Source organism: Microvirga sp. P4_A5 (genome assembly GCF_056402495.1).
This window is the reverse complement of the sequence record NZ_JBFUHH010000001.1, coordinates 166,131-221,321: the sequence shown is the minus strand read 5'-3', so window position 1 is coordinate 221,321 and position 55,191 is coordinate 166,131. Positions and strand designations below refer to the sequence as shown.

Sequence of the window (55,191 nt, the reverse complement as noted above, 5' to 3'; positions counted from 1 at the left end):
GTCCGCCGGAAGACGGCGAGCGCACGCGACAGGTCGCCCAGTTCGTCGTTGGTGGCGGGCGGGATCTGGGGCGCGGATTGCCCCTCGGCGATGGCGGTCGCGGCGACGGTGAGCTCCTGCAGACGGGCCACGAGATGGCGTCGCACATACAACCACCCGATCGCCGACGTGATCGCGAGCGACGCGATGGCGATGGCGAGCAGGAGGTTGCGGCCGATGGCGATGGCGGTCGCCGAACGCTCCGCCGCCCGCCGCGCAATCGCCTCCGTGCGGCTGACTTCGAGCGAGATCAGCGCGCCGAGCTGCGTCACGAGGCGGCGATTTTCCGCAAGCAGCGTCAGCCCGCGCGCATTGGCCTCGAGCTCGGCGCGCTTCACCGCCGGAAGACCGGTCTTCGGATCCGACACGGCAAGCAGGCGGGCGGCGATCTGGCCGATGGTGACCGTGTCGGTCCAGGTGGCGATGGCCTTTGATTCGAGTTCGAGCTGGTCCGTCATCTCTCCCAGGAAATTGCTGGTTTCCTGCAGGTCCTCGACACTCGGAACCGTGGCGAGGCGGCCGAGGAGCCCGATGATGAGATTGGCTTGCGCGTTGATGGCAAACAACGCCTCGCTCTTGCGGCTTTCATCGCGCAGGGCCTTGCGGTTCTCATCGGTACTTGTCCCCGGCGCGATGCGGTCGATGGCGGACTCGATATTGAACTTGGCGTCGTCGATGAGCGGATCGACCTCCTCGATCAGGTCAGCCTGCAGCCAGCGCAGCTCCTCGCTGATGGTGCGAGCCCGCTCGTGCAGGGGAAAGCGGGTTTCGGCCACTTCATCGATGGCTTTGAGATTGGCGGCGATGCCCTCGGTGACGACCAGAAGCTCGGGCGAGATCGAGCCGTCGTGGCTGCGTTCGCTCAGGATGACGCGAAGGGCCGCCAGGCGCTCACGCAAGGCACCCTGGATGCGCTCGTAGGTTTCCCGCCGCTCGGCCAGCGCCAGATCGGGCGAACTCGCGATCACGTTCGCGCCCGACTCGGCCAAGCGCGCCGAAAAGGCGAGCGCCGGCAGATGCGCCCGCGCGATCGCGTCCAGCTCCTCGCTCAGGCGCGCGTAGGACAGCCAGCCGACGACGCACGCGCCAACCGCGAGCGCGCCGACGCCGAGAAACGCCGCGATCAGACGGCCGCCGATGCCGAGTCTCTTGCGCCCGATCATGGCCGGCTTCCGAGGGGCACGGGCCCGTGGTTTCCGCCCGCCGATCCGATCCGGACCGCGGCTTCCGAGACCGCGCGGGCCGCCGACCGCATCTGGTCGTCGATGGCTCCCCTGATGCGCGCTTCGAGACGGGCTTGCGGCTCAGGCGTCGGAAGGCCGCGCGGGACGCGGATCAATCCGCCGCGCACGTCGGGCTTGGCGGATTCGGCTTCGCTCAAAGGCGCGCGCGACAGGGCAGCCCGTGCGTCGCTCACGAGTTGCGCGGCCACGGCGTCCGAGCGATCCGTCAGATCGCGTTCGAGGCCGCGGATCGCCCCCCAGAGCCGCGCCAGATCGGCCCGGCGAAAGGTGATGGCTTCGTCGAAGATGATGTTGACGAGCTCATAGCGCGCGGCCGACAGGCTTGCGTCGAACAGACCTTTGACGAAGAGGCTGTCGCGCGCGAACGGGTTGTAGCCCGCGATTCCTTCCGGCGGGTAGACCTGAGGCGAGATCGGCAGCCGCCCGATGCGCGGATCGAGAAGCAAAGCCTGCCCCTCCTCGGACAGCACGAAATCGACGAAGCGTTCGGCCCCCGCGCGATTGGCTCCATCGGTCAGGATGGCGATGCTCGCGGGCACGAACAGCGTCTCGTCCGGAAGCACGAAGCGAGTCCTGCCGGCGGGTGCTCCCTGCGGGTTGGTGAGAAAATCGATCGACGGACCGATGCCGAAGCGGCCGCGCGCGACGCCGGCCGAGACGCCGAAGCTGCGCGCCGTGACGGTTGCCAGATTGCCACCGATCTCGGACCAGATCGCCCAGCCCCTGTCCCATCCATGGACCTGAAGGATCGCCTCGACCATCAGATGCGTCGTGCCCGACCGCGACGGCGAACTGATGCCCAGATGTCCCGCATAGACCGGCGCGGTCAGTCCCGTCCAGGATCGCGGAGCCGGAAGTCGCCGCTCCTCGAGATAATCCGGATTGTAGACGAAGCCGTACCCCGACAGGGCAAATCCGAGATAGCGCAGGTCGGGATCATTGACCGGATAGCCGGCGATGAGTTCCGGGGCGCCGGTCGCTCGCGGCTCGATTGTGGCGAGGCGGCCGGCGCTTTTCAGGATTTCAAACGCATCCGGAGCGGAGGCCCAGAACAGATCCGCATGGGGATGCCGCCCACCCACGATGTCGGCCACCGCGCCCGTTGTCTTGCGCTGGATGAACTCGATGGGAGTATCGGGATGCCGGGCCTCGAAGGCCGCGCGGAAGGGATCGAGAAACGCAGGCGGGAACGACGTAAGGATGCGCACCGGCTGCGCCGCCCCGGCAGGGCCGAGCGTCAGCGCGAGGCCCAGCAGAATGGGGGCGATCCATCGGGTGAAAGCTGGCGGCATCTGTCCTTCCGGCGAGACGGCAAATGTGAGCTTCAGCCTAGCCGATCTTGGGCAGGCAGGGCGAATCGGCAGCCCGTCAGCCGATGGCTGCAAGGTAGCGCGAGACCGAGCGGGCAACCGCTTCCTTGCCGTCGCGTCTCACGTTGCGGTGCGCAAAGGCGCCGTAGACGCGCTCGAACCGGTAGGGCGCGACCGCGGCGGCGATCCGCTCGACAGCAGTGGCGTTGAGCGGGATGTAATTCGGATAGCTCCGCATGAAGCTCACATAACGGCGGTCCTGGCAGACCTGCAGGTTGTCGCCCACGTAAAGGTCGCCCTTGCCATCCGCGCCCGAAGCGTCGTGCAGGAGCGTGCTGCCTTCGAAATGCCCGCCACTGCGGATGAGCGTGAGCCCAGGGCCGATCTGCCGCGTTTCCCCGGACCAGAACGCGATTGCCGGGTGCGGGTGCATCACCCATTGGCGATCATCCGCATGAAGATGAATCGGCACCCCGCCGAAGGCTTCGCTCCAACTCACCATCGAGGTGTAATAATGAGGATGCGAGATCGCGATGGCGCGGAGGCCTCCCCTTCTCTTGATCATCGCGACGACGTCGTCGGTGACGAGCGCCACGCAATCCCACAGCACGAAGCCTCCCTCGGACGGCACCAACAGGGCGCGCTGCCCGATGGCGAAGGAAGGGGCGATGCCGATGCCCGTCACGCCGTCTTCATCGGTCAACGCGTTGCGATGCTCCGCCTTCAGGGCCTCGCGATCGGTCCATTCCTGGCCCGACCAGCGCACATATTGCCGTTCGTCCTCGCAGATCGGGCAGGCCCTCGGCGGTGCCGGCGCGTCGGCGAACTGGGTGCCGCATTGGACACAGATGAAACGGGTCATGGATTGGCTCCAGCAACGTTGCGGATCCGGATATCGCAACCTGCGACGAGCGTCATACAGGATTTCATGCCGTCCGGGCCAGTCTCCTGAAGCGGAGACGAACCGCCTTCGCGGCGAGCCAGCGGATCAGGAACGGGTGCTGAACACGGCGCGCCCTTGGGGGTCGCGATCCTCCCGGATCACCCCATGGGTGAGCAGGTAATTGACGTGAGCGAGGGTTTCTCCGAGGGCGAAGCCGACGCTGTCGGGACCCTCGACATGCGGAAACAGCGTCCGCGAGAGGTCGAGCGCCGTCGTCCACTCCGCCAGGCAATCCGCGACCTCGTCGAGGCGCTTGCGGTGATGGTCGCGAAGCTCTTCGATCCGCGTGTGGATGCCGCGATAGGGCATGCCATGGGAAGGCAGCACCAGTGCGTTCGCCGGCATGTCGGAAAATTGCGGGAATGACGCAAGATAATCCGCCAGCGGGTCGGCATTCGGCGTCATCTCGTAGACGGCGATGACGGGGGAAATTTTCGGCAGCAGATGATCGCCCGCGATGAGAATTTGCGATTGCGCATCGTACAGGGACGCGTGTTCGAAGGCGTGGCCGCGCGTGACGATAACGCGCCAGTCCCGCTGGCCGAGACGGATTGTCTGGCCTTCGCGGATTTCGGTGATGGCGCCCGGGATGGGAGTCGCAAGGTCGATATAGCGGTGGCGGCTTTCGACCATCCGGTCCGCCACCTCATCGTCGAATCCGTGCCGGACCAGATAGGAATGATGCGTGGCATGGGAGCCCGGCACATCGTGCATATGGCTCATCCGGGCCCATATCCACTCCGCGAAGGTGCCGACGAATTCCGCGTCGAAGCGCTCGACCATCCAGCCCGACAGACCGATATGGTCCACATGTCCGTGCGTCGCGATGACACGACGGACCGGCAGGCCGCGCATCGGCCCCGCCAGCAAGGTCTCCCACACGCTCATCAGTTCCGCGGTCGCGCAGCCGGTATCGATGACGGTCCAGCCGTCATCTTCCTCGAGCAACCAGACGTTCACGTGGTTGAGACGGAAGGGCAGCGGCAGGCGCGCCCAGAGCAGGCCGGGTGCGACCTCCCGCACAGTGCCGGTGGCGGGTGGTGTCTCCCAGGGAAATTCGAGCCTGGTCGAGTGGGAGCCCATGTGTCGAAGCCGATTCATCAGGAGATGTCGCGGGGCATGAGCAGCCAGTAATCGAGATCGAGCAGCACCGCGGCTTCGTCCTCGCCGCCCGGGGCCGGGAAGGTCGCGCCATCGATGTCCTTGGTGGCGACGGTGCGCACGCGCAGGGCGCCGATATCGGGGCGATTCGCCAAGACCTGCTTTTCGAGGATCTCGGACCAGGCATAGATCGTGTCGCCAGCCGCCGCCGGGTTGACATGTCGGCCGCCATTGACGGCGGCGACCAGGCAGCCGTTGGCGAGGCCGTTGAAAGACAGGGATCGCGCCAGCGAGATGATGTGGCCGCCATAGACGATCCGCCGGCCGAAGCGGCTGGATTTTTGCAGCACGGCGTCGAAATGGCCCTTCGCGGTGTTCTGGTAGAGGCGCGTGGCGATCTGATGCTCGGCCTCCTCGATGGTCATGCCGTCGATATGGTCGATGCGCTCGCCCACCGTGTAATCCTCGAAGCCGAAGGCGCTGCCTGAGAGCGCCCGGTCGTAGCGCGAGAAATCGAGCCCTTTCGGGACGACGATCGAGTCGCTCGCGACCTGCGGAGCCATTTCGGGAACGACCGTGTCGGGTGCGGCGGCGTCGATATTGCGCTTGTTGACCATGACCCAGCGGATGAAGGTCAACACCGCCTCTCCGCGCTGATTATAGCCCGTCGAGCGAACATACACGATGCCGGTGCGTCGGTTGGCATTCTCGCGCAGACCAATCACTTCGCTGCGCGCGGTGAAACTGTCACCCGGCCAGGCCGGCGCCAGAAAACGGCATTCCGCGTAGCCCAGATTCGCCACCGCGTTCAGCGAGACGTCGGGAACAGTTTTTCCGAAGATGACGTGAAACAACAGGAGATTGTCGATCGGCGCCCGCTCGAGCCCGCAGCCTTGCGCGAAGGCATCCGACGATTGCAAAGCGAACCGCATTCCGTAGAGCGCCGAAAAAAGCGCTACGTCGCCCGTCGTGACCGTGCGCGGCACCGCATGGACGATGTCCTGACCGAGCCGGAAATCCTCGAAGAAATGGCCTCTGGTTGCTTTGGTCATGTCAATCAACGCGACACTCACAGCCCGGCCGTCGGTTTCATGCCGGCGAGCTCCGCGCGGTCGATGACCCGTTGGACGAGACGGACGGTTGCAACATCCACCATCTGCCCGTCGACCTGGATGGCGCCAAGGCCCTGCTTCTGCGCGTCCGCATAGGCGGCCACGGCCTTGTAGGCGCGGTCCACTTCGGCCTGAGTCGGACTGAACACCTCCTGGGCGATGGCGACCTGGCTTGGGTGAATGGCCCATTTTCCGGCAGCGCCGAGTTGCAACGCGCGGGTGCACTCGATGCGGAAATAATCCGTATCGCGGAAATTGACGAAGGGCCCGTCGACGGCGTCGAGGCCGTAGGTCCTTGCCGCCACGATCATCTTGTAGCGGGCGTAATGCCAGATATCGCCGGGATAGCCGGTGTCGCCCGAGATGGCGCGCGGGTCGATGCCCTGCGAGGCCGAATAATCGCCCATGCCGAAGACCAGCGCCTCGAGCCTGTCCGAGGCCCCGGCGATCTCCTCCACGCGCATGATGGCCTCGGCCTCCTCGATCAGAACCTCGATGCCGATCCGCCGCCGCAATCCGAGCTTGCCCTCGATCTGGGACAGGAGACGGTCCACGAAACGCACGTCGCAGGCGGATTTCACCTTCGGCACCAGGATGGTGTCGAGGTTTTCCCCGGCGCCTTCGACGACCGAGATGATGTCCTCATAGGCGTAATGGGTGTCGAGGTCGTTGATGCGCACGCACCGGATGCTGCCGCCCCAGTCGAGCGTGTTGAGCGCCTGAACGATCTGGGCCCGGGCGGGCACCTTGGCGGCGGGCGCGACCGCGTCTTCGAGATCGAGGAAGACGTGGTCGACCTCAAGCGAGGCGGCCTTGGCCATCATCTTGTCGCTGGACCCCGGAACCGCAAGCTGGCAGCGGCGCAGTCTCTTCGGTCTTGCGGTCATCGTTCTCTCCCTGGCCGACCCGGCCGCGTCTCGGTCGGGGCCTGCGGGCGGATGGCGGCCGGCAGGCTTTGACGTCGCCGGAACGCTCGCCTATAATCTAACTATCGTTAGAATATTGACGCGTAAACCCCTATTTGCCGGAACGCCTCGAATCGTTCAGCGCACGGGAAGGCATCATGTCACTGGTTCTCCTGGAACATCCAGCCGCTCACGTCGCGCTCCTGCGCCTCAACCGCCCGGAAGCGCGCAACGCCCTCAGCCCCGAACTGCGCGCGGAGTTGCGGGAGCATTTCCTCGCTCTCACGGCGGATGGCGGGATTCGGGCCATCGTGATGACGGGGGACCAAAAGGCGTTCGCGGCGGGCGCGGATATCCGCTCCATGGTCGAAATCGGACCCGGCGAAATGATGCGGCGCGCCGACGACGTGAACTGGGCGGCGATCCGCCATTGTCCGAAGCCGGTGATCGCGGCCGTGAACGGCTACGCGCTTGGCGGCGGCTGCGAACTGGCGCTTCATGCCGATATCATCATCGCGGGTGAAGGCGCGCGATTCGGCCAGCCGGAGGTGAAGCTCGGAATCATGCCGGGCGCCGGCGGGACCCAGCGGCTGGCGCGTGCGGTGGGACGCTACCGCGCCATGCTGATGCTTCTCACCGGCGAACCCATGACCGCGCGGGAAGCCTATGAGGCGGGGCTTGCCAGCAAGGTCACGCCGGACGACGACACGGTGGCCGAAGCGGTGGCGCTCGCCGTCACCATTGCGGCCATGCCTCCGCTCGCCGTCGCCGAAATCAAGCAGGTGCTTCACGCCGGCCTCGATGCCTCCCTCGACACCGCCCTCATGCTGGAGCGCCGCGCCGCCTATCTGCTGTTCGATTCCAACGACAAGCGGGAGGCCATGACGGCGTTTCTGGAGAAACGGAAGCCAACCTTTTCAGGCTCGTAAGCGGTGCGCCGGGTGAGCGCACAAACGCTGGTGACAAGTTTTCGAACAAGTGTTAGAGTTTTTGAAATCACCCCAGACGGCAGAGATCGGCAGGGGGCTTTGGGAGAATTCGGCATGAAGGCAACGGGATCCCTGTCGACCATGCGCGGGCACGCCGCCGCGCGGCGAAGCTGATCATGCTGCGGGTCGACAACATCCAGCTTGCATTCGGCGGCCTGAAGGCCCTGAGCGGTGTCAGCGTTCACGCCAAGGCGGGCCGGATCACCTCCGTCATCGGCCCGAACGGCGCCGGCAAGACGAGCCTGTTCAACGTCATATCGGGCTTCTACAAGCCCCAGCACGGCCGCGTGACGCTCGACGGCCAGGATATCTCGTCTCTCAAGCCGAGCCAGCGCGCCTATTGCGGCATGTCGCGGACCTTCCAGAACATCGCACTCTTCCATGGCATGAGCGTCCTCGACAACATCAAGCTGGGCGCCCACACCAAGCTGAAGAGCGGCGTCTTGTCGGCGGGCTTCCGCCTGCGGCAGACGCGCAACGAAGAGGCCGAGCTCTCCAGCGAGATCCAGCGTGAGATCATCGGTCTGCTCGAACTCGACCGCGTTCAGCACAAGGCGGTGGAAGACCTCGCCTATGGGCTTCAGAAACGCGTGGAGCTGGCGCGCGCCCTGGTGATGAAGCCCAAGATTCTCCTTCTCGACGAGCCGGTGGCCGGCATGAACCGCGAGGAGAAGCGCGAGATGAGCCGCTTCGTGGTCGATGTCCGCCACAACTGGAACACGACCGTGCTCCTGATCGAACACGACATGAGCATGGTGATGGGAATTTCCGACCACATCGTGGTTCTGTCCTTCGGCAAGCCGATCGCGTCCGGCACACCCGACGAGGTGCGCTCCAACCCGGACGTCATCAAGGCCTATCTCGGCACGGGCGACGACGTCGCTCCCGCCAAGGCAACAGCGGCGTAGGAGCGCGTAGCCATGAACCCCTTCGCGTTGTTTCTGGAATATTCGGCGGTCGGCATCGCGGCGGGCGGCATCTACGCCCTCATCGCGCTCGGCATCGTGGTCATCTTCAAGTCCAGCCGCACCTTCAACTTCGCCATGGGCGAAATGATGATGCTCTCGGCCTATTTCTTCTATACGGCGGCCGTCACGTTCTCCATGGGGATCGTCGTCGGCATCCTTGCGGCCATGATCGGATCGATCGTGATCGCGCTGATGATCGAGCGGTTCGCCCTGCGGCCCATGATGGGACGGCCTTTCATCGCGATCGTCATGGTGACGTTCGGCATCGGCAGCATCATTCGTGGGGTGGTGGGCATGATCTGGGGGCCGAATGATCTGCAGATCCCCGCGATCCTGTCGCGTTCGCCCGTGATGCTCGGCAGCATCTTCATTCCCGGCAAGACGGCGCGCGCTTTTGCCATCGCGGTCGTGCTCGTGGGCGCGCTGATCGCCTTCCTGCGCTATTCCCGCGCGGGCGTCGCTTTGCGCGCCGCGGCCGCCGACCAGATCACGGCCTATTCCATGGGCATCGACGTTCGCCGGGTCATCGCATTCACGTGGGTGATCGCCGCCGTCACGGGCTGCATCAGCGGCATCCTGATGGCCAACGTCAACACGCTGACGCCGCATCTCGGTCTCGTCGCCCTCAACGTTCTGTCGGTGGTGATTCTCGGCGGCATGAATTCCATCGGAGGCGTGCTGGTGGCGGGCTTCATCATCGGCTGGCTCGAGGCCGTCACCGGATGGGTGCTCGGGACGGAGTTCCGCGAGATCACGCCCTACATCCTCGCCCTGCTGGTCCTTCTCGTGCGTCCCACCGGCCTCTTCGGCACCAAGGAAATCGAGCGAATCTGATGGTGAGCAACGTGGAAACCATGTCTGTCCAGGCGCCGGCGCGAGGGATCGGTCGTGACTGGCTGTGGGGCGGATTGCTGATCGCGGTGCTCATGGCATTGCCGCTGGTGGCGCCGCGCTACTGGATCTATTTCGCGGGCCTGCTCGGTATCAACATCATCGCCACGCACGGGCTCAACATCATGACCGGCTATACCGGCCTGCTGTCGCTTGGCCATGCTGCGTTCGTGGGTGTGGGCGCCTATACGGTGGCGCTGGCCCAGATCCATCTGGGGCTGCCCTTCTACATCACGATTCCGCTCGCGGGCGTCGCCGCGGCCGTGATCGGCATCGGATTCGGTCTGCCCTCGTTGCGGATTCGGGGCCTTTATCTCGTCATCGCGACCCTCGCCGCGCAGTTCATTCTGAATTTCATATTTGTTCACTGGCAGAGCGTGACCAAGGGCGACGTTGGTCTGACGGTGCAACCCGCGACGATTTTCGGATATCCGCTCAACAACGAAACGCGCACCTATTACCTCATCCTGTTCTGCGTCGTTTTCTTCACGATCTTCACGCTGAACGTCATCCGTTCCCGCGTCGGCCGCGCCTTCATCGCGGTCCGCGAGCGCGACCTCACGGCCGAAGTCCTGGGCGTGCAGATCGTCTGGTACAAGCTCGTGGCTTTCGCGCTCGGCTCCTTCTATGCCGGCGTCGCAGGGGGGCTGCTCGCGTATTTCAACCAGTTCGTGAATCCCGAACAGTTCGGCCTTCTGCTGTCGGTGTTCTTTCTCTCGGCCGTCATCGTCGGCGGCATGGGCTCGACACTCGGCGTCATCCTTGGCGCGGTCTTCATGACGCTCCTGCCGGAGTTGCTGCGCGAGGGCGCGCTCGGCATCGGCAACACGCTCGGTCTCGACGTCGCGTCGATCCTGGTGCCGCTCCGTGAGACGATCTTCGGCTTGCTGATGGTGACATTCCTGATCCTCGAACCGCGTGGCCTTGCCCAGCTGTGGAAGCGCGCGCGGCAGAGATTCTCACCCGTCCGCGAGGGTGCGTGAGGCGTCCTCGCCGCCCGCTCCGGGCGGCGACAATAAACGATCGACCAGATCTACAGGTGGAGGGGATAATGATTACCAGACGCAGGTTCCTTGAGACGGCAGGCGCAGTCGCGGCTGTGAGCACATTCAACATCCGCACCGCGCGCGCCGCGGATTCTCTCAACTGGAGCATCCATTGCGACCTGACGGGACCAGCCGCCGAAGGCGGCAAGTTCCAGGGCGAAGGCTTCACGGCGTATGCGGATTGGATCAATTCGCAGGGCGGCATCCGCGGCCGCAAGATCAACCTCACCATCAACGATTCGACTTTCAAGGTCGACGTGGCGGTGGCGAACGTGAAGAAGGAGTTGGCGCGAGGCCGGGTGGATTATCTCTTCGGCGAGAGCACCGGCATGATCCAGGCGATTTCGCCCGAGAACAACTCCACCTACAAGATCCTCATGACCTCCGGATCGTTCGCCTCTGAGCTCGCCGACGAGAAGAACTTCCCTTATCACTTCGTCACCGGCGCGACCTACGGCTCGCAGCTTCGCATGCTGGTCGATTACGTGAAGAAATCGGCAGGCTCCAACACGCCGTCGATCGCCATCGTGCATTCCAGCACCAGCATGGGCCGCGACGGCATCGAAGGCGCGCTTGAGCGGGCAAAGGAGCTCGGCATCAAGGTCGTGCTCGTGCAGCAGACGAAGTTCGTCGAGACCGATGTGAGCGCCTACGCGCTCGCCATTCGCCAAGCCAAGCCGACCCACGTCATCCATCACGGCTACTCCTTCGCGGTCTGGCCGGAAATCGTGCGCCTCGTGCGCGATTACGGCATGGACGACGTGATGTTCCTCGGCACCGTCTGGCAGAACGAACGCGCCAAGATGATCGAGCTCAAGGACGTTGCCGAAGGGCTCGTCGGCGTGAAGGTCTGGAACGACGACACGGTGAAGCCTGCCGGCGAAACGATGAAGACCATCGGCACGCTCATCAAGGCCAAGCAGCCGAATTTCAGCGGCTACGCTCGCCTCGGCTTCCTCAACGCCTGGATGAGCGGCATGATGGCCACGAAAGCCTTCGAGACCGTCATCGATGCCGGCAAGGAGGTCAACGGCGACAATCTCGCCGAGGCCATGCGCGCGGTGAAGAATTGGGATACGGGCGGCCTCATCGACGTTCCGGTGTCCATTTCGGGCCAGCAGGTCGGCATGGGCCGGATCATCCGCTGGAGCCAGAAGAACAAATGGGACCCCGAGCATCTCACCGACTGGATGAAGGTTAACTGAGTCATGGCGGCCGCTCTCGAAATCAAGGACCTCGCCGTCGTCTATCAGGGCGTCATCCAGGCTCTGACGGACCTGAACCTCAGCGTTCCGGAGGGCAGCATCGTGGCGCTTCTCGGCGCCAATGGCGCCGGCAAGACCACGACCCTGAAGGCGATCTCCGGGTTCCTTCCTCTCGAGAACGGCCGCGTGACGAGCGGTTCGATCACGGTCGGCGGACAGGACATCGCCAGGCTGGCGCCGCACCTGATCGTGCGTCGCGGCATCTTCCATGTCCGTGAGGGACGGCATGTCTTCGCCGAGATGACGGTCGAGGAAAACCTGATCGCCGCGACCTTCGCCCAGCGCAAGGCGCGGCCCAGGAAGGAGGCCTTCGACGAGGTCTACAACTTCTTCCCGATCCTGTCGCAGCGGCGGCATCAGGCGGCCGGCTATCTTTCCGGTGGCGAACAACAGATGCTGGCGATCGGCCGCGCCCTCGTGGCCGATCCGGAGATGATCCTGCTCGACGAGCCCTCGCTTGGCCTCGCGCCGCTCATCGTGAAGGAAATCTTCGAGATCGTGGCCCAGATCAACCGGCAGAAGAAGGTGTCGATCCTGCTCGTCGAGCAGAACGCCGTGATCGCGCTGAAATACGCCTCTTATGGCTACGTCATCGAGAATGGCCGGACTGTGCTGTCCGGAAGCGCCGCTGAACTCTCCACCAACGAGGATATCCAGAAATTCTATCTCGGCGTCGACACCGACGTCGCGGCCTGATCGCTTCACGTGGGCACCAAACGAAAAAGGGCGGCACCGGCGTGCCGCCCACTTTTTTTGCCAAGCGCGAACTCTCAGTAGAGGGATATCCCCATCGATCGCCCGCCATCCAGCGTCAGGATCTGGCCGGTGACGTTTTTCGTCCGCGGATCGGCGAAGAACGCGATGCCGTTGGCGATGTCCTCGGGCTGGCCCACCGTCTTCGTCGGCTGCTTGGCGATCAGCTCCTGCTGCCGCTCGGGGGTGAGCGAGCGGAACATATCCGTCTCGATCAGGCCGGGCGCGATGGCGTTGACGAAGATCCCCTTCTCGGCAAGGTCGATGGCCATGCCGCGCGTGAGACCGACGGTGCCGGCCTTCGACGTGATGTAGGGCGCATGGGCATAGCCCGCGAGATAGGCCCGCGACGCCACATTGATGATGCGCCCGCCGCGCTTCATCGCCTTCACGGCTTCCTGCGCCATCACGAATGTGCCCACCACGTTGACCTCGTACATGGCCTTGAAGTCGTCCTCCGTGATGGTGTCGAACTTGCCGTCCCAAAAGATCGCCGCGTTGTTGACCAGCACGTCGAGCCTGGGCAGGGACCGGATCAGCGCCGCGACGGCGGGTCGGTCGGTGATCGACAGCGCGTGATGCTCGACCGAGCGCGATTTCTTGAGCAAGGTGTCGGCCGCGGCCGCGAGCGGTTCGGCATTGCGGTCGACCATGACCACGTGAAAACCGTCGTCGAGCAGGCGGTTCACCGTTGCGAGGCCGATCCCCTGTCCGGCGCCGGTGACGAGCGCCACTTCTTTTTCGCTCATGGTGATGTCCTCAGGAGTCCACGGGAAGGACGAAGGTTTCGGTGAGGCCGCCATCCACGACCAGGATATGGCCGTTCATGTAGCTCGCGGCTTTCGACACCATGAAGGCGACGACGCCGCCGGCCTCCTCGGGATCGCCCCAGCGGCCGAGAGGGATCCGCCCCGATACGCCTCGCTCATAGCCGGGCCGAGCCAGGATGCTGGTGTTGATCTCGGTCAGGAAGTAACCCGGCGCCATCATGTTGCAGGTCACGCCCTTGGGACCGAGTTCCGCCGCGAGCGCGCGGGTCATTCCGGCCAGGCCGTGCTTGCTCGACACGTAGGCGGCAATCTTTTCACGTCCCGTCACGGCGAGGGCGGAGCCCACATTGACGAGGCGGCCATAGCCCTTCGGCACCATGAAGCGCGCGGCTTCGCGGCACAGCAGATAAGGGCCGCGGACATTCGTGCGGATGACGCTGTCCCAGGTCGAGGTCTTTGCTTCGGCGAGGGGCTCCCAAGCGTTGATGCCCGCATTGTTGACGAGGATGTCGAGCCGCCCTTCCGCCTCGCCGATCTCGCGAATGGCGCGGACGCATTCATCGCCGTCCGAGAGATCGAACGCGCTGGTGCGGACGTCGAGACCTGCCTCGCGCAGGGTGGCGGCCGATTGTTCGAGCTGGTCCCGGCCCCGCGCCGTCATGTAGACGCGAGCGCCGGATTCCGCGACGGCGCGCGCCATCTCGAAACCGAGGCCCCGCGACGCGCCGGTGACGACGGCGACCTGGCCCTTGAGAGAAAAGCGTTCAGTCATATCGGTTTCCTCAGGCAGCAAGCTGGAACGTGAAGGTGGCCTCGATGCCGCCATCCACATGGATCACCTGCCCGGTCACGAAGCTCGATGCGGCGGAGGCAAGGTAGATGAGCGTGCCGACCAGTTCCTCCGGCTCGCCCCAGCGCTCCATGGGCGTCACCCCGCTGACGGCCTCCATGTAGCCGGGACGGGACGTCAGGCTGGCGTTGATGTCGGAGACGAAATAGCCCGGCGCGATGACGTTCGCGGTGATGTTCTCACGGCCGAGTTCGGCTGCGAGCGAACGGGTGAGGCCGACGATCGCCGACTTGCTGGCGCAATAGGCATGAAGCTTGGCCCGCCCGAGCGTGGAGAGGATCGAGCCGATATTGATGATACGGCCGCCCCGGCCGCCCGCGCGCATGATGGCGGCGCATTCCTGCGACATGATGAAAGTCGCCTTCACGTTGGTGTCCATTACCCGCTCGAAATCCTCCACGTCACTGTCGAGGACCGGCTGCCAGTTGATGATGCCCGCGTTGTTCACGCAGATATCCACGCGTCCGAGTTCGTGTCCGATCCGGCGGATACCGGTGCGGATCGCCTCCTCGTCGGTGAGGTCGATGGGCAGGATTGTGGCCTCGCCGCCTGCAGCGACGATCTCGTCGCGAACCTCGTTCAGGCGCGCTTCGTCGCGCGCGATCAGCACCACGTGGGCGCCCGCCGCCGCCAGTCCCTTGGCCATCGGCCTGCCGAGGCCTCGGCTGGCGCCCGTGATGACCGCGACCTTGTCCTTCAGCGAGAACAGTTCAAGCATTATCAATTCTCCTTGCAGCGCGGGCTGCCATCGAGCGACGGGCTCAAGCCTGTCCGTAGAGTCTGCGAAGCCGGACCTTGTCGATCTTGCCGCTGGGCAGTTTCACGATCTCGTCCGCGAAGACGACGTGGCGCGGCTTCTTGTAGCTGGCGATCTGGGTCCGGCAATGTTCGACGATCTCCTCGACCGTTGCCGAGGCGCCGGGCCTGACCACGACGACGGCCATCACCGCCTCGCCCCATTTTTCATCCGCCACGCCGATCACCGCCACCTCGGACACCGCCTCATGCGTGACGATCGCCTCTTCCACCTCGCGCGAATAGATGTTCTCGCCGCCCGAGATGATCATGTCCTTCTTGCGGTCGACCAGATAGAGGAACCCCTCCTCGTCCAGCTTGCCCACATCGCCCGTATGCACCCAGCCGTCGCGAAGCGTCTCCAGTGTGGCGACCGTATTGTTCCAATACCCCTTCATGATTCCGGGGCTTGTCAGCAGGACCTCGCCGACGCTGCCCGCCGGCACGTCGTCGCCGTTCTCGTCGACGACGCGCACGCCGACGCGCGGCGAGGCCTGACCGACCGAGGTGAGAATCTCCCGGTCGCGCTCGCTTCCGTCCGGCCGGTGCTGGTGGGCGAGCAACGTCGTGCCGATCCCCTCCGTCTGTCCGAATTGCTGCTGGAACACGGGGCCGAGAATTTTCAGGCCCCGTTTCAGAACCGGAATCGGCATGGGCGCCGCCGCGTAGACGATCATGCGCAGGCTCGATGTATCGGTCGTGCCGATCTTGGGGGACTCGAGCAGCGTCTGGATCATCGTGGGCGCCATGTGCGTGACGGTGATCTTTTCCTTCTCGATCGCGCCCAGAATGGCATCCGGTTCGAAGCCCTTCTGAACCACCACGGTGCCGGCGCGCCAATGTTGCGCCAGCTGAATGATCTTCGCGCCGATATGGAAGAGCGGCATCATGATGAGCAGGCGATCGGACGGTGAATTGCGCATGTCCGAGCCGAGGATCTCGGCCGCCGCCACCTGGCCCGCCTGGGACAGCATCACGCCCTTCGGACGACCCGTCGTACCGCTCGTGTAAATCAGGAACGCGACGTCGTCCGGATGCGGCCGGAACGGGACGCCGGAGGCATCGCCCGAGGATCGGAGATCTTCATAGGCAAGTGCCCCATCGATCGCCGCATCGAGACAGACAAAGTGCTCGACGCTGGTGAGCTGGCTCTTCATCGCCGCCACGGTTTCGGCATAGGCCTGCTCGAAGAACAGGACCTTCGGCGCACCGTCGTTGACGATGTAGACCATCTCGGGGATCGCGAGACGCCAGTTCACCGTCGCGCAGATGAAGCCCGACAGCTCGCATGCGCCGTAGACCTCCTGGAACGCCAGCGAGTTCTGGCTGAGAATGCCGGCGCGATCCTGCCGCTTCAGGCCAAGCCCCTTGAGGGCCGATGCCAGCCTGCTGGCCCGTTGGTGAAACTGCGCATGCGTGACGCGCGTATCGTTCCAGACGAAAGCGGTCTCGTCCGGATATTTCCACGCATTGTTGTCGAGCATGTCGGCTAGAGTCTGCGGCACTTTCATCGGACCCGATCTCTTGGTCATCTATTCGCCGGCCGGGCCGAAATGCGGCTTTCGCTTCTCGCGAAACGCCGCGAGGCCCTCGCGGAAATCCTCGCTGGCAAAGCACAGCGGCTGGGCCATCGCCTCGAAATCCAGCACTGCCGCCGGGTCGTCGGAGCGCTCCATCATGCGTTTCGTAAGCGCAAGCGCCAGCGAAGGAAGCGCCGCGATCTGGCGGGCCCTTTCCATCGCGGTGGCGGCGGCGTCATCGTCGGGCACTACGTCGTCCGCCAAACCGATCGTCAGCGCCTCCGGCCCTTTGAAGCTGCGCGCATAGAGAAGCGCCTGCCGCGCCTTCGCAAGGCCGATGCGCCGCGGCAGCGTGTAGGCGATGGCGAAGTCCGGCGTGAGGCCGATACGGGGAAACGGGAAGCCCATGCTGGCAGTCTCGCCCATGACGATCGTGTCGCAGGTAAGGGCGAGCCCCGCACCCGCGCCGACCGCATGGCCCCGGATTTCGGCAATCAGCGGCTTGTCGGCATTGAGAAGGAGACGCGCGAGCCGGTGGGCCGAGACAATCCTCTCGCGTCCGTGGACCGGATTGGCGAGCGTATCCATCTTGGACAGATCGCCGCCGACCGAGAAATTCTTCAGCGCCGACGCAAGGATGATGACGCGCGTCCGCGGGTCGTTGAGGAGTTCGGTCAACGCCGGCAGCAGCGCGCCCCGCAGGTCTTCGCCCATCGCATTGTTGCTGGCCTCATGCTTCATGACGACGCGCGCGATTCCGCGCTCGTGTCGTTCGATATCGAGGAATTGCAAAAGTCCCTCCCGGCGCATGTCGGCGTTTCGACAAAGCTACACCAATCAAAAACCTAACACTAGTTAGAAAATTGATAAAATCTGATGTGCGTTAGAAAGCATTTCACTCAGTCGAATTGCTGCCTATAATGGTACACAGTACAGGCCGTAGGAGCCGAGAGAAGAATGACCAAGAAGCTTGCCAAATCGGCCATTTCCCAGAAGCGGGTGCTCGACGCCGCGGCCAAGATTTTTCGCGATTACGGCTATGCCGGCACCACCATGCGGGTCATCGCCGATGAGGCCGAGCTGAAGGCCGGAAGCATCTATTACCATTACAAATCCAAGGACGAGCTCATCAGCGCCGTGCTCGATCTTGGCATCCGCGCGGTCATCGACACGGTCAAAGCGGCGCTCGAGGCCCTCCCTGCCGATGCGTCAGGCCGCCAGCGGGTCGAGACGGCTATTCACGCGCACCTTTCGGCCATCATCGACAATGGCGACTACACGCTGGCCACGCGTCGCGTGTTCGGTCAGGTGCCGGAGGCGATTCGCGAAAAGAACCTGCGCTTGAGAAACTCCTACGCCACCATGTGGCAGGAAATCCTGATCGATGCGCAAAAGCGCGGCGAGTTCAGGGCCGATGCGAATCTCACGCTCGCCCGCCTCTTCATTCTCGGCGCACTGAACTGGACCGTCGAGTGGTTCAAGCCCGGCGGCCGCACCATCGACGATGTCGCTCGCAATTTCTCGTCCGTCGTCGTGGATGGACTCATGGCCCCCGATGCGGTGGCCCCGGCCGAGGCCACAGCACCGGCGAAGCGCGCCGCCGCCGCTCGCGGCCCGCGGGTGAGAGCCCTCTGATCGACGGCACGCTTCGCCGCCTAGGCGTCGCGTCCGAGAATGTGATCCGAGATGATCCGCATCTGGATCTCCGAGGTGCCTTCGAAGATTTTCGTCAGGCGGGCGTCGCGCCAGTGGCGCTCCACGGCATTGAGCGTGGTGTAGCCGCCCCCGCCGTGGATCTGCAGCGCCTCGCTGGTCACGCGCTCCGACATTTCGGAGGCGAAAAGCTTGACCATCGAGGCCTCCTTGTCGCACCGCACGCCCTGATCGATTTTCTCGCACACCGCATACATCAGCGCCCGGGCAGCCTCGACCTCCGTCGCCATCGTGGCGATCTTGAATCGAATCGCCTGAAAAGATGCGATTGCTTTTTCAAACTGGCGACGCTCCTTGGAGAACCGGATGGCGTCGTCGAGTCCGGCCTGCGCGAGACCGATGGAGCGTGCCGCCGTGTGGGCACGCGCGGTCTCAAGACCGGCGGTCGCGAGATAGAAGCCCCGGCCTTCCTCGCCGATAATATTTCCGGCGGGCACCCGGCATTGATCGAAGGCGAGTTCCCAGGTGGTCCAGCCGTAATAGCCGATCTTCGGGATCGGATTGCCCGAGACGCCCTCGGGCAGCTTGCCTCGCGGTTTCTCGACCATGAAGGCCGAGATGCCGCGGTGGCGGGCCTTGGGATCGATGGTCGGATCGGTGCGGGCGAAGACGAGGATGAAGTCGGCGCCGTCCGCGAAGGTGCACCAGTACTTGTTGCCGGTGATTTCCCATTCGTCGCCGACGCGTTTCGCGCGGCATGAAATATTGGCGACATCCGAACCCGCATTGGGTTCCGAGAGCGCGAAGGCACCGAGGAAATCGCCCCGCGCCATGCGCGGCAGATAGACTTCCTTCTGCGCCGGCGTCATCGATTTGAGAGATCCGATCAGGGCGTTTCCGCGCGCGATCATGCTGGCGACGCTCATCCAGCCCTGGGCCAGCTCTTCCGCCACGAGGCAGTACTCGAAGGCTCCGAGGCCCAGGCCGCCATATTCCTCGGGAATCAGGATTCCGAAATATCCCAGCTCCGCCATCTCGTCGATCAATTCGCGCGGCATCTCGCCCTTGACCGGGTCGAGCTTGTCGGCGATGGGGCGAACCCGCGTTCGCGTGAACTCGCGCGCCGAGTCCTGGATCATGCGGCGCTCTTCGGACAATTCAGGCATAGGGCGATTCCTCAGGCGGGAGCTGTCCCTGGCCGAGCGAGCGTCCGCCGTCGACGATCAGGACTTGTCCGGTGATGTAGCGATTGTCGAGCGAGGCGAGAAACGAGACGGCGCGCGCGATATCTTCCGGCTGGCCGATGCGGCCCAGCAATTGCAGGCCGAGCATGGCCTGCTGCCGTTCCGGCGTCATGTAGTGCAGCATGTCCGTGTCCACGACGCCGGGCGCCACGGCGTTGACCCGGATGTCGCGCGGCGAAAGATCGATCGCCATGGCGCGGGTCAATCCCACCACGGCCGTCTTCGACGCCACATAATGCGCCATTTGCGGCGCGCCCGCGAAAGACCGCGACGCGATGTTGACGATGCGTCCGCCGTTCCTCATCCGCCGCGCGCCCTCCTGCGCCACCACGAAGGTGCCGACCGTGTTGATGTCGAAGTTCTCGCGGAAATGTTCTTCGGTGAGATCCTCGAAACGGTGCGTGCTGGTGATGGCCGCATTGTTGACGATCACATCGATGGGCGCGAAGCGTTCCATGAGGGCAGCGATCGCCGGACGGTCGCGGATGTCGACGACAGCCGATTCCACATCGCCGCCAACCGCCCGCAACGATGCCGCGACCTCGTGGACCTCATCCAGACGATCGAGCGCGATGACGCGGAACCCGTCTTCGGCAAGCCGCTCGACGATGCCGCGCCCGATTCCCCGCGCGGCGCCGGTGACGATTGCTGTTTCCCGACCTTCGCTCATGGGTTCTCACTCCGCGCCAGTTCCATCACGTCCGCCACCGAGCTTTGCTCGCCGAAAGCGGCAAGCGCAGCCCGCAAAGCGGCTGAGCGCCCGCCCAGAACGGGCTCGACGAGGGCGTCGAATTTGCGTTCGAGCTTGCGCCCCTGCCGACCGAGATCGGCATCCGCGACGCCCGCGTCATGGCCTGTGGTGAACCGCGCGCCGTCGGCGGTTGCGATCGTCACCTCGGCTTTCGCTTCCGGGTAGGTCTCGTCAAAGACGATCGTCGCCATGTCGCGCAGGCGCACGAGTTCCGGCTCTCCGGTGACGGCGTCACTGAACGTGGCGATGCCCGACGTATCCCGTCCCGCCAACGCCATCGCGACAGTCAACCGCAGCGAAAACTTGGCCTCCAGACCGGTGGCCGGCCGCGCAATATTGCAGACGCGGTCGGTGACGGGGGGCACGCGGATTTCGATTGCCTGGATGGCGTTGGACGAGACGCCATGCCGCTCGCGCAAGGCGCGCCCGGCCTCGATCGCCCCATGCGTCAGATAGCAGGACGCATGGTACTTGAAGAGGTTATTGCGGATGTGATGGTCGAGGGGCGCGTCTTTCATCGCCTCCTCGGGATTGAAATCCACGCTCTGCGTGGCGGCGAGCCCCTGCGCGCATTCGAGCGCGTCCGGCCGGCTGGTGAACCCGCGCGCGGCAAGCCGCGCCGCCTGCAAGCCGTTCTGCGCCGCGCGGCCGGCATGGAGCGGCTTGCACATGGTGCCGAACATCGACTTGAGACCCGACGCCATGGTGGCGGCGATCCCCATAGCGGTAGCGGTCGTGTCCGCGTCGAGCCCGAGCAACCGCGCGCAGGCCGCCGCCGCCCCCACGCTGCCGACCGTCGCGGTCGCGTGGAAGCCGTGCTGGTAATGGCCGGGGCTCATGAGCGCCCCCGTGCGGCACATAACGTCGTAGCCCGCCACGAAGGCCGTGATGACATCTTCGGGCGACGCATCGACATCCTCCGCAAGGGCCAGAAGAGCCGGCAGGATCGCCACTGTCGGGTGACCGAGGATCGCCATGTTGACGTCGTCGAAATCGAGCGCATGGGACGCGGTGCCGTTGATCAGCGCCGCGTTCATGGCGGAACTGCGATGGGGCGAACCGGCGAGCGACGCCACGGACGCCGCGCCGTCCGCCAGGAGCTCCTCGCGCAGAATGCGCACCGCCGGCTCCGCCGCTCCGGGAATCGTGACCGCGAACCAATCCAGAATGCACTGCCGCGCGACCGTCACGGCGGCGTCGGACAAATCCGCATAGGCCATTGTCGCGGCCCGCGCGGCGAGCCATTGCGTCACGGGAGGAGGCGCGTCGATCTCAGCCGCCATGTGGGGTCTCCTTCACGTCGGCGCTGCCATAAAGCTGGCGCAACGTGACCTTGTTGATCTTGCCGCTCGGAAGACGCGGCAGGTCCGCGACGAAGACGACGGATTTCGGTTTTTTGTAGCTGGCGATCTGCGTCTTGCAATGCTCGATCAGCTCCGCCTCGCTGACCGCATGGTCCGCGCCCAGAACCGCGATCGCGCGCACCGTCTCGCCCCAATAATCGTCCTTCACGCCGATGACCGCCACGTCCTGGATGGCCGGGTGGGTCGCAAGCGCTTCTTCCACCTCGCGCGAATAGATGTTCTCGCCGCCCGAGATGATCATGTCCTTCTTGCGGTCGACCAGATAGAGGAACCCCTCCTCGTCGAGATAGCCGAGATCGCCCGTGTGGTACCAGCCGTCGCGCAGGGCCGCGATGGTGGCGGCGCTGTTGTTCCAGTAGCCCGCCATGTGGCTCGCGGTCCGCGTGAGAATTTCGCCGGGCTCGCCCACGGGAAGCGCCCTGCCCTCGTCATCGACGATCTTCACGTCCACGTTGGGAGCGGCCTGGCCGATGGAGCCGAGCCGCTTGATGTCCGCGGGCGACCCGTCGGGCTTGTGCTGCCGCTTGTGCAGGGTGGTGCCGCCGCCCTCGGTCATGCCGTAAAGCTGAAGAAAGACCGGTCCGAGGAGCTTCAGCCCGCGCCGCAGAAGCGGCAGCGGCATGGGCGCGGCGGAGTAGCAGAGCGTGTGCAGCGACGAGAGATCGGCGTCCTCGATGCCCGGCACGCTCAGCAGCGCCTGCACCATGGTGGGGGCCATATGGGTCATCGTGACCTTCTCGCGCACGATCGTCTCGAGAACCTCCGCCGGCTTGAAATCCCGGTGAAGCACCACGCGGCCGCCACGCAGGTGAACGCCCATCTGCAGGAACCGCGCGCCGACATGAAAGACCGGCATCATCAATTGGAGCCTGTCCGACACAATCAGGCCGAGTTCGGTCGCCATCAATTGCGCAATGGCGATATCGCCCCGGTGGCGGCGCATCACGCCCTTGGGCCGTCCCGTCGTGCCGCTCGTATAGATGAGATGCATGATGTCGTCGGGCCGCGGCCGCATGGGCGCGCCCGCCACGTCGCCGGAGGCGATCAACGTCTCGTAGTCGCGCGCCCATTCCGGAACTGCGCCGCCGAAGCAGATGTAGGTTTCGATATGCGGCAGGCGGTCTCTGATCTGCTCGATGGTGTCGGCGTATTGAGCCTCGAAGATCAACGCGCGCGGCGTGGAATCCGTCAGGATGTAGAGCATCTCCGGGGGCGCGAGACGGAAATTGACGGTCGCGGCGATCAATCCCGAGAGTTCGCAGGCGCCGAAGCACTCCATGAACTCCAGCGTGTTCTGCGACAGGATCGAGATGCGATCCTGCGCCCTCAGGCCGAGACCATGGAGGGCGGAGGCTAGCCGGTTCGCCCGCTCGTGATGCTGGCGAAAGGTGACATTCCGGTCACCGTACACATAGGCGAGTTCCTCGGGAAACTTGTGAGCGTTGTTCCTGAGAATGTCGCCAAGGGTCTCGATCATCGTGCTGCCTCCCGTCGCCCGCGCTTCAAGCCTTCGGCAAGCCCATGCGGTTGGCGATATTGTTCTTTTGAATGGCCGTCGAGCCGCCGATGATCGGCATCAGCAGCATGTCGCGCACATGACGCTCCATGTCGAAGCCGCGCGCATAGCCGTACGCGCCCATCACCTTTTGGCAGGTCAGCACGATGTCGAGCCCGGTTTCGCACACGTACATCTTGGCCATGGACGTCTCGACGCTGCAGGGCAGGTCGTTATCCGCCAGCCAGCAGCCCCGGTAAAGCATGAGGCGCGCCGACGCGAGCTTGGTCTGCGCATCCGCCAGCATGTGGCGGATCGACTGGATCGAACAGATCCGCTGGCCGAATTGCCGCCGCTGCTGGGAATACTCCCAGGCATCGTCCACCGCCTGCGCGGCGATGCCCAACGCCATGGCGGCGACCTCGAGCTTTTCCACCTCCAGCGCCGGACCCGCGAGCTTCGACCAGCCCTGGTTCCAGCCCGCCTCGCCGCCGACCACGTCGTCGATGGAAATCTCCACGTTGTCGAACGACACGTCGTTGGTGTTCAGCCCGCGCGCGCCGAGCGCCGGGATGTGCTGCAGCGTCACGCCCTTGGCGGTCGGCGGAATGAGCACGAGCGACAGGTTCTTGTATCGCTCGCCCGGCTCGCCAGTGCGGACGAGCGCATAAATGTAGTCGGCGATCTCGGCGCCCGAGCACCAGCGCTTGTTGCCGTTGATGATCACCTTGTCGCCCCGGCGCTCGGCGCGGGTCGAGACGCTGGCGAGATCCGAGCCCACATCCGGCTCCGACAGCCCGTAGGCGAACAGGAGTTCGCCGTTGGCGAGGCGCGGCAGGAGGCGCTGCTTCTGCTCCTCGCTGCCGGAGGCGAGGATGTTCATGCTGCCGTAGCACGCATTCATGAGGTAGAGCGTGCCGATCACCATGGATCGGCGCGACAGCTCCTCGACCGTCACCATGGTGGCGAGCACGTCGCGGCCGATGCCGCCGTATTCCTCCGGCACCGTCATGCCGCAGACGCCGAGATCGCGAATCTGGTCCATCAGCGCGCGCGGAACGCGGTCCTCTTCGTCCCACTTCGCCATCTGCTCGCGGGGCGCATGTCGTTCGAGCATGCGGCGGATGCTGTCGCGCAGCATCGTGATATGTTCGGGCTCGCCAAAATCCATGTCTGTCCTCCCGGTCCAAAAAACTCGTCTCTGGCCCGACCCGGTCGGGCGCGGATCAGGCGCCGGTGAATTTGGGCTTGCGCTTCTCGCTGAAGGCCTTGATGGCTTCGAGGTGGTCTTCCGTGCGATTGGACAGGGCCTCATACGCCATGCAGGTGTCCATCATCGAATGGGCGAGCTGCTTGAGACCGATATTGACGGCGGTCTTGGTCCACTTGATGGATTTCATCGCGCCAGCGCCGATCTTCTGCGCGAAGGCATCGACCCGCGCGTCGAGTTCCGCCGCCGGCACCGCGTAATTGACGAGGCCCATCGCGGCTGCGTCCTTGGCGGTGATCAGGTCGCCCGTCAGCAGATATTCCTTGGCGCGCGCATAGCCGATGAGCTGCGGCCAGATCACCGCGCCGCCATCGCCGGCCGCAAGGCCGACGCGCACGTGAGGATCGCCGATGCGGGCGTGGTCGGCGGCGAAGATCACGTCGCAGAAGAGACCGATCGTGGCGCCCAGGCCCACCGCGTCGCCGTTCATCTTGCAGATGAGGACCTTGTCGCAATCGAGGATGCCGAAGACGACCTTCTTGGCTTCCATGATGCCGAGATCGAAGAGTTCCGGCTTGTCGTACATCTCCTGCATGCCGGCGATGTCGCCGCCCGCGCTGAAGGCCTTGCCGGCGCCGGTCAGGATGACGACGTCGATGGAATGATCCATGCCGAGGTCGTAGAAGACGCGCGAGGTCTCCTCGTGCATGGCGGCCGTCATGGCGTTCAACGTCTCGGGCCGGTTGAACGTCACCGTCATGATGCGTCCGGCCTTGTCGAACTTGATGTACTTGTAACCCGAATAATCCACCATCGTGATCCTCCCGGAGAGATGCCGCTGGCATCGCACTCCTTCATTATTTTCTAACACTAGTTCGAAAAACAATCCGGTTCAAGTCCCGCGTCGTGGAACGACCAGCGCGTCGAGGGCAACGACGCCCTCGCCTTTCGGCAGGACGAGCAGGGGGTTCAGATCCACGGTCTCGACATCGTCGCGATGGGCGGCGGCGAATTGCGAAAGGCTGACCAGCACATCCGCGAGGGCGTCGATATCCGAAGGTGGAGCGCCGCGAACTCCCGAAAGCAGCGCCCGGCCGCGAATTTCGTCGATCATGCGCAGAGCCTCGGCGCGGTCGAACGGCGCCAGGCGGAACGTCACGTCCTTCAGCACCTCCACGTGAACGCCACCCAGACCGAACATGATCGCGGGGCCGAAGACGGGGTCGCGGCTGACGCCCGCGATGGTCTCGACGCCCTTCTTCGCCATCGGCGCCACCAGCACGCCCTCGATCCTCGCGTCGGGGCGATGCTGCGCCGCACGCGCCGTCAGGGTTGCAAAACCCTCCGTCACCGCCGAACGCTCGCCGAGCCCAACGAGCACGCCGCCGATCTCGGTCTTGTGCTCGATATCGGGCGAGACGATCTTCATCACCACCGGATAACCGATCTCGTCCGCCGCCGCGGCGGCCTCTTCGGCCCCCGCCACCAGACGCTCGCCGAGGAACGGGATTCCGGCTTTGCCAAGCAGAGCCTTCGCGGCATGTTCGGACAAAGGCTCGCCCGACAGGGGCTCCGCCGCCGCGACCGGCGGGAGGCCGGGCGCGCGCTCGAAGGATTTCTGAAAGCGCGTCAGCGCCGCGAGCGCCAGAACGGCGCGGTCCGCATCCTCGAAAACCAGGAATCCGCTTTCCTCGTATGACCGGACGACGTCCTCATCACCCACCATCGACAGGGCGATGAGCCGGTCGGGGAAGCGCGAACATCCATCAGAGATCGCCTTCCTGAGGGGACCCGAGAGCGTGCGCGTGTTGGGCACGGTGGAGAAGAAGCCGACCAGCGCGTCATAACCGCCTTCGTCGAGAATGACCTCCATGTTCTTCGCCAGGAGGTTCATGTCGTTCAGGGCTTGGGCGGTCGTATCGACGGGGTTTTCAACGGATGCGAACGGCAGCAATTCCTTGAGCTTCTTCTGCGCCGCCTCGGGCATGGGCGCCACATCGAGGCCGTGCCGCTCGGCGGAATCGGAAATCAGCACGCCGGCGCCGCCCGAAAGGGTGACAACGCCGAGCTTGTTGCCCCGCGGATAGATGCCGCGCGCGCACGCATAGGCCACGTCGATCTGCTCTTCGGTCGTCGCTGCGCGATGCACGCCATATTGGCGGAAGAGCGCATCGTAGATCGCGTCCGATCCTGCCAGCGAGGCTGTGTGCGAACTGGCGGCCTTCGCGCCGACTTCGGAACGCCCGACCTTCATCATTACGATGGGTTTGCGGTTTTCGTGCGCGAGTTCAAGGGCGGCGCGGAAGCGCGCTCCGTCGCGAATTCCCTCCACATAGGCCATGATCACCTTGATGTCCGGCTGGGCTGCCATCCATACGAGGCTTTCGGAGACGTCGATATCCGCCTCATTGCCTGTCGTGATCCAGTAATTGATGCCGATGCCGCGGCGGCGCGCCAGATAGGCGATATGCGACCCGTAGGCGCCGCTCTGGCTGATGATGCCGAGCGGTCCGGGCTTCGGCATCTCCCGATCGAGAGATTGCGTGAAGGTGCCAAAGAAACCGATCTGAGGATTGAAGATGCCCAGGCAGTTCGGACCGAGGAGTCGCAGGCCGCCTGCTCGCGCGATGTCACTGATCCGCTGCTGGATGGCAAGACCCTCTTCGCCGCTCTCGGCGTAGCCGGCGGAAAAGATCACCGCCCCGCGCACGCCCTTCTCGACGCATTCGATGACAGCGGCCTCGGTCAAGCCGGCCGGTACCGCCAGCAACGCCACATCCGGCACGTCGGGAACCGCCGTCAGCGACGGGTAGGCCTTGAGGCCCTGCACCGTTTCGCGGTTCGGGTTGACCGGGTAGATCCTGCCTGCGAAACCGCCCTCGAGAAGATAGCGGAGCGGCCGCCCGGAAATGCGGTTCGGATCGTCCGACGCACCCAGGATGGCCACCGAGCGGGGCCGGAAAAGACTGTCGAGGCTCGTGGGCGCCACTTGCTTCATGCTTGTCATTCGCCTCAGAAATGGACGCCGTTCGCGATGAGTTCGCGCGCGATGGTACGTCGCTGGATTTCGCTGGTTCCGTCTGGAATGCGCATCGACCGGGTGAACCGGTAGCCCGCCTCAAGCCTGAGTTCGTTGGTCAGGCCCATGCCGCCATGCACCTGGATGCAACGATCGAAGATGCGGTTCGCCGCTTCCGTGCAATGGAGTTTGACCATCGAGGTTTCGGCCAGCACCCGGTCGCCACGTTCGAGCTTCAAGGCGCAGTCCACCAGCATGGTCTCGGCCGCGTACAGCTCGGTGGCGCAATCCGCGATCAGAATCTGGACCGCCTGATGCTCCCCGATGGGGACGCCGAAAGTCTTGCGGACCTTCGCATATTCGACGGCCTGCTCGAGAGCCCAGCGCGCCATTCCCACACAGGTCGCCGACAGGCCGAGCCGTCCGATATTGACGCCGCCCAGCGCCACCTTCAACCCCTCGTCGACTGCGCCCAGTCGGTGATTGTCCGCGACCCGCAGGCCGTCGAAGGCCAGGATGCCGATTTCGGCGCCGAGCTGACCCATGATGGGGATCGTCGACACGACCGAGAATCCCGGCGCTTTCGTGTCGACGAAAAAGCTCGTGATGCCCCCCTTGCGCTGTGCCGCGAGCGCCGGGTCGGTGACGGCGAAGATCATCGCGTAGTCGGCATAGGGCCCGTTGGTGATCCATTGCTTGGAGCCGGTGATGACCCACTCGTCCCGCTCGCGCACGGCGCGGGTCTTCATGGCGAACACATCGGATCCCGCATCGGGTTCGCTCAGGCCGAAGCAGAGGGTCTTGTCGCCGCTCGCGAGACCCGGAAGGTAGCGTTCCCGAAGTGCCGGATCGAGATGGGTCAGGACCGGCGACAGGCCGTTGGTGAAGGGCGAGGGAATCACCACCGGATGGACGAGCACGCGGCCGGGGCCGCAATGGTTGGAAAGCCGCGCATTGAGATAGACCGAAGCGAGCGGTCCGAGCCCGCCGCCGCCGATCTCCTCCGGCCCGAACATCGTATAGAAGCCCTGCGCGGCGGACCGCATGCGAACCTCGCGCTTCAGCGCCTCCACCTCGGGCGTGAAACGCCCCGCCTCGTCGAAGATCGTCCGATCGCTCGAAAGAAGCGCCCGATTGGCTTCCTCGAGGGGCACGATTTCCTGATCGACGAAGCGCAGCAGGCTGTCGCCGATCGCCACGATTTCTTCGGGGATGTGGGTCGACCTCATGTCAGACCTTGTCCAGCGTGAATTTCGGCAGGGTTATCTCGGGCGTCACGTCGTCGAACGACACCGACACGCGATCGCCGATCCGCACGCTCTCCACATCCTCGGTCACGATGTTGGTCAGCATGCGAGGGCCCTCGTCGAGGGCAATCATCGCGATCACATACGGAACGTCGGCGGCAAAGACCGGACCGGCGGGCTTGCGCGCGATGGTGTAGGTGTAGATCTCGCCCTTGCCGCTCACGTCGGTCCATTCGAGATCGTCCGAATGGCAATGCGGGCAGAGTTCGCGCGGGTAGAAATGATGCTTTCCGCAGGACCGGCAGCGGGGAATCGACAGGCGATGCTCCCGCGCCGCGCGCCAGAAAGGCTCGGTGCCGGGATCGACGACGGGAAGCGGCTTCTCGTAGGCTGAACCTTGCGACATCTCTGGCTCCTCAATGGTTGGCGAGGATGACGGTGCTTCCGGAGGAAAGCGTTCCGCCGGTCCCGTGAACGAGCGCCGTGCGGGCGCCCTCGACCTGGCGTTCGCCCGCCTCTCCCCGGAGCTGTCGCACCGCTTCGATCAGCAGGAAGATGCCGTACATGCCGGGGTGGCAATACGACAGGCCGCCACCATTCGTGTTGAGCGGGAAGGCGCCTCCCGGCGCGGTTCGCTGGTTCGACACAAACTGGCCGCCCTCGCCGCGCTTGCAGAAGCCGAGAGCTTCGAGCGTCAGCAGAACCGTGATGGTGAAGCTGTCGTAGCACTCGACCACATCGATGGCGTCATGCCCGATCCCCGCCATGTCGAACGCGGTCTTGCCGGACATCTCCGCCGCGATGTGGCGCGCGAGATCCGGCATGGCGGCGATGCTCCAATGCGTATGAGCCTCGCCATATCCCCGGATGTTGATCGAGCGGCAGCCATGCGCCTTCGCATTCTCGGCGCTCGTCATGACGACGGCGCCGGCGCCATCGGTGACGAGGCAGCAATCGAGTAGTTTCAGCGGATCGGAGACGGGCGTCGACGACATCACGTCGTCGATGGAGATCGGATCGCGCATGGTCGCTTCCGGATTGAGACTGGCCCATTTGCGCGTCGCCACCGCGATTTCCGCGAGCTGCTCCTGCGTGGTGCCATGCTCGTGCATGTGGCGCATGGCGGCGAGCGCGTAGCCGCCGACCGGCTGGGGAATGCCCCAGACGTTCTCGAACTGCATGGTGAGGATCGACGGACGACCGCCGAGGGTGCGGCTGCGCTCGCTTTTTTGCACGCTGCCGTAGACGATGAGCGCCACATCGCAATAGCCGCGCTCGATCGCCATGGCCGCGTGGGCTACATGGGCCTCGAAGGCGGAGCCGCCGATATTGGTCGTATCGGCGAACCGGGGAAACACACCCAGATATTCGCCCAGGGTGACCGACGCCAGCAGACCCGGGCCCGGATTGCCCCACATCCCCGCGACCAGAAGCCCGTCGACGTCGCGCATGGCGATGCCCGCATCATCCAGGGCTGCCTTCGCGGCGCGGGCCTGCACCTGGAGAACGGAACCGCCGCCGACCACCCGCCCGCCGATGAGGGGCACATCGCCCACACCCACGATGACTGCTTCACGCGCCATGATCAGGATTTCCTTATCGGTTCGAAGGGTTGAATCGCGGTTCCCGCAAGGATCTGCCGATCGCCGACGCGACACATCAGCCTCACGCGCGCGGCAGGCTTTCCTTCGCGCTCGAAGATTTCCTCGACGGTGCCGGTAATCTCCAGCAGGTCATCCGCGAAGACGGGCGCGATGAAAGTCACGTCGATCTCGCCGCTTTCGTCGAAGGCGCCGTTCGTCCACGCGTTGAGCATCTGCGCCGCGAAGGCGAGCGTCATCAAGCCGTGGGCGATGGTGCGGCCGAACGGGCCGTTGCGGGCGAAATCCGGATCGACATGGATTGGGTTGAAATCGCCCGACGCCTTCGCGTAGTCGTCGATCATGCGCTGCGTGACATGCCGGCTGAGCACCGGCAGACTCTCGCCCGCGATGAAGCGGCCCGGCGCTGAGCCGCCAATGGCCGACACCTGGGAGATATCCGCGTTCACTGGTCTTTCCCCCAGATCGACGTGATCCGCCCGCTGGCGGCAAGAACGCCGTCGCTTCCGCGCGCCTCGAATTCCGACACGATATAGGGCCGCTCCTTGCGCACGTACTTGTCGACGACGCGGGCCTGCAGGGCGAGCGTTTCGCCGACGGCGAGTGACCGGTGGAACCGGATCGCCTGCTTGGCGTGGATGCCGCCGGGCGGGCTGCGGCGCGCCGTCAGGAGGTCGATCAAATAGACGGACGCGATCATCGACGGCGCGCGCCGCGCTCCGTGCCGCTCGTCATAGAGATCGCTTTCGTTTCCGGTGGCTGCGAGGAACGCGTCCACATTCCCGTCGCCGATCTCGAAGAGCACCGGCTCCGGCGGATAGACGGAGCCGATCTCGACGTCCTCGTATCTGAGATACGCCTCCATCGTCAGACCGGCATCCAGGAAAACACGTCGCGCGACATTTCGAGCGGGATGAAGGACGGCTTCAGGGTTGGAAGCATATGATCGCGCAACGTCTCGGGCGTCCAACCCTCGGAGCGATGGACGGAGYGCAGCGGACGCGGCTGGCTCATCAGGAACACCTCATTGCCGCGGACGGCGAGAATCTGCGCGTTCACCTCCTTGGCCGCGTCGCTGGCAAGAAACACCGCCACGTTCGCGATCTTGTCGGGGGTCAACATCTTGAGGGTCTTCAGGCGTTCCTCTTGATCGGGCGTGTTCGGAATCGAACCGACCATGCGGCTCCACGCGAAGGGCGAGATGCAATTGGAGCGCACGTTGAAGCGCGCCATGTCGAGCGCCAGCGATTTCGACAGGCCCACGATGCCCATCTTGGCGGCCGAATAATTGGCCTGGCCGGGATTGCCGACGAGTCCCGACGTCGACGTCATGTGCACGAAGGTGCCGCTTTCCTGCTTGCGGAAATGTTCCGCGGCGGCGCGGCTGACATTGTAGCTGCCGTAGAGGTGAACCTGGATGACCGAGTCCCAGTCCTCGTCCGTCATCTTGTGGAAGATGACATCGCGCAGGATGCCGGCATTGTTCACCACGATATCGATCTTGCCGAAGGTCTCGACCGCTTTCTCCACCATGGCGCGGGCCTGGACCGGATCGGACACGGAGCCGAAATCCGCCACCGCCTCGCCGCCCGCATGCTTGATCTCGCGAACGACCTCGCGCGCCGGCGCATCGTTCTCCTCGTCCTGGCCGGTGAGCGACACGCCCGGATCGTTGACCACCACTTTCGCGCCGTAGGCGGCCATGAGCATGGCGATTTCGCGGCCGATCCCGCGACCGGCCCCGGTCACGAGCGCCACCTTGTTCTCCAGCATCTTTTCCATCTTACCGGCTCTCTCGATCTGTCTCGGAAATTTTCAAACTTGTGTTCGGTTTAAGGTCGAACGGGAGACGGCGATACGGGCGTCGTCACTCTTCGACTTCTCGTCAGACCATCCAGCGGCCGCCGTCGACTACGACGGATTGACCGGTCATGTAGCGGGAATCCTCGCTCGCCAGGAATGCCGCCGCGGCGGCGATGTCCTCCGGTTCGGCGAAGAAGCCGAGCGGGATCGACTTGCGAATCTGTTCGAGGATCTCGTCGGAGATGCGTTCCACCACGCGCGTCTTCGTGACGCCCGGGCAAACCGCGTTGACGTTGACACGGAACGGCGCGAGTTCGCGCGCAAGCGAGCGTGTGAAGCCGATCACGCCCATCTTGGCGGCGGCATATTCGGACAGGCCGATCTCGCCTGCGAGCCCCGCATTGGACGCTACGTTGACGATTTTTCCGCGCCCCTGTTCGCGCATGGACGGCACGACCTGACGCGACGCGATCAGCGTCGACATCAACGAGACCTCGATGACGAAGCGCCAGACCTCGGACGACGACGCGTAGAATTCCGAGGCTCGCTGCCGGGCGCTTTGGCCGACATTGTTCATGAGCACGTCGATGAAGCCGGCCTCGGCGTAGATGCGCGCGAACGCGTCGGCCACCACCTGTTCGTCCGTGCAATCGGCTGTGATCGCCAGCACTTTCGCGCCGGCTTGGCGGGCAAGCTCCGCCGTCGTTCCGAGGCTCTCTTCTTCCATGTCGAGAATGGCRACATTTGCGCCTTCGGCAGCGAAGCGAAGCGCGCTGGCGCGGCCGATTCCGTTCGCCGCTCCCGTCACGACCGCGAGTTTCCCTTCAAGGCGACGCATGCGTTTCTCCCTTGGCGTCGGGCTGCAAACTGCCCGGCGGCGGATTCTCGCGAATCCAAGTGACCGATCTGGCTGCCTCGATGCAGCATCACTTTCAAAAACCTAACACTCGTTCGAAAATACCGCAAGTCGAGATTCGGCGGACTTTCATTTTCCCGTGGGCCCACCGCCGATCTCATCGACAGGGCCCGTACTGGACAGGCGCCGGCGATTGTCGATAAAACGAACGATTGTTAGAATTTAACCGAAGACGCACAAAATCCACAGGGGACCACGATGGCGAGACGAATTCTGGTGACGGGCGCCACGGGGACGGTCGGCGGCGCGGCTATGGAGCTTCTCGCCCGCGAGAAGGAGAGCCGCTCCGTCGAGGTGCTGGGCGCCGCGCGGAGCGACGAGAGCGCCCGCCGGCTGCGGGACCGGGGACATTCTCCCATTCTCCTCGATTACGACCGCCCGGAGACCCTCCGGCCCGCTCTCGAGGGCGTCGATTCGGTTTTTCTTTCGACCGGCTACACTGTCGACATGCTGGTCCACTCCAAGCGCCTGCTCGACGCTGCGAAAGCAGCGGGTGTCCGCCACCTCGTCCATCTCGGCGCGCTCGCGGCCGACGACACGCCGCATGCGCATTTCGCCTGGCATCAATTGATCGAACATACGATCCACGCGATGGGTTTCGCATACACCCATCTCAGGCCGAACTTCTTCATCGATACGGTGTGGGCCGGTTTCCGGCGGCGTCCCGACCGCATCGTGCATTTCGTCGGCGACCGGACGGTGAGCTGGATCGCGTCCGACGACATGGCGGCGGTCGCGGTCGCGGCCCTTCTCGATCCGGATGCCCATGCCGGCAAGACCTACCCGCTCGCCGTGGAGGCGCTCAGCTTCGGCGAGGTGGCGGCGATCCTGTCGGAGGTGACGGGGCATCCCGTCGAATACAGACCCCGTCCGGCTGCCGAGCTTTTGCCGGGGCTGCTGAAGCAGGGCATGGAGCCGACCTATGCGGCAAGCCTCGCGGAGGGCGTCGCCGAAATCGAGGCCGGCCGGCTGCCGCTGGCGGATGCCGTCAGCGACATTGTGGAGACCGTCACCGGCCGCAAGCCGATCGGTTGGCGGGCCTTCGCCGAGCGACGGAAGGCGGAGATCGCCGGGGCGTAGCCCCGAAAACTCTCGCTGTTCCCTACAAGGTCCTGCCGATCAATTCCTTCATGATTTCGTTGGTGCCGGCATAGATCCGCTGGACGCGCGCATCCGCGTAAGCGCGGGTGATGGGATATTCCCACATGAACCCGTAGCCGCCGTGGAGCTGCAGGCAGGCGTCCAGCACCTTGCCCTGCATTTCGCTGGTCCACAGCTTCACCATCGCGGCGGTGGTCGTATCGAGCTTGTTCTCGAGCACGAGCTCGAGACAGCGATCGAGGAAGACGCGGCCGACCTGCACTTCGGTCTTCATCTCCGCCAGGGTGAACCGGGAGTTCTGGAAATCGATCACCGCCTTGCCGAACGCCTTGCGGTTTCTGGTGTAGTCGATGGTCCATTGGAGCGCCGCCTCGCAGCAGGATACGGCCTGGATGCCCACATGCATGCGTTCCCAGGCAAGTTCCTGCATCATGTAGCCGAAGCCCTTGCCCTCCTCGCCGATCAGGTTGGTGACCGGAACGCGCACGTCGTTGAAAAACAATTCCGACGTGTCCTGCGCCTTGGTGCCGAGCTTCTTCAGGCGGCGGCCACGCTCGAAGCCGGGACGGTCGGCCTCGACCATCACCAGGCTGATGCCCCGCGCGCCTTCGCTGCGATCCGTCTTGCAGGCGACGAGGAAGAGATCGGCGGTCTGGCCGTTGGTGATGAAGGTCTTCTGGCCCGAGACGACGTATTCGTCGCCATCGCGGATCGCCGTCGTGCGGATGGCCTGGAGGTCCGAGCCGCCGCCCGGCTCCGTCATGGCGATGCCGGCGATGAAATCGCCGGTCGCCATCTTCGGCAACCAGGCGAGCTTCTGCTCCGTGCTGCCGTAATGATGGATGTAGGGGGCGACGATATCGGAATGGAGCGCAAAGCCGAGACCCGTCAGATTGAGCCGGGCCTGCTCCTCCATCAGGATGATCGAATAGCGGCGATCCGCCCCGACGCCCCCCCATTCCTCGGGGATCGCGGCGCATAAAAAGCCCTGCTCGCCGGCCTTCTTCCACGCCCAGCGGGGCACTTCGCCCTTCTCCTCCCACTCCTCGTGGTGCGGCGCCAATTCGCGCTCCATGAAGCGGCGAACGGATTCGCGGAACATCTCATGCTCTGGGGAAAACAGCGTGCGCTCGATCATTTTTCCTCCGATGCCGTCTCGGCGAGGCCAGTCGGGCCGATGCGCTTCGTGATGCATCTCCGGTAACGTGCGGCAGTTTTTCTAACATTTGTTTGAATTTAATTGCAAGCCGGATTAGCGTGCGTCCGATCGTTCGCGAAGAGGCAACACCCATGATCATCGAGAAGCGCACCTACACGTTTCATCCCGGCAAGGTGCAGGAATTCCTCGCCCTGTACGAAGCCGAAGGGCTCGCGCTGCATACCAAATACCTGAAGATGATCGGCTATTTCGTCTCCGAGATCGGCACTCTGAACCAGGTCGTCACCATGTGGGGCTATGACAGCATGGCGCAGCGCGACGAACTCAGGGCCAAGCTCTATGCCGACCCGGAATGGATCGCGTTCGGTCCCAAGACCACGCCCTATATCCAGACGATGGAAACGATAATCCTGAAGCCGACAGGCTTCTCGCCCATTCGCTGAGACGGCCCTAGCCTCACGCGCGCTCGGCGGCTTCTTCGTTGCGGCCGCCGGCCACGACCCGATGGGACTTCAACTCCGCGATCTCCGCGCTGGACAATCCCAGGCCTGCCAGGATCTCGTCAGTATCCTCGCCGACGAGCGGCGCCCGATGAAAGACACCACCGGGCGTGGCGGTCATGCGGATCGGCGTCGAGGCGATCGTGACGGGTCGCGCCGAGCCGGGATGCTCGACCTCGACCAGCATGTGGCGCGCCGCCACATGAGGATCGGCGTAGATATCCGCCGCGGTGTTGACGGGACCGAAGGGAACGCGCCCGTCGAGCGCCTCGGCGATCTCGGCTTTCGTGCGCACGCAACTCCACGCCTCAACGATGGCGACCGTCTGGGCCGCATGGGCGAGGCGCGCATTGTTTGTGGCGAATTGCGGATCGGTCGCGAGGTCCGGCTGCCCCATGATGGTGGTGAGTTCGGCCCAGAAGGAATCGCGCGGACAGCCGATCGTCACCTGCCCGTCCCGGGCATTGAAAGTGCCGAACGGGCACAGGATCGGGTGCTGGTTGCCCTCGGGCACGGGCGATCTTCCCATATACGAATATTGGTAGACGACGCGCTCGCACATGGCGAGAACGCCGTCGTACATGGCCACGTCGACGAATTGTCCCTGGCCCGTGCGGGTCGCATGGTGGAGCRCCGCCATGATGCCGAAGGCTGCGAGCGCGGCCGGAAAGATGTCGCCGACGCCCGGACCGATCTTCATCGGTGTCTCGGCATCGGGGCCGGTGATTCCCATCGCGCCGCCCATCGCCTGCGCCACCACGTCGAAAGCCGGTCGATTGACATAGGGGCTCGCGCCCGTGCGCGGATCGCCGAAGCCGCGGATGGCCGCATAGACAAGACGCGGATTATCCGCCGCCAGCACCTCGTAGCCGATGCCGAGCCGGTCCATCACGCCGGCGCGGAAATTCTCCACCACGATGTCCGCATCCTTCGCGAGCAGCAGGAACAGCGCCTTTCCTTCGGCGGATTTGAGATCGAGCGCGACGCTTTTCTTGTTGCGGTTCGTGCTCTGGAAATAGCCGCCGAAATGGTGCGCGGTGTCATCCTTCGGAAAAGGCCCGAAATGCCGCGTAGGATCGCCGTCGACCGGCTCGATCTTGATCACGTTCGCGCCCTGATCCGCCAGCAGCATCGTGCAATAGGGACCGGCCAGCATCTGAGTCAGATCGACGACCTTGACGCCCGCCAGCGCACCCGAGACCTCAGCCATGTCAAAGCGCCTTTTCGAGTTCCGGCAGGATCGTGAAGAGGTCGCCGACGAGGCCGTAATCGGCAACCTGGAAGATCGGCGCCTCCTCGTCCTTGTTGATGGCGACGATCACCTTGGAATCCTTCATGCCGGCGAGATGCTGGATGGCGCCCGAAATGCCGACGGCGATGTAGAGCTGGGGCGCCACCACCTTGCCCGTCTGGCCGACCTGCCAGTCGTTGGGCGCGTAGCCCGCATCGACCGCGGCGCGGGACGCGCCGACAGCCGCCCCCAGCTTGTCGGCAAGCGGAAGGATGATTCGCTTGAACTCCTCGGCGGAGCCGAGCGCGCGGCCGCCAGAGACGATGATTTTCGCTGCCGACAGATCGGGACGGTCGGATTCGGAGAGCCTGTTCTCGACGAAGGCCGACAAGGCGGGGTCGGACGCCGCGTCGACCCGCTCGATCGTCGCCGAGCCGCCGTTTCCAGCCGAGGCGAACGAAGCCGTGCGAACGGTGATCACCTTCGTGGCATCGGTCGATTGCACGGTTTGAATGGCATTGCCCGCATAGATCGGACGCTTGAAGGTGTCGGGCGACACCACTGCGACGATCTCGGAAATTTGCGCCACGTCGAGCAGGGCGGCGACGCGCGGCAGGACGTTCTTTCCCGATGCGGTGGCGGGCGCCACGATTGTGTCGTAAGCGGGCGCAAGCGACACGATCAGCGCAGCAAGCGGCTCGGCAAGCTGCTGCTGGAGTTCGTCTGCCTCCGCGAGGAGAACCTTGGCCGCTCCCTCCAGGCGGGCCGCCGCCTCGGCCGCGGCCTGCGCGCCCTTCCCGGCCACCAGAACATGGACCTCCGGGCCAATCCGCAGCGCAGCCGACAGAGCCTTGGCGGTCTGGTCGGACAGCGTTGCATTGTCGTGTTCGGCAATCAAAAGAATGGCCATATGCGTGTTTCCTCTTCAAAACGGCCCGGTCAGAGCACGCCGGCTTCGTTCTTCAGCTTGTCGATCAGTTCGGCCACGGACTTCACCTTGACGCCGGCCTTGCGCCCGCCGGGTTCCTCGGTGGCGAGCACCTTCAGGCGCGGCGCGACATCGACGCCAAAATCCGCCGGAGCCTTCTCGTCCAGCGGTTTCTTTTTCGCCTTCATGATATTGGGGAGCGATGCGTAACGCGGCTCGTTGAGTCGCAGGTCCGTGGTGACGATCGCCGGAAGTCTGAGATCCAATGTCTGCAGGCCGCCATCGACTTCGCGCGTCACGCGCAGAGTCTCGCCGTCGATTTCGACCTTCGACGCGAAGGTGCCCTGGCCCCAGCCGAGCAGTGCCGCCAGCATCTGGCCGGTCTGGTTGGCGTCGTCGTCGATGGCCTGCTTGCCGAGGATGACGAGGCCGGGCTGTTCGGCATCGACGACACCTTTCAGCAACTTGGCGACCGCGAGCGGCTCCACGGGCCCGTCGACCTTGACGAGGATCGCCCGGTCGGCGCCCATCGCCAGCGCGGTGCGCAGGGTTTCCTGGGCCTGGGCAGGCCCGATGGACACGGCGACGATCTCCGTGACCCGGCCGGCTTCCTTCAGGCGGATCGCCTCTTCGACCGCGATCTCGTCGAACGGATTCATCGACATCTTGACGTTCGCGAGTTCGACGCCCGATCCATCCGACTTGAGGCGGATCTTCACGTTGTAGTCGACAACCCGTTTGACCGGGACCAGTACTTTCATGTCACTTCTTCCGTATCGATGCGCTGATGCAGCTGCCGGTCAGCCGGCGATGGCGGCCGGGCGTTCGACCCGTTCGGTGATGGGTTCGTAGATCCACACCATGCGCTCCGGCGAGAGCGAGGGCGAAAGGGGCATCGCGTCGCTTCCGCTCGCCGCCTTCAGCGCCGAGAGCGTCCGCGAAATGTCGTCGATCTCGATCTCGTAGACGGCCATGTAGGCCCAGTCCAGCGGGCCTGCGCGATGCTGCGTGTCGGCGAGGCGATAGCGCTGCGCCGCGGTGACGCCGGGCAGTTTCAGGACGTCCGCGAGATGGACGTTGGTGTACCAATCGTTGAATTCGTCGTCGCGCCCTTCCAGCGGGTTGGTGAGCGCGATCAGGTTGTACTTCGCCATGGCGGCCTCTTGTTGAAAGCCGGCACAAGCCGGCACCCTTTCGTCGAAATCTAACAAACGTTCGAAATATAAGCAAGGGCCGCCGCACGGTGACGGATCGCCCCTTACTGCGCCGTGTATCCGCCGTCGACGCGCAGATCCGCGCCGGTCATGAAGGCCGAGCGGCGCGAGGCGAGGAACCACACGGCGTCAGCGATGTCCGACGGTTTGCCCGTATGACCGATGGGGTGAAGCGGCGCGAGGCGCTCCTCCGCTTCCTGCTGCGACCCGAACAACGCGACGAGGCGGTCGGTGGCGATGCCTCCCGGCGAAATGCAGTTCACGCGAATGCCCAGCTCCGCCGTATCGAGGGCGAGGCTGCGCGTGAAGGCAAGGATCGCGCCCTTCGTGGTCGAGTAGGCGACGCGACCGGGCGAGCCGACATGCGCGAAGGTGGATGCGAGATTGATGATGCGCGCGCCGGTGCGCATGTGGGGCAGCGCGCTTCGCGTAACGTTGAACGTGCCTGTGATGTTGACGGCGATCGTACGCTCCCATTCCTCCGGCGACAGCGCGGTGATCGGCACCGCGCGCGTGACGGCGGCGGCATTGTTCACCAGCACGTCGACGCTGTGTCGCGCGGAGGCGAGGGCCGCGAAGAAAGCCTCCACGGCCGGGAGGTCCGTGATGTCGCAATGGTGACGATGGACATTTCCGGTATCGCCGGATGTCGGCTGCTCGCCAATGTCGAGGGAGTGAACCTCCGCGCCCTCGGCGGCGAACATGTCGACGATGGCCCGGCCGATTCCGCGGCCGCCGCCTGTCACCACGCAGACCTGTCCGTCGAACTCAGCCATTCCAGTCCCTCTCGCGGCGAACCCGGCAACGCGGTTGACGCCAGTATCTAACAACTGTTAGATAATTGAAAGGCGCGAAAATCTTGCCTTCGCCGTAACCGCCTTTTCTTGACAGACCCACCGGCACAGCGCCGGCGAGAAGGAACGTGCCATGCAGCCGTCCTCGCGTGACGTCAGCTTCGATTTTGCGGGCAGGACGGTTCTGGTGACGGGCGCGGCCTCCGGCATCGGGGAGGCGGTGACCCGTGCCCTCGTGAGCGCCGGTGCCGCGGTCGGCGTTGGGGACTTGCAGGAAAGCGCCGCTGAAGAGATCGCCGCCGAACTCCGCCAATCGGGCGGTAAGGCGCTGGCTCTGCCCTTCGACGTCAGAGACGCGGAGGCGACCGAGGCGTCGATCGCGGCCCTGGAAGCCGAGTTCGGTCCTCTCAACGGCCTTGTCACCGCTGCAGGGCTGTCCCGCCCGGCTCCCGCCGAGAGCATGACGGAAGCCACCTGGGATCTCGTCGTCGACACCAACCTCAAGGGCATGTTCCTGTCATGCCAAGCGGCGGGTCGGCGCATGCTGGCCCAAACCGGCGGCGCCATCGTCAATATCGGGTCGGTCAATTCGCTGGGGGGCTTCGCGGGCCGCTCCAACTATTGCTCGGCGAAATTCGGCGTTTCGGGCCTCACCGAGGTTCTGGCCATCGAGTGGGGACGCCGGGGCATCCGGGTCAACGCGGTGGCGCCGAACGGCGTCGACACGCCGCTGGTCCGCAAGGGAATTCCGCCGCGCTTCGTCGAGGAGGTCTTGAACAACCGGACCCCGCTCGGCCGCATGGCGCAGCCGGGCGAAATCGCCGCCATGGTGCTGTTCCTTCTCTCCGACGCCGCCTCCTACGTCACCGGCGCGATCGTGCCGGTCGATGGCGGCCTGTGCGCCGGCTTCTACACCAATCGACAGGGGGCGGACCTTGCCTCCGCGTCGCTTCTGACCGCCGGCATCTACACCGAATAGCGCCTGGGCGCGCGCATCAATGCCATTGACGGGCCCCAGAATCTAACTACCGTTTGATAGATAAAATAAAGGGAGGGAACCATGTCGACAGATTTCACAAGGCGCCAGATCACCAAATCGCTTGCGGTTTTCGGCGCCGCGAGCGCGTTCGGAAGCTTTACGCGTCCGAGCTTCGCCCAAGGCCAGCCGATCCGTCTCGGCCTCATCGCGCCGCTGAGCGGCTCGCAGGAGGTGATCGGCCGCTATCAGCTCGCCGGCGCGACCATCGCAGTCAACCAGATCAATCAGGCGGGCGGTGTGCTCGGCCGCAAGATCGAGCTCGTGACCCGCGACGACAAGGCCGCGCCGGCGGCGGGTGTCGCGGCCGCCAAGGATCTCGCGGGCAACGGCGTGAACCTGATGCTGGGCGTGTTGTCGAGCGGCGTGGCGCTCGCCATCGCGCCGACCCTGCAGGCCGACAAGTCCGTCCTCGTCGTCTCGGCGGCAGCCGCCAACGAACTCACCCACGACCAGTTCAGCCCCAACGTGTTCCGCACCGCGGACCACGCCTATTCGCGCCAGCGCGCGCTTGCCAAACTGGTGGCGGGCGATTACCCGGCCGTCTCGGACTGGACCGCCATCAATCCGCAAACCGCCATCGGCACGTCGAACTGGGATTCCTTCGTCGACGGCATGCTGCAATTCTACCCCGAGCTCAACAAGAAGCCGGTGACGATCACCGATGCGATCTGGGCGAAGTTCGGCGCGACCGACTACAAGAACGAGATTGCGCAACTCATGCGCAGCAAGTCCGAAGGACTTTATTGCGGCGTCTATGGGGGCGATGCCGTCACCATGTTCGGACAGGCGGCGGCCTACGGACTTACCAAGAAGTTCAAGGTTCTCGTCGACCCGGGTAGCGAATTCATCATCGCGCAGGCGATGGGCAAGAACACGCCTCCGGGCCTGTGGTCCGGCTTCCACTGGTTCTACGGCGCCTACAAGGGACACAAGATCAACGACGACCTCTACGACGCCTACGTGAAGGCGACGAACGACAAGTATCCGGCGGGCTATGTGGGCGAGGCTCACACCTCCGTGCTCGCCTATGCGAACGCCATCCAGAAAGCCGGCAGCACCGACACCGACAAGGTGATCGCGGCGCTGGAAGGGCTGGAATTCGACTCGTGCAAGGGCATGCGCAAAATCCGCAAGGAGGACCATCAGGCGATCTGCGACATCAACTTCGTGCAGTTCGGACCCGATGACACCGAGCAGGGATGGAAGATCACCGGCCACAAGGTGATCAAGGACGAGGGCCTCAGCGAAGAGCCGTCGCCCGGCCAGCCGTTGAAGTTCCTGTACAACAAGCGCTGAGTGTTCGTTTGCTTTTTGCGCCGCACTTCCTCTCGCGCCTTGCCGGCATGTTCGCCGGCAAGGCGACGGACAGATGAGCCATCATGCTAGCGCTTCTTTTCGGCCCCCTGTTCAACGGGCTTTTCACCGCCATGGTGGTGTTTCTTTTCGCCACCGGGCTGACGCTCGTCTTCGGCATCCTCCGCATCCTGAACTTCGCCCATGGGGGCTTTTTCATGATCGGGGCGTATCTGGCCTTTTCGCTGGTCAAAACCTTCGCGAGCGACACCTCGCTCGTCGCCTACCTTCTCATCAGCATCGCGGCGGGAATCGTCGTGGGCTTGTGCGGGCTCGTGGTGGAGCGCCTTGTCTTCCGCCCGCTCCAGCATGTGGACGAGGCCTATTCGCTGATCGCCACCTACGCGTTGCTGCTGATCTCGGAGGGCGCCGTCAAGGCCATCTGGGGCGTGTCGTTTCACAGCGTGATGACGCCGACTGCGCTTGGCGGCGCATTCATGGTCGATGATCTCGTCATGCCGCTCTTCGCCATCTTCATCATCGTCCTGGGCGTTCTCTGTTACGGGCTGCTCGAATGGATCCTGCAGCACACGGCGACCGGAAAGCTCATGAAATCTGTGGCGAGCGATCCCTGGATGGCAGGCATGCTCGGCATCAACGTGCCGCGCTTCTATGCCTGGATCGTCGTGATCGGCTTCTTCCTCGCGGGGCTCGCCGGCGGGCTCTTGCTGCCGAACCAGACCCTGTCGCCCAACCTCGCCAGCGTGTTCGTGGTGCAGGCCTTCGGCGTCCTCATCGTCGGCGGCATGGGTAACATTCGCGGCACCTTCCTGGCATCGATCCTGCTCTGCGTGATCGATTCCTACGGCTCGGTCATCTTCACCCAAGTGCCCGGGATCTTCTTCTACGTCGCCATGGCGGTGATGCTGCTGGTGCGTCCGCAAGGTCTGATCGCAGGAGCACGCCTATGACAGCGCGACCAAGAGGCAGCGACTGGCGGCGCGACCTCGCCATCGGCGCCATCGTGCTGGTGGTCCTCGCATCCCTGCCCTTCGTGACCAACAAGGGCATCGTTTTCGTCGCCGGAACGCTGGCGCTGCATGTGGTGTTCGGCCTGAGCTGGAACCTCATGTTCGGGCAGACGGGCCTTGTGAGCTTCGGCCATGCGTCGTTCTTCGCCATCGGCGGCTATGCGTTCGCATGGACCGCGAAGGTCGCGCCGGGGATCCATCCCCTGCTGCTCTTCGCAGCCGTCGGCGCGTTCGGAGCCTTCGTGGCATTCCTGGTGGGAATCATCGCCCTGCGCCGGTCCGTCGGCGTGTACTTTGCCATCCTGACATTGGCGCTGAGCCAGATCGTCTACCTGCTGCTGTCCTACATTCCGGCGCTCGGCCGCGAGGATGGGTTTACGGGCATCAGGCGGCCGCGACTGTCGCTCGGCTTCACGACCATCGATCTCGCGAGCGGCGAGAATTACTATCATTTCATGCTCGTCATGTGCGCGCTTCTGGTCGCTGGCCTGTGGTGGGTGATGCACAGCCGCATGGGGCGGGTGTTCAAGAGCCTCCAGCAGGATGCCGAGCGCGCGGCGTTTCTTGGCATCAATGTCGGAGCCTATCGCCTGTCGTCCTTTGCCATCGCGTCGGGAACGACTGCCATCGCCGGGGCGCTTTATGCTCCGTGGCTGCAATTGCTGACGCCCGAGATCGCGCATTGGACCTTTTCGGCGCGGCCGATTCTCTACACGCTTCTGGGCGGCGTCCAGAGCTTCTGGGGACCCGCCGTCGGCGCGCTCATCTTCGCGGTTCTCGAATACGGCACACGCACCTTGCACGGGCTGTCGGAAATCGTCATCGGATCGATCCTGCTGCTGGTCGTTCTCGCCTTTCCGGGCGGCCTTCTCGGCGGGTTGTCGCGCCTGCGCAAGCGCATGAGCCGCAAGCCCGCCTTGGTCGCGCGGCCGGAGATCGTCCGATGAGTGATCGCAGCCCCGCGGCCGACCCGCTCCTCGTCGCCACCGGCGTGGTGAAGGATTATCCATCGGTGAAAGTTCTGAAGGGCGTCGACGTGGCGGTCGCCGAGGGTGATACCTTCGCGGTCATCGGCCCCAACGGCGCCGGCAAGACGACCCTGTTCAAGGTGCTGAGCGGCGAGGTCTTCGCCGATTCGGGCACCGTGCGCTTCGAGGGACAGGACGTCACGCGGATGCCCGAATGGAAACGCGTCCGTCTCGGTTTCGGACGATCGTTCCAAGTGGCGCGGGTGTTTCCGGAACTCACGACCGACGAAAACGTGGTCATCGCCATCGAGGCCTATGAGCGCAACAGCGGAAAGCGCCCCACCCATCGGCTTGCCTGCCGCCCATCGGCGGATGTCCGCGCCGCGGTCGAGGAGACGCTGCTGGAGGTCGGCCTGATCGACAAGCGCGACGAGCCGGCTCGCCTCCTGTCGCATGGCGACAAGAAACGGCTGGAGCTCGCCATGAGTCTCGCGTTGCGTCCGCGAATCCTGATGCTCGACGAACCGACCGCCGGGATGTCGCCGGCCGATCGTCGCGGCGCGACCGAATTGATCGCCGCCATCCGGGAGCGCCACAACATGACGATCGTGCTGACCGAACACGACATGGGCGTGGTGTTCGGCCTCGCGTCGCGCGTCGCCGTTCTCCATCAGGGCGCCGTGGTTGCCACCGGCACGCCCGCCGAGGTGCGCGACGATCCCATGGTGCGGGAGATCTATCTCGGGTCGGAGCCTGTCCATGCTTGAAGTCGGACCGCTCAACGCTTTCTATGGCGACAGCCACATCGTGCAGGACGTCACCGTGTCGATCGCCGACGGCGAGGGCGTGGCGATCCTCGGACGGAACGGCGTCGGCAAGACAACCCTGTTCAAGAGCATCATGAACGGCGGTCCGCGCGTCGTCGGACCCATCCTCCATCGTGGCGAGGAGATCACGACGCTGCCCAGTTTCCAGCGCGCCCGTCGCGGCCTTGGGCTGGTGCCCGAGGATCGCCGGATCTACCCTCACCTGACGGTTGCGGAGAACATCGCCATGGGCGGGCATGCGGCCCGTCCGGGAGTGGCTCCCTATTCGGTCGAGGACGTGCTGGCGCTGTTTCCGATGCTCGCCAATCTGCGCCAGCGCCTCGGCTTCGAATTGAGCGGCGGGCAGCAGCAATTGCTGGCCATCGCCCGGGCAATGCTGGCGCGGCCGGAGTTTCTCCTGCTCGACGAGCCCACGGAGGGTCTGGCGCCGGTCATCGTCGAACAGCTCGCCCGGCAATTGATCGCCATCCGGCGCGAGAACGGCACGGCACTGCTGGTCGCCGAACAGAATGTCCGGTTTGCGCGCCTTTGCACCGAGCGTCTTTATCTGATCGACAGCGGCCGCGTCGTGTTCGACGGGCCATGGGCGTCGTTCGACGCGCGCCCGGATCTTCAGCAGAGATATCTGGCGGTGTGAACGCCGCGCTCGGCCGAACACCGCACCCTATCGATGCACGCCCATCATCGACGTCAGCCCGCCGTCGATGGGCAGGATGGCGCCGGTCATGTAAGCCGCGGGTTCGCTCATGAGGAAGGCCGCGAGGCCGGCGATTTCCTCGGGCTTGGCGAAGCGGCCGGCCGGGATCTGCTTTTCCATGCTGTCGCGATAGGCCGCGTAGGGTGCCATCATGTCGGTGTCGATGAAACCCGGCGCGATCACATTCACGGTGACGCCCCGCTTCGCCGTCTCCACCGCCAGCGTGCGGCAATAGGAGATCAGCGCCCCCTTCGACGCCGCGTAGGCCGCATTGCCGGGATTGCCCTGCAGGGCCGCCACCGAACCGATGGTGACAATCCGGCCGGCCCTGGCGCGGATCATGCCCCGCATGAGCGATTTGGCGAGGCGGGTGAGCGACCAGAAATTCACCTGCATGACCGCCTCGGCCTTGTCCTGCTGCATCATGGCGGCAAGCGCGTCGTAGGATTGCCCCGCATTGTGGACGAGCCCGAAGAAGCCTTCCTGCTCGATGGCGTCGCAGAAGGCGTCGACGGCCTGCTGGTCCGACAGATCCAGGGCATGCGCCGTGATGGTGCGGTCGGGATACGCGCCCATCAGATCCGTCGCGAGCAAAGCCGCCGCATCGCCCGACGACCGATAGGTGAAATCCACATCGTGGCCGGCCGCTGCGAGCGCCCGCACGATGGCGGCCCCCACGCCCTTTCCGCCGCCGGTGACGAGAACGCGGCTCATCGCGGCGGTTCCGCGCCGAAGACCAGGCAGGTGTTCTGCCCGCCGAAGCCGAACGAATTCGACAGTACGAACCTCACATCCGCATCCCGCGCCAGGTTCGGCACCACATCGAGGGGAATCGCCGGGTCGGGATTGGTGTAGTTGATGGTCGGCGGAATGCGGCCGTTGGCGATGGTGAGAAGCGACAGCACGGCCTCGACCGCGCCTGCCGCCGTGAGCGTGTGACCGATCATCGATTTGTTGGATGAGATCGGCACCTTCAGCATGCGCTCGCCGAACACCGCCATGCAGCTCATGGCCTCCATCTTGTCGTTTTCGGGCGTCGAGGTGCCGTGCGCATTCACGTAATCGATGGAATCGGGAGACAAGCCGGCATCGTCGAGCGCGGCCCTGATGGCGGCAATTCCCGGCGCTCCATCCGGGCTCGACCGGGTGCGGTGGAAACCGTCGCCCTTTTCGCCGCAGCCGAGCACGTAGCCGAGGATCCTGGCGCCGCGCGCGCTCGCCGCCTCGGCGCTCTCGAGCACCAGCGCCGCGCCGCCTTCGCCCATCACGAACCCGTCGCGATTCTTGGAGAAAGGCTTCGAGGCGGCCTCAGGGTTGTCGTTCTGCGTCGACAGGGCCGACAGCAGCGAGAAGCGCACCAGCGATTCCGGATTCACTGAACCGTCCGTGCCGATGCAGAGCGCCGCATCGGTCTCGCCGCGGCGGATCGCCTCGACGCCGAGCTGAATCGCCGTGGCGCCCGACGAACACGCCGTCGACAGCGAGATCGGCGAGCCCCTGGTGCCGAACTTGTCCGCCACCCGGTCGGCGACCGTGCCGAAGATGAAGAGTTCGTGCCAGGCCTTGAACTTGCCGGTGGAGGCGGCCTTCAGCAGGTCCTTGTAAGTGACATCGCCATCCTGTCCCGAGGCTTCCGCCAGCGCCTGACGCTGCGGCCATTCCATCTCGACCGGCGGCACGGCGATGAACAGCGCCCCCGGAAAATCGGCCAGCGGCAGGCCGGATTGACCGACTGCCTCGTCGGCCGCGAGCATCGCCAGCCTTTCCGAAAGGAGCGGCGCGCTCATGGGCGTCACATCGAGCGTATCGATGGTGCCCGCGATGGTGGTGCGAAGGCCCTCGGTCGGGAAGCGCGAGATGCGCTTGATGCCGGATTTGCCGGCCGTCACCGCACCCCACGTCTCCTCCTTGCCGAGGCCGATGGAGGTGACCACGCCCATGCCGGTGACGGCGACGAGCGGACGGCCCTGGTTGTCGCGAAACGCCGCGCTTTTTGCCATGCCGTATTCCCTCAAGAAGCCCTGGTGACGCGCACCGAGCCCTCGCCGCGCCAATGGCCGACGGAGGTCACGAGCGCCTCGTTGGATTGTCCGCGGGCGATCAACGCCGCCGCGATGGCGATGCCGGCCGGTGCCTGCCCTTCCATCATGTGCCCCGTAACGTCGCCCGTCGCATGGATGGCCGCGTTCGGGGCGATCTCGGTCAGCGCCGCCTGCTCGTCCTCGGTGATGCCCTGCACGCCCGTGGCGCCGGAAATGATGACGTCCGGCTTCGCCTCCAGCGTCTCGGCCTGCCGCTTCAACGCCCGGGTCACGCTGCCGTCCTGCCGCCGGTCGCGATCCGAGGCGACGCCGGCGATGCGCGCCAGCGCCTTCGCTCCGCGCGCCGCGGCGTGCTCGCGGGATTCGAGAACGAGAAAGGCCGCGCCGCTCCCGAGGATCATGCCGCCGCCCTCGACGGGACGGTTCCACACCGGGCGGTGCGCCTGCTTCCACAGAAAGCCGCCCATCTCGTAGATCAGCAGCACATCGGGCCGCTCCGCGTTATAGGCGCCGCCGACGAGGAAGATGTCGTCCTGGCCGGAAGCGATGCGGGCCTGCGCGATGCGGATCGCATCGATGCCGCTCGATTCCTCCCCCATGAAGGTCCGCGACGCGCCCGTCACCCCGTGAACGATCGAGATGTTGCCCGCCAGCAGGTTGGAGAGCTGCGCCAGGAACAGGGTCGGCCGCAGGTCACCCATCAGGCGCTCGTTGAGGAACACGCCGGGGTTCTCGGCGGTGCGCAATCCGGTGAGGATCTGTCCGTCGACCGCGTAGTCGCGTTCGCCGCCGCCGGCCGCGACGATCAGGTGCATGCGGCTCTTGAGGTCCGCATCGTCCTTGACGCCCGCCGCGTCGAGGGCAAGGCCCGCCGCGTAGCAACCGAGCTTCTGCCAGGCTTCCATCTGGCGCAGGTCGGATTTCTTGGGGATCTGGCGCTCGTAATCCAGCGGCACCATGGGGTGGACCGGATAGGGCGCGAAGGTGTCGAGATCGGTGGGGGGCGAGGCGCTGGTGAGATGCGCATCCACGCCCTCTCCCGCGGCCGACACGATGCCCAGTCCCGTAATGACGACGTCCCGCATCAGACGATCTCCGCTGACAAAAGCCCGATCTGGCGCCCCCGCGCCCGCAATTGCTCATCCATTCCGGGCGGGAACGGCATGATCCGGAAGCGCAGCTCGGCATCGCAGATCGGCTTGCCCTCGACGAGGATCCGCGCCTTGGTGACGGCGTAGCCCGACCCTTCATGTTCCAGCGTCGCGGCCACGGTCAGGACCGTRCCGGGTCCCACGAAGGTGCGAAAGCGCGCCTTGTCGACCGCCATGAGGAACGGCATGTGGGTGAAATCCATCATGCCCAGCACGAGATAACCCGATGCCTGCGCCATGGTTTCGGTGAGCAGGACGCCCGGCACGAGCGGGTGGCCTGGGAAATGCCCTTCGAAAACCGGGCTTTCCATGGGCACGGTGGACGTCGCCTCGATCCGCTTTTCGGCGCGGTCGAGGAGCGTCACCCTGTCGATCATTTCAAAATATTCGAGGCGCATCCGGGGTCCGAGCCATTCTCATGTCGTTCCCGGAGAGGTCGGGCGCGGGAGAGGATGTCCGGACGGCGTTCTGTCGCCGATCGCCTCCCCGAACCAGCCCGTTTTGGGCCGGCCCGCCGGGAACATGCTTCTGGGGTCGTCAGGCCTTCTTGGCGGCCACCAGCGTGTCGATATGAGCGCAAAGGTTCTTGAGCACGAAATATTCCTCGGCCGGAGCCTTGCCCTCGTTCACTTCCTGCGTCCATTGCTCCAGCGGCAGCTTGATGCCGAAAGCCTTGTCGATGGCGAACGCGATATCGAGAAAAGCGAGCGAATCGATGCCGAGATCGTCGATGGCATGGCTTTCCGGCGTGATCTGGTCGCGCGGGATGTCGGCGGTTTCGGAAATGATGCCGGCGACGGTCTCGAAAGTGGACGACATGACGCCGCTCTCCTGAATGCGTTGCCTTGGCGATGCGAAGCTGTCGGGCCTGATGCCCGGTCCCAGCGGCTCGAACGGCAAGGAGGGTTGTATCGAAACGCACCCCTTACACGACAGGCCGCGAGGCGGCAACCGATTGGATGGTCGGGCGGCAGATCGGCCCTCAGATTGATTAATGCCCCCCCATGGTCGATAACCGCCGAAATCCGCCCGATCCCGGCATCGCCGGGACCGTCACAACAATGGAAAGCCTGTTGATCAACCGCTACCTGAAGCCTGAAACGCGCTATGCGCGCCGCATGGCGCGGATCGCCCGCTGGGACAAGCCCCTGCGTGGCGGCCTCGACCGCGCGCGCGCCTGGCTGCACATGCTGCTAGCCGATCATGGCGTGTTCCGGGTGCTCTACCTCAACAAGCATCGGGTATCCGAGAAGCTGTGGCGCTCCGCCCAGCCGGCGCCGCACCAGATCGCGCGCCTGAAGGCGCAGGGCATCCGCACGATCGTCAACCTGCGCGGCGGACGGGAGCATGGCTCCTGGCAGTTGCAGAAGGATGTGTGCGACCGGCTCGGCATCACGCTCGCCGAATTCGTCGTGCGCTCCCGCGGCGCGCCGGATCGCGAGACGATCCTCTCGGCCAAGGCGTTCTTCGACGGGCTCGCCTATCCGGCGATCATGCATTGCAAATCCGGCGCCGACCGCGCGGGGTTCGTGGCGGTCCTCTACCTCATCGTCCATGAGGGCCGCACCGTCGACGAGGCGATGGGCCAGCTCTCGGCCCGGTTCGGCCATTTCCGCTTTTCCAAGACCGGCATCCTCGACGCTTTCTTCGAGCATTACCGCCGCGAGGGCGAGGCGAAGGGCATTCCGTTCATGACCTGGGTCGAGACGATCTACGACCCGGAGGCGCTGGAGCGCGATTTCCGCCCCGGCTTCTGGTCGAACGTGCTCGTCGACCGGCTCATGCGGCGGGAGTAGCCGTCGGCGGAAGAGCGACCGGTTCGGCGTCGTGCGACAATTGCAGCCGATGCAGCCGGTGATAGGCCCCCGCGGCGGCGATCAATTGGTCGTGGGAGCCCATCTCGGCGATGCGTCCCGCTTCCATCACGACGATCCGGTCCGCATCCCGCACCGTCGAGAGACGGTGGGCGATGACGAGCGTGGTCCGTCCTTTCATCAAGCGCCGGATGGCATCCTGCACGAGCCGCTCGGATTCCGAATCGAGGGCGCTGGTCGCCTCGTCGAGCAGCAGGATCGGGGCGTCCTTGAGGAAGGCCCGTGCCAGGGAGACCCGCTGGCGCTCGCCGCCCGACAGCCGCCCGCCCGCCGGGCCCACCACCGTGTCATAACCCTGCGGAAGCCGCATGATGAAGTCGTGCGCGGCCGCGGCCTTGCCCGCCTCGACGATCTCCTCGTGCGTGGCGTCGGCCCGTCCGAATGCGATGTTTGCCCGCACCGTGTCGTCGAACAGAACCACGTCCTGGCTGACCATGGCGATGGCGGAGCGCAGGGATTTCAGCGTCACGTCGCGCACATCCTGCCCGTCGATCAAAACCGCTCCTGCCGTTACGTCATAGAGGCGGGGGACGAGCGACAGGAGGGTGGATTTTCCGGAGCCGGAGCGACCCACCAGCGCGGTGGTGCGCCCCGCCTCGGCGATGAAATCCACATGATGGAGAGCGGTCTGGTCGGCATTGTAAGAAAATTCCACGGCCGAGAAGCGAACCTCCCCGCCTTTGATCGCAAGGGCCTTCGCATCCGGCTTATCCTGAATGCGGGGCGTGTCGTCCATCACCGCGAAGGTGCGCTGGAGGGCGGAGGCTGCCTCCTGCACGATGGCGTTGAGGTTGCCCAATGCGCGGATCGGCTGGGCTGCGAGAATGAGCGCGCTCACGAAACCGGTGAAATCGCCTACCGTGGAGCCGCCGGAGACGATGCGCTGGCCGATCAGAACCAGCACCGCCGCCACCGCGAAGCCGCCGCCGGCCTCCAGCAGCGGGTCGAGCCGTCCGCGGGCATTCGCGGCTTTCATCTTGAGCTTGCGCACGTCGTCGAAGGTCGTGGCGGCTTTGGCTTTGAGGTAACCTTCGAGTCCATAGGTCTTGGCGATGCGGGTACCGGCGAGGCTCTCGGTGATGAGGCTCGCCATCTGGCCGGTCTGCTCCTGCGTGGAAATGGCCACCCGCCGCAATTTCTTGCCGATCTTGCCGATGGGCTGGGCGATGAAGGGGACCGTGGCGCCCGCCACCAGCGTGAGCACCGGATCAATCCACAGCATGGCGGCGATGAGCGCGACGATCGTCGCGACCTCGCGCAGAAAGACTGTCGAGAGACGCGTCAGCGCTTCCTTGATGAACAGGAAATCGGTGGTGAAGCGCTGCGTCAGCGCCGCCGGGCTCTCCCGTCCGATCTGCGCCAGATCGGCGTCGATCATATGGCCGTACAGCGCCGTCTGCATGTCGGCCTCGATGCGCGTCACCACCTTGTTCGTGAGCACCGTGAGCGCCAGCAGCGAAAAGCCCTTGATTGAGGTCACGCCGATGACGAAGAGCGGCGCCAGAAGGATCGCGGTCTCGTCCTTGGCCGTGAAGGCGTCGAACGCCGCCTTGATGAGAACCGGATAAAGCCCGGTTGCGCCCGCCACCAGGAGCACCAGCAGCAGCACCAGCGCCAGGGTGCGCGCATGCGGCCGCATCCAGTCCCGCCAGAGGCGACGGATCAGCGGAAGGGTATCGCCCCGGGCAAAGAGGCCTTTTCGCGCCATCGGCAGCTTTCCCCAATGAGCCGCCCCGGTAGCATGGTGTCGATCTGGCGGCAATCGAGCAAAAAGAGCCCGCTCGATGCGAGCGGGCTCCGTTCTAAACACGGCCACGATTATCAGAGAAAGTCGAAATCCCTGAAAGTAAGAGCTGTCTTTTTCTCGACCTTGGCGAAACAGATGGCTGCTCCTTTGCCGCTGCCGTCCGCATCATAATATACCGCGCCAGCGTCCTTGTTGATGATGATGCGGTCATTGCTGTCGGTCGCCTTGGTGCCGAACTTTACGCTCGAAGACTTGATGACGCCGTTCTTGGAAATTTTGGAGAGCGCGCTGAAGATCCCGCGATCCAGGTAGATCGTGTCGTCGGCCACGTTGAAATCGACGATCTTGTCCACGTTCGTTTTCTTGTTCAGCTTGGTGTTGAACCAGAACTGGTCCTGACCCTGGCCGCCGGTCAGAATGTCGTTGCCGAGCTGGCCGAACAGAACATCCGCTCCGGCGCCGCCCGTGATCGCGTTGTTCGCGCCATTGCCGGTGAGGGAGTAGTTCTTGGCGCCAGCAGCGACCAAGTTCTCGATACCGTCCGCCAGCACATAGCCTGCCACCGATGTCTTGACGGTGTCGACGCCGGCGGTGTCCAGAACGATATCGGCGTAATGATCGACGATGTAGGTGTCGTCGCCGGCGCCGCCTTCGAGCAAGTCCCAGCTGGCGCCGCCGTCGAGCGTATCGTTTCCGCCGCCGCCTTGGAGCATATTGTTGGAGTCATCTCCCGTGAGCTTGTCGGCGAATGACGAACCGGCGATGTTTTCGAACTCGATGTAATAATCGCCAGGGTTCTCGCCGYCTCTTTCCTGCATGAGAGAGACGGTCACCCCGGCGGCCGCGGAGGCGAAGGACAGGGTGTCATTTCCCTCGCCGCCGGTAGCCTCGTCGGCGCCGGCGCATCCCTCGATGGTATCATCGCCGGCAGATCCTCTGAGAACGTCATCGCCAGCATTGCCGGTGATCATATCGTTGCCGCGCCCGCCGGAGGCATTATCGTCGCCGTTCCCGCCGTCCAGAACGTCATCCCCGTCATCGCCATAAAGGTCGTCCTGTCCGTCACCTCCGACGAGGATATTGTTGCCGTCATTGCCGGATAGTACGTTGTCGAGCCCGTTTCCGAAGCCGTTGATGTTGGCTTTTCCGGTCAATTCGAGCTCTTCGACATTCGCCGCAAGGGTATGTGTGAAGGAGGACGAGACGCTGTCATAGCCGCCATTGGCGTCTTCCACGATCTGGTCGCCGGCATCCTCATCCAGGATGTAGGTGTCGCTGCCGCGGCCGCCCACGAGCCGATCGAGCCCAAGACCGCCGAGCAGCCTGTTGTCCGAATCGTCGCCCGTCAGAATATTGGCGAGTGTGTTCCCGACGATGCTGGCATCATCCGGCGTCGGATTCGTGCCGTCCGGCAGAGTGTCGGTGATGGTGAAATTGACTTCATTGGCATCGAGATGAAAGGTGTTTTCGAGCGCAGAATAGGTTGCCATGGGAGCTCCTTTAGGCGTGACCCCGCCATCGACAGGCGCTCACACGGATTAGACAAAAGGCTAAGCAAGAAGCTTAGCGATAGCCTAATGCAATATCGTTGCAGGAGTTCCGGCTCGCAGGATTTTTTTTGACTCACATCCGAAGAAGCCTTCCCGCCTATGCGGTTCGTCCCTTCGCCACCCGCTCGATCAGGGCCATCGCGGCAGCGGGCGCTTTCGGCTTGAATCCATTGATCATGTAGATGAAAACCTCTCGTGATTTGGGCTGTTTTTTCTCCGCGTCCGTCACGCATTCGAGGTCGTCCGGCAGCGCACCCGCTGCCCAGTCTCTCGCCCGCTTTGCCCAGAGGTCGAGGTCCTTCGTCGAGTAGCCGGTCTTGATCTTCTCAGACGCGGCCTGAAGGCGCGCATAGACGAACGGGGCCGTGACGTCGGGAATATGCGGGAAGGTTTCCTTGTCGGTCAGCACCGCGGCGACCTGATGCTTTCGCAGCAGCGCGACGAAATCCGGCACCCGGAAGCTGTCGTGGCGTACCTCCACCACGTGCCGGATGGCCCGTCCCTCGACGGTTCCGGGCAGAAGCTCGAGGAACGCTTCGAAATCGGCGGCGTCGAATTGTTTCGTCGGGAGAAACTGCCAGTTGATCGGCCCCAGCTTCTCCTTGAGTTCCAGCACGCCGCTGCCGAAGAACCGCTCGATGGATTGGCCCGCCTCGCCGAGCACGCGCCGGTTGGTGGCAAAGCGCGGACCCTTGACCGAGAACATGAAATCCGGCGGCGTCTCTTCGCGCCAGCGGGCGAAGCTCTCCGGCTTCTGGCTTCCGTAATAGGTGCCGTTGATCTCGATGGAGCCGAGGTGCCGGCTCGCATATTCGAGCTCTTTCTTCTGAGCGAGGCCCTCCGGATAGAAGGTCCCCCGCCACGGTTCGAAGGTCCACCCGCCAATTCCGACGCGTATCTGTGGGGGTTGTGAGGGCATGAATGCGGGTCCCGCGCGTGATCGATGCGCGAGGATAGCCGGAGCCGAGGGGGTCTCGCATCCCGTTTCTCGGGGTCGAAGGACCGGCACGCTCGAAGGCCAGATCACGAACGCCACAATCTAGGCTAAAATTCATGATGAAAACGCGGTAGATAACAGCGTCACGGATTAAAAGTTCCGCTCCGTGCCGGAAATATTCTAGGGGGCTCCAGCGTGGCACTAAACTCTCACCGTTTCGTCGGCGGAATTCTGCTTGGCGTATTATGCGTTCTCCCATCGATTGCCGCATCGGCGAAGCCCGCCGGCCAGGTTGTTCTCACCG

Annotated in this window: 56 protein-coding genes (2 of these 56 running past the window's edge); 17 read left to right on the top strand and 39 right to left on the bottom strand. The window is 64.6% G+C overall.

Features of this window, described 5'->3' with window-relative positions; all coding sequences use genetic code 11:
* The 6 genes from AC1DVM_RS01150 to AC1DVM_RS01125 form a co-directional block, all read right to left on the bottom strand.
* A protein-coding gene (locus tag AC1DVM_RS01150; protein ID WP_477251266.1) for an ATP-binding protein crosses the window boundary here: on the bottom strand, window positions 1-1,202 show its 5' portion. Its footprint begins 706 nt before the window's first position; 1,202 of the gene's 1,908 nt are visible here — the first part of the coding sequence; it begins with the start codon at window positions 1,200-1,202; its stop codon lies off the left edge, out of view.
* Window positions 1,199-2,575: an ABC transporter substrate-binding protein gene (locus AC1DVM_RS01145; RefSeq protein WP_477251264.1), complete on the bottom strand. Its 1,377-nt coding sequence runs from the start codon at window positions 2,573-2,575 to the stop codon at window positions 1,199-1,201. Before AC1DVM_RS01145 ends, AC1DVM_RS01150 begins: the two co-directional genes overlap by 4 nt.
* Window positions 2,576-2,651: 76 nt before the next feature.
* The gene (locus tag AC1DVM_RS01140) at window positions 2,652-3,455 is read right to left on the bottom strand and encodes an MBL fold metallo-hydrolase (protein ID WP_477251262.1); all 804 of its coding nucleotides are present in this window, start codon (window positions 3,453-3,455) and stop codon (window positions 2,652-2,654) included.
* Between the two features lie 126 nt (window positions 3,456-3,581).
* Window positions 3,582-4,637, bottom strand: coding sequence for an MBL fold metallo-hydrolase (locus AC1DVM_RS01135; protein ID WP_477251260.1), 1,056 nt, complete (start codon window positions 4,635-4,637; stop codon window positions 3,582-3,584).
* The gene (locus AC1DVM_RS01130; RefSeq protein WP_477251251.1) at window positions 4,637-5,689 is read right to left on the bottom strand and encodes a MaoC family dehydratase; all 1,053 of its coding nucleotides are present in this window, start codon (window positions 5,687-5,689) and stop codon (window positions 4,637-4,639) included. The genes AC1DVM_RS01135 and AC1DVM_RS01130 overlap by 1 nt, the downstream gene beginning before the upstream one ends.
* 17 nt (window positions 5,690-5,706) lie before the next feature.
* On the bottom strand, window positions 5,707-6,636 hold the full coding sequence (locus AC1DVM_RS01125; protein ID WP_477251250.1) for an HpcH/HpaI aldolase/citrate lyase family protein: 930 nt from the start codon (window positions 6,634-6,636) through the stop codon (window positions 5,707-5,709).
* 176 nt (window positions 6,637-6,812) lie between these two features.
* Here AC1DVM_RS01125 and AC1DVM_RS01120 point away from each other — a divergent pair, with 176 nt between their 5' ends.
* The 6 genes from AC1DVM_RS01120 to AC1DVM_RS01095 all read left to right on the top strand — a co-directional run bounded on the left by AC1DVM_RS01120 (window position 6,813) and on the right by AC1DVM_RS01095 (window position 12,509).
* Window positions 6,813-7,583, top strand: a complete 771-nt coding sequence (locus AC1DVM_RS01120) for an enoyl-CoA hydratase-related protein (RefSeq protein WP_477251248.1) — start codon at window positions 6,813-6,815, stop codon at window positions 7,581-7,583.
* A 176-nt stretch (window positions 7,584-7,759) separates the two neighbouring features.
* Window positions 7,760-8,551, top strand: coding sequence for an ABC transporter ATP-binding protein (locus AC1DVM_RS01115; protein ID WP_477251246.1), 792 nt, complete (start codon window positions 7,760-7,762; stop codon window positions 8,549-8,551).
* Window positions 8,552-8,563: 12 nt separating this feature from the next.
* On the top strand, window positions 8,564-9,445 hold the full coding sequence (locus AC1DVM_RS01110; protein ID WP_477251244.1) for a branched-chain amino acid ABC transporter permease: 882 nt from the start codon (window positions 8,564-8,566) through the stop codon (window positions 9,443-9,445).
* Between the two features lie 20 nt (window positions 9,446-9,465).
* Entirely contained in the window at window positions 9,466-10,485 is a 1,020-nt protein-coding gene (locus AC1DVM_RS01105; protein ID WP_477251360.1) for a branched-chain amino acid ABC transporter permease, read from the top strand.
* A 68-nt stretch (window positions 10,486-10,553) separates the two neighbouring features.
* The gene (locus AC1DVM_RS01100) at window positions 10,554-11,753 is read left to right on the top strand and encodes an ABC transporter substrate-binding protein (protein ID WP_477251243.1); all 1,200 of its coding nucleotides are present in this window, start codon (window positions 10,554-10,556) and stop codon (window positions 11,751-11,753) included.
* A gap of 3 nt (window positions 11,754-11,756) precedes the next feature.
* Window positions 11,757-12,509: an ABC transporter ATP-binding protein gene (locus AC1DVM_RS01095; RefSeq protein ID WP_477251241.1), complete on the top strand. Its 753-nt coding sequence runs from the start codon at window positions 11,757-11,759 to the stop codon at window positions 12,507-12,509.
* 74 nt (window positions 12,510-12,583) lie between these two features.
* Here the strand turns inward: AC1DVM_RS01095 and AC1DVM_RS01090 are convergent, their stop codons facing one another.
* Genes AC1DVM_RS01090 through AC1DVM_RS01070 form a run of 5 tightly spaced genes read right to left on the bottom strand, consistent with a single transcriptional unit; the run spans window position 12,584 to window position 17,311 of the window.
* Entirely contained in the window at window positions 12,584-13,315 is a 732-nt protein-coding gene (locus AC1DVM_RS01090; protein WP_477251239.1) for an SDR family NAD(P)-dependent oxidoreductase, read from the bottom strand.
* Between the two features lie 10 nt (window positions 13,316-13,325).
* Entirely contained in the window at window positions 13,326-14,108 is a 783-nt protein-coding gene (locus AC1DVM_RS01085) for an SDR family NAD(P)-dependent oxidoreductase (RefSeq protein ID WP_477251237.1), read from the bottom strand.
* Between the two features lie 10 nt (window positions 14,109-14,118).
* The gene (locus AC1DVM_RS01080) at window positions 14,119-14,904 is read right to left on the bottom strand and encodes an SDR family NAD(P)-dependent oxidoreductase (RefSeq protein WP_477251236.1); all 786 of its coding nucleotides are present in this window, start codon (window positions 14,902-14,904) and stop codon (window positions 14,119-14,121) included.
* 43 nt (window positions 14,905-14,947) lie between these two features.
* The gene (locus AC1DVM_RS01075) at window positions 14,948-16,513 is read right to left on the bottom strand and encodes a long-chain-fatty-acid--CoA ligase (RefSeq protein WP_477251234.1); all 1,566 of its coding nucleotides are present in this window, start codon (window positions 16,511-16,513) and stop codon (window positions 14,948-14,950) included.
* Window positions 16,514-17,311, bottom strand: coding sequence for an enoyl-CoA hydratase/isomerase family protein (locus AC1DVM_RS01070; RefSeq protein WP_477251232.1), 798 nt, complete (start codon window positions 17,309-17,311; stop codon window positions 16,514-16,516).
* Window positions 17,312-17,458: 147 nt separating this feature from the next.
* Here AC1DVM_RS01070 and AC1DVM_RS01065 point away from each other — a divergent pair, with 147 nt between their 5' ends.
* Complete coding sequence (locus AC1DVM_RS01065; RefSeq protein WP_477251230.1) at window positions 17,459-18,136, top strand: TetR/AcrR family transcriptional regulator; 678 nt, start codon at window positions 17,459-17,461, stop codon at window positions 18,134-18,136.
* A gap of 20 nt (window positions 18,137-18,156) precedes the next feature.
* Here the strand turns inward: AC1DVM_RS01065 and AC1DVM_RS01060 are convergent, their stop codons facing one another.
* From AC1DVM_RS01060 to AC1DVM_RS00995, 14 genes are all read right to left on the bottom strand, one after another.
* The gene (locus AC1DVM_RS01060; RefSeq protein WP_477251228.1) at window positions 18,157-19,320 is read right to left on the bottom strand and encodes an acyl-CoA dehydrogenase family protein; all 1,164 of its coding nucleotides are present in this window, start codon (window positions 19,318-19,320) and stop codon (window positions 18,157-18,159) included.
* Entirely contained in the window at window positions 19,313-20,068 is a 756-nt protein-coding gene (locus tag AC1DVM_RS01055) for an SDR family NAD(P)-dependent oxidoreductase (RefSeq protein ID WP_477251227.1), read from the bottom strand. Before AC1DVM_RS01055 ends, AC1DVM_RS01060 begins: the two co-directional genes overlap by 8 nt.
* Window positions 20,065-21,432, bottom strand: coding sequence for an MmgE/PrpD family protein (locus tag AC1DVM_RS01050; protein WP_477251225.1), 1,368 nt, complete (start codon window positions 21,430-21,432; stop codon window positions 20,065-20,067). The genes AC1DVM_RS01055 and AC1DVM_RS01050 overlap by 4 nt, the downstream gene beginning before the upstream one ends.
* On the bottom strand, window positions 21,422-22,990 hold the full coding sequence (locus AC1DVM_RS01045) for a long-chain-fatty-acid--CoA ligase (RefSeq protein ID WP_477251224.1): 1,569 nt from the start codon (window positions 22,988-22,990) through the stop codon (window positions 21,422-21,424). The genes AC1DVM_RS01050 and AC1DVM_RS01045 overlap by 11 nt, the downstream gene beginning before the upstream one ends.
* Before the next feature lie 25 nt (window positions 22,991-23,015).
* The gene (locus AC1DVM_RS01040) at window positions 23,016-24,179 is read right to left on the bottom strand and encodes an acyl-CoA dehydrogenase family protein (RefSeq protein ID WP_477251223.1); all 1,164 of its coding nucleotides are present in this window, start codon (window positions 24,177-24,179) and stop codon (window positions 23,016-23,018) included.
* Between the two features lie 55 nt (window positions 24,180-24,234).
* Entirely contained in the window at window positions 24,235-25,032 is a 798-nt protein-coding gene (locus tag AC1DVM_RS01035; RefSeq protein ID WP_477251221.1) for an enoyl-CoA hydratase/isomerase family protein, read from the bottom strand.
* Between the two features lie 78 nt (window positions 25,033-25,110).
* A complete protein-coding gene (locus tag AC1DVM_RS01030) occupies window positions 25,111-27,216 on the bottom strand; it encodes an acetate--CoA ligase family protein (protein WP_477251220.1) in 2,106 nt (701 codons plus the stop codon).
* A 14-nt stretch (window positions 27,217-27,230) separates the two neighbouring features.
* On the bottom strand, window positions 27,231-28,466 hold the full coding sequence (locus AC1DVM_RS01025; RefSeq protein ID WP_477251218.1) for an acyl-CoA dehydrogenase family protein: 1,236 nt from the start codon (window positions 28,464-28,466) through the stop codon (window positions 27,231-27,233).
* A 1-nt stretch (window position 28,467) separates the two neighbouring features.
* Window positions 28,468-28,890, bottom strand: a complete 423-nt coding sequence (locus AC1DVM_RS01020; RefSeq protein WP_477251216.1) for a Zn-ribbon domain-containing OB-fold protein — start codon at window positions 28,888-28,890, stop codon at window positions 28,468-28,470.
* 10 nt (window positions 28,891-28,900) lie between these two features.
* Window positions 28,901-30,067 (bottom strand): acetyl-CoA acetyltransferase, encoded by a 1,167-nt coding sequence (locus AC1DVM_RS01015; protein ID WP_477251214.1) that lies wholly within the window; start codon window positions 30,065-30,067, stop codon window positions 28,901-28,903.
* Window positions 30,068-30,069: 2 nt separating this feature from the next.
* A complete protein-coding gene (locus AC1DVM_RS01010) occupies window positions 30,070-30,534 on the bottom strand; it encodes a MaoC family dehydratase (RefSeq protein WP_477251212.1) in 465 nt (154 codons plus the stop codon).
* A complete protein-coding gene (locus tag AC1DVM_RS01005; protein WP_477251211.1) occupies window positions 30,531-30,950 on the bottom strand; it encodes a MaoC family dehydratase in 420 nt (139 codons plus the stop codon). Before AC1DVM_RS01005 ends, AC1DVM_RS01010 begins: the two co-directional genes overlap by 4 nt.
* A gap of 2 nt (window positions 30,951-30,952) precedes the next feature.
* Window positions 30,953-31,867: an SDR family oxidoreductase gene (locus AC1DVM_RS01000; protein ID WP_477251209.1), complete on the bottom strand. Its 915-nt coding sequence runs from the start codon at window positions 31,865-31,867 to the stop codon at window positions 30,953-30,955.
* A 103-nt stretch (window positions 31,868-31,970) separates the two neighbouring features.
* Entirely contained in the window at window positions 31,971-32,726 is a 756-nt protein-coding gene (locus tag AC1DVM_RS00995) for an SDR family NAD(P)-dependent oxidoreductase (RefSeq protein WP_477251208.1), read from the bottom strand.
* Between the two features lie 276 nt (window positions 32,727-33,002).
* Between AC1DVM_RS00995 and AC1DVM_RS00990 the strand changes: the two genes are divergently transcribed.
* Window positions 33,003-33,884: an NmrA family NAD(P)-binding protein gene (locus tag AC1DVM_RS00990; RefSeq protein WP_477251206.1), complete on the top strand. Its 882-nt coding sequence runs from the start codon at window positions 33,003-33,005 to the stop codon at window positions 33,882-33,884.
* Between the two features lie 22 nt (window positions 33,885-33,906).
* Here the strand turns inward: AC1DVM_RS00990 and AC1DVM_RS00985 are convergent, their stop codons facing one another.
* Window positions 33,907-35,043 carry an acyl-CoA dehydrogenase family protein gene (locus AC1DVM_RS00985; RefSeq protein WP_477251204.1) on the bottom strand — a complete coding sequence of 379 codons (1,137 nt, stop codon included), beginning with the start codon at window positions 35,041-35,043 and terminating at the stop codon, window positions 33,907-33,909.
* Between the two features lie 152 nt (window positions 35,044-35,195).
* Between AC1DVM_RS00985 and AC1DVM_RS00980 the strand changes: the two genes are divergently transcribed.
* Window positions 35,196-35,507, top strand: coding sequence for an NIPSNAP family protein (locus tag AC1DVM_RS00980; RefSeq protein ID WP_477251202.1), 312 nt, complete (start codon window positions 35,196-35,198; stop codon window positions 35,505-35,507).
* A 13-nt stretch (window positions 35,508-35,520) separates the two neighbouring features.
* Here the strand turns inward: AC1DVM_RS00980 and AC1DVM_RS00975 are convergent, their stop codons facing one another.
* The 5 genes from AC1DVM_RS00975 to AC1DVM_RS00955 form a co-directional block, all read right to left on the bottom strand.
* Window positions 35,521-36,774, bottom strand: a complete 1,254-nt coding sequence (locus AC1DVM_RS00975) for a CaiB/BaiF CoA transferase family protein (RefSeq protein ID WP_477251200.1) — start codon at window positions 36,772-36,774, stop codon at window positions 35,521-35,523.
* A gap of 1 nt (window position 36,775) precedes the next feature.
* Window positions 36,776-37,705 (bottom strand): electron transfer flavoprotein subunit alpha/FixB family protein, encoded by a 930-nt coding sequence (locus tag AC1DVM_RS00970; protein WP_477251199.1) that lies wholly within the window; start codon window positions 37,703-37,705, stop codon window positions 36,776-36,778.
* A gap of 29 nt (window positions 37,706-37,734) precedes the next feature.
* On the bottom strand, window positions 37,735-38,484 hold the full coding sequence (locus tag AC1DVM_RS00965) for an electron transfer flavoprotein subunit beta/FixA family protein (RefSeq protein ID WP_477251198.1): 750 nt from the start codon (window positions 38,482-38,484) through the stop codon (window positions 37,735-37,737).
* A gap of 39 nt (window positions 38,485-38,523) precedes the next feature.
* On the bottom strand, window positions 38,524-38,877 hold the full coding sequence (locus AC1DVM_RS00960; RefSeq protein ID WP_477251196.1) for a hypothetical protein: 354 nt from the start codon (window positions 38,875-38,877) through the stop codon (window positions 38,524-38,526).
* Window positions 38,878-38,981: 104 nt separating this feature from the next.
* Window positions 38,982-39,713 carry an SDR family NAD(P)-dependent oxidoreductase gene (locus tag AC1DVM_RS00955; protein ID WP_477251195.1) on the bottom strand — a complete coding sequence of 244 codons (732 nt, stop codon included), beginning with the start codon at window positions 39,711-39,713 and terminating at the stop codon, window positions 38,982-38,984.
* 151 nt (window positions 39,714-39,864) lie between these two features.
* Here AC1DVM_RS00955 and AC1DVM_RS00950 point away from each other — a divergent pair, with 151 nt between their 5' ends.
* The 6 genes from AC1DVM_RS00950 (at window position 39,865) to AC1DVM_RS00925 (ending at window position 45,526) form a co-directional block, all read left to right on the top strand.
* Window positions 39,865-40,710, top strand: coding sequence for an SDR family NAD(P)-dependent oxidoreductase (locus AC1DVM_RS00950; protein WP_477251193.1), 846 nt, complete (start codon window positions 39,865-39,867; stop codon window positions 40,708-40,710).
* Between the two features lie 81 nt (window positions 40,711-40,791).
* Complete coding sequence (locus AC1DVM_RS00945; protein ID WP_477251191.1) at window positions 40,792-42,066, top strand: ABC transporter substrate-binding protein; 1,275 nt, start codon at window positions 40,792-40,794, stop codon at window positions 42,064-42,066.
* Window positions 42,067-42,149: 83 nt separating this feature from the next.
* Window positions 42,150-43,034 (top strand): branched-chain amino acid ABC transporter permease, encoded by an 885-nt coding sequence (locus AC1DVM_RS00940; RefSeq protein ID WP_477251189.1) that lies wholly within the window; start codon window positions 42,150-42,152, stop codon window positions 43,032-43,034.
* A complete protein-coding gene (locus AC1DVM_RS00935) occupies window positions 43,031-44,041 on the top strand; it encodes a branched-chain amino acid ABC transporter permease (RefSeq protein ID WP_477251187.1) in 1,011 nt (336 codons plus the stop codon). The genes AC1DVM_RS00940 and AC1DVM_RS00935 overlap by 4 nt, the downstream gene beginning before the upstream one ends.
* Entirely contained in the window at window positions 44,038-44,829 is a 792-nt protein-coding gene (locus tag AC1DVM_RS00930) for an ABC transporter ATP-binding protein (protein ID WP_477251185.1), read from the top strand. Before AC1DVM_RS00935 ends, AC1DVM_RS00930 begins: the two co-directional genes overlap by 4 nt.
* Window positions 44,822-45,526 (top strand): ABC transporter ATP-binding protein, encoded by a 705-nt coding sequence (locus AC1DVM_RS00925; RefSeq protein ID WP_477251183.1) that lies wholly within the window; start codon window positions 44,822-44,824, stop codon window positions 45,524-45,526. The genes AC1DVM_RS00930 and AC1DVM_RS00925 overlap by 8 nt, the downstream gene beginning before the upstream one ends.
* 27 nt (window positions 45,527-45,553) lie before the next feature.
* On the opposite strand, the gene AC1DVM_RS00920 is transcribed toward AC1DVM_RS00925, so the two are convergent.
* From AC1DVM_RS00920 to AC1DVM_RS00900, 5 genes are all read right to left on the bottom strand, one after another.
* Entirely contained in the window at window positions 45,554-46,300 is a 747-nt protein-coding gene (locus AC1DVM_RS00920; RefSeq protein ID WP_477251181.1) for an SDR family oxidoreductase, read from the bottom strand.
* A complete protein-coding gene (locus AC1DVM_RS00915) occupies window positions 46,297-47,586 on the bottom strand; it encodes a beta-ketoacyl-ACP synthase (RefSeq protein WP_477251179.1) in 1,290 nt (429 codons plus the stop codon). Before AC1DVM_RS00915 ends, AC1DVM_RS00920 begins: the two co-directional genes overlap by 4 nt.
* Before the next feature lie 11 nt (window positions 47,587-47,597).
* The gene (locus tag AC1DVM_RS00910; RefSeq protein ID WP_477251177.1) at window positions 47,598-48,713 is read right to left on the bottom strand and encodes a beta-ketoacyl-ACP synthase; all 1,116 of its coding nucleotides are present in this window, start codon (window positions 48,711-48,713) and stop codon (window positions 47,598-47,600) included.
* Window positions 48,713-49,177 carry a 3-hydroxyacyl-ACP dehydratase FabZ family protein gene (locus tag AC1DVM_RS00905; protein WP_477251175.1) on the bottom strand — a complete coding sequence of 155 codons (465 nt, stop codon included), beginning with the start codon at window positions 49,175-49,177 and terminating at the stop codon, window positions 48,713-48,715. Before AC1DVM_RS00905 ends, AC1DVM_RS00910 begins: the two co-directional genes overlap by 1 nt.
* Window positions 49,178-49,316: 139 nt before the next feature.
* Complete coding sequence (locus AC1DVM_RS00900) at window positions 49,317-49,598, bottom strand: acyl carrier protein (RefSeq protein ID WP_150945518.1); 282 nt, start codon at window positions 49,596-49,598, stop codon at window positions 49,317-49,319.
* A gap of 254 nt (window positions 49,599-49,852) precedes the next feature.
* Here AC1DVM_RS00900 and AC1DVM_RS00895 point away from each other — a divergent pair, with 254 nt between their 5' ends.
* Window positions 49,853-50,575: a fused DSP-PTPase phosphatase/NAD kinase-like protein gene (locus AC1DVM_RS00895; RefSeq protein ID WP_477251358.1), complete on the top strand. Its 723-nt coding sequence runs from the start codon at window positions 49,853-49,855 to the stop codon at window positions 50,573-50,575.
* On the opposite strand, the gene AC1DVM_RS00890 is transcribed toward AC1DVM_RS00895, so the two are convergent.
* From AC1DVM_RS00890 to AC1DVM_RS00880, 3 genes are all read right to left on the bottom strand, one after another.
* Window positions 50,559-52,361, bottom strand: a complete 1,803-nt coding sequence (locus AC1DVM_RS00890; protein WP_477251173.1) for an ABC transporter ATP-binding protein — start codon at window positions 52,359-52,361, stop codon at window positions 50,559-50,561. The genes AC1DVM_RS00895 and AC1DVM_RS00890 overlap by 17 nt on opposite strands.
* A gap of 113 nt (window positions 52,362-52,474) precedes the next feature.
* Window positions 52,475-53,890 carry a calcium-binding protein gene (locus tag AC1DVM_RS00885; protein ID WP_477251171.1) on the bottom strand — a complete coding sequence of 472 codons (1,416 nt, stop codon included), beginning with the start codon at window positions 53,888-53,890 and terminating at the stop codon, window positions 52,475-52,477.
* 157 nt (window positions 53,891-54,047) lie between these two features.
* Window positions 54,048-54,869: a DUF72 domain-containing protein gene (locus AC1DVM_RS00880; RefSeq protein ID WP_477251169.1), complete on the bottom strand. Its 822-nt coding sequence runs from the start codon at window positions 54,867-54,869 to the stop codon at window positions 54,048-54,050.
* A gap of 213 nt (window positions 54,870-55,082) precedes the next feature.
* Between AC1DVM_RS00880 and AC1DVM_RS00875 the strand changes: the two genes are divergently transcribed.
* Window positions 55,083-55,191, top strand: the start of a protein-coding gene (locus AC1DVM_RS00875) for a transglutaminase-like cysteine peptidase (protein WP_477251167.1). The gene runs 440 nt beyond the window's last position; only the first 109 of its 549 coding nucleotides appear in the window; its start codon is at window positions 55,083-55,085; the stop codon falls past the right edge of the window.

What these genes read in the sequence shown, in the direction of transcription:
- AC1DVM_RS01145 (WP_477251264.1), bottom strand. Translation starts at nt 2,575, where the DNA reads ATGCCGCCAGCTTTCACCCGATGGATCGCCCCCATTCTGCTGGGCCTC.
- AC1DVM_RS01140 (WP_477251262.1), bottom strand. Translation starts at nt 3,455, where the DNA reads ATGACCCGTTTCATCTGTGTCCAATGCGGCACCCAGTTCGCCGACGCG.
- AC1DVM_RS01135 (WP_477251260.1), bottom strand. Translation starts at nt 4,637, where the DNA reads ATGAATCGGCTTCGACACATGGGCTCCCACTCGACCAGGCTCGAATTT.
- AC1DVM_RS01130 (WP_477251251.1), bottom strand. Translation starts at nt 5,689, where the DNA reads ATGACCAAAGCAACCAGAGGCCATTTCTTCGAGGATTTCCGGCTCGGT.
- AC1DVM_RS01125 (WP_477251250.1), bottom strand. Translation starts at nt 6,636, where the DNA reads ATGACCGCAAGACCGAAGAGACTGCGCCGCTGCCAGCTTGCGGTTCCG.
- AC1DVM_RS01120 (WP_477251248.1), top strand. Translation starts at nt 6,813, where the DNA reads ATGTCACTGGTTCTCCTGGAACATCCAGCCGCTCACGTCGCGCTCCTG.
- AC1DVM_RS01115 (WP_477251246.1), top strand. Translation starts at nt 7,760, where the DNA reads ATGCTGCGGGTCGACAACATCCAGCTTGCATTCGGCGGCCTGAAGGCC.
- AC1DVM_RS01110 (WP_477251244.1), top strand. Translation starts at nt 8,564, where the DNA reads ATGAACCCCTTCGCGTTGTTTCTGGAATATTCGGCGGTCGGCATCGCG.
- AC1DVM_RS01105 (WP_477251360.1), top strand. Translation starts at nt 9,466, where the DNA reads ATGTCTGTCCAGGCGCCGGCGCGAGGGATCGGTCGTGACTGGCTGTGG.
- AC1DVM_RS01100 (WP_477251243.1), top strand. Translation starts at nt 10,554, where the DNA reads ATGATTACCAGACGCAGGTTCCTTGAGACGGCAGGCGCAGTCGCGGCT.
- AC1DVM_RS01095 (WP_477251241.1), top strand. Translation starts at nt 11,757, where the DNA reads ATGGCGGCCGCTCTCGAAATCAAGGACCTCGCCGTCGTCTATCAGGGC.
- AC1DVM_RS01090 (WP_477251239.1), bottom strand. Translation starts at nt 13,315, where the DNA reads ATGAGCGAAAAAGAAGTGGCGCTCGTCACCGGCGCCGGACAGGGGATC.
- AC1DVM_RS01085 (WP_477251237.1), bottom strand. Translation starts at nt 14,108, where the DNA reads ATGACTGAACGCTTTTCTCTCAAGGGCCAGGTCGCCGTCGTCACCGGC.
- AC1DVM_RS01080 (WP_477251236.1), bottom strand. Translation starts at nt 14,904, where the DNA reads ATGCTTGAACTGTTCTCGCTGAAGGACAAGGTCGCGGTCATCACGGGC.
- AC1DVM_RS01075 (WP_477251234.1), bottom strand. Translation starts at nt 16,513, where the DNA reads ATGACCAAGAGATCGGGTCCGATGAAAGTGCCGCAGACTCTAGCCGAC.
- AC1DVM_RS01070 (WP_477251232.1), bottom strand. Translation starts at nt 17,311, where the DNA reads ATGCGCCGGGAGGGACTTTTGCAATTCCTCGATATCGAACGACACGAG.
- AC1DVM_RS01065 (WP_477251230.1), top strand. Translation starts at nt 17,459, where the DNA reads ATGACCAAGAAGCTTGCCAAATCGGCCATTTCCCAGAAGCGGGTGCTC.
- AC1DVM_RS01060 (WP_477251228.1), bottom strand. Translation starts at nt 19,320, where the DNA reads ATGCCTGAATTGTCCGAAGAGCGCCGCATGATCCAGGACTCGGCGCGC.
- AC1DVM_RS01055 (WP_477251227.1), bottom strand. Translation starts at nt 20,068, where the DNA reads ATGAGCGAAGGTCGGGAAACAGCAATCGTCACCGGCGCCGCGCGGGGA.
- AC1DVM_RS01050 (WP_477251225.1), bottom strand. Translation starts at nt 21,432, where the DNA reads ATGGCGGCTGAGATCGACGCGCCTCCTCCCGTGACGCAATGGCTCGCC.
- AC1DVM_RS01045 (WP_477251224.1), bottom strand. Translation starts at nt 22,990, where the DNA reads ATGATCGAGACCCTTGGCGACATTCTCAGGAACAACGCTCACAAGTTT.
- AC1DVM_RS01040 (WP_477251223.1), bottom strand. Translation starts at nt 24,179, where the DNA reads ATGGATTTTGGCGAGCCCGAACATATCACGATGCTGCGCGACAGCATC.
- AC1DVM_RS01035 (WP_477251221.1), bottom strand. Translation starts at nt 25,032, where the DNA reads ATGGTGGATTATTCGGGTTACAAGTACATCAAGTTCGACAAGGCCGGA.
- AC1DVM_RS01030 (WP_477251220.1), bottom strand. Translation starts at nt 27,216, where the DNA reads ATGAAGCAAGTGGCGCCCACGAGCCTCGACAGTCTTTTCCGGCCCCGC.
- AC1DVM_RS01025 (WP_477251218.1), bottom strand. Translation starts at nt 28,466, where the DNA reads ATGAGGTCGACCCACATCCCCGAAGAAATCGTGGCGATCGGCGACAGC.
- AC1DVM_RS01020 (WP_477251216.1), bottom strand. Translation starts at nt 28,890, where the DNA reads ATGTCGCAAGGTTCAGCCTACGAGAAGCCGCTTCCCGTCGTCGATCCC.
- AC1DVM_RS01015 (WP_477251214.1), bottom strand. Translation starts at nt 30,067, where the DNA reads ATGGCGCGTGAAGCAGTCATCGTGGGTGTGGGCGATGTGCCCCTCATC.
- AC1DVM_RS01005 (WP_477251211.1), bottom strand. Translation starts at nt 30,950, where the DNA reads ATGGAGGCGTATCTCAGATACGAGGACGTCGAGATCGGCTCCGTCTAT.
- AC1DVM_RS00990 (WP_477251206.1), top strand. Translation starts at nt 33,003, where the DNA reads ATGGCGAGACGAATTCTGGTGACGGGCGCCACGGGGACGGTCGGCGGC.
- AC1DVM_RS00985 (WP_477251204.1), bottom strand. Translation starts at nt 35,043, where the DNA reads ATGATCGAGCGCACGCTGTTTTCCCCAGAGCATGAGATGTTCCGCGAA.
- AC1DVM_RS00980 (WP_477251202.1), top strand. Translation starts at nt 35,196, where the DNA reads ATGATCATCGAGAAGCGCACCTACACGTTTCATCCCGGCAAGGTGCAG.
- AC1DVM_RS00970 (WP_477251199.1), bottom strand. Translation starts at nt 37,705, where the DNA reads ATGGCCATTCTTTTGATTGCCGAACACGACAATGCAACGCTGTCCGAC.
- AC1DVM_RS00965 (WP_477251198.1), bottom strand. Translation starts at nt 38,484, where the DNA reads ATGAAAGTACTGGTCCCGGTCAAACGGGTTGTCGACTACAACGTGAAG.
- AC1DVM_RS00960 (WP_477251196.1), bottom strand. Translation starts at nt 38,877, where the DNA reads ATGGCGAAGTACAACCTGATCGCGCTCACCAACCCGCTGGAAGGGCGC.
- AC1DVM_RS00955 (WP_477251195.1), bottom strand. Translation starts at nt 39,713, where the DNA reads ATGGCTGAGTTCGACGGACAGGTCTGCGTGGTGACAGGCGGCGGCCGC.
- AC1DVM_RS00950 (WP_477251193.1), top strand. Translation starts at nt 39,865, where the DNA reads ATGCAGCCGTCCTCGCGTGACGTCAGCTTCGATTTTGCGGGCAGGACG.
- AC1DVM_RS00945 (WP_477251191.1), top strand. Translation starts at nt 40,792, where the DNA reads ATGTCGACAGATTTCACAAGGCGCCAGATCACCAAATCGCTTGCGGTT.
- AC1DVM_RS00940 (WP_477251189.1), top strand. Translation starts at nt 42,150, where the DNA reads ATGCTAGCGCTTCTTTTCGGCCCCCTGTTCAACGGGCTTTTCACCGCC.
- AC1DVM_RS00935 (WP_477251187.1), top strand. Translation starts at nt 43,031, where the DNA reads ATGACAGCGCGACCAAGAGGCAGCGACTGGCGGCGCGACCTCGCCATC.
- AC1DVM_RS00930 (WP_477251185.1), top strand. Translation starts at nt 44,038, where the DNA reads ATGAGTGATCGCAGCCCCGCGGCCGACCCGCTCCTCGTCGCCACCGGC.
- AC1DVM_RS00925 (WP_477251183.1), top strand. Translation starts at nt 44,822, where the DNA reads ATGCTTGAAGTCGGACCGCTCAACGCTTTCTATGGCGACAGCCACATC.
- AC1DVM_RS00920 (WP_477251181.1), bottom strand. Translation starts at nt 46,300, where the DNA reads ATGAGCCGCGTTCTCGTCACCGGCGGCGGAAAGGGCGTGGGGGCCGCC.
- AC1DVM_RS00915 (WP_477251179.1), bottom strand. Translation starts at nt 47,586, where the DNA reads ATGGCAAAAAGCGCGGCGTTTCGCGACAACCAGGGCCGTCCGCTCGTC.
- AC1DVM_RS00910 (WP_477251177.1), bottom strand. Translation starts at nt 48,713, where the DNA reads ATGCGGGACGTCGTCATTACGGGACTGGGCATCGTGTCGGCCGCGGGA.
- AC1DVM_RS00900 (WP_150945518.1), bottom strand. Translation starts at nt 49,598, where the DNA reads ATGTCGTCCACTTTCGAGACCGTCGCCGGCATCATTTCCGAAACCGCC.
- AC1DVM_RS00890 (WP_477251173.1), bottom strand. Translation starts at nt 52,361, where the DNA reads ATGGCGCGAAAAGGCCTCTTTGCCCGGGGCGATACCCTTCCGCTGATC.
- AC1DVM_RS00880 (WP_477251169.1), bottom strand. Translation starts at nt 54,869, where the DNA reads ATGCCCTCACAACCCCCACAGATACGCGTCGGAATTGGCGGGTGGACC.